At 68.3% G+C, this 57,671-nt stretch carries 24 protein-coding genes, 1 tRNA gene, 1 other RNA gene and 1 pseudogene (1 of these 27 cut by a window edge); 17 read left to right on the top strand and 10 right to left on the bottom strand.

Translation table 11 applies throughout. The annotated features are described in order from the left end of the window. Positions 1–388 carry the 5' portion of a YcnI family protein gene (locus tag ACX12F_RS26870; RefSeq protein WP_459367281.1) on the bottom strand. It extends 302 nt beyond the left edge of the window, so only the first 388 of its 690 coding nucleotides appear in the window; its start codon is at positions 386–388; its stop codon lies off the left edge, out of view. A gap of 343 nt (positions 389–731) precedes the next feature. Between ACX12F_RS26870 and nicT the strand changes: the two genes are divergently transcribed. Continuing rightward, a complete protein-coding gene (nicT, locus tag ACX12F_RS26865) occupies positions 732–1,841 on the top strand; it encodes a Nickel transporter NicT (RefSeq protein ID WP_459367280.1) in 1,110 nt (369 codons plus the stop codon). 426 nt (positions 1,842–2,267) lie between these two features. Here the strand turns inward: nicT and cspE are convergent, their stop codons facing one another. After that, on the bottom strand, positions 2,268–2,471 hold the full coding sequence (gene cspE / locus ACX12F_RS26860) for a transcription antiterminator/RNA stability regulator CspE (RefSeq protein ID WP_043402873.1): 204 nt from the start codon (positions 2,469–2,471) through the stop codon (positions 2,268–2,270). Between the two features lie 196 nt (positions 2,472–2,667). On the opposite strand from cspE, the gene ACX12F_RS26855 reads away from it, so the two are divergent. Together ACX12F_RS26855 and ACX12F_RS26850 are read left to right on the top strand one after the other, a co-directional pair. Continuing rightward, the gene (locus ACX12F_RS26855) at positions 2,668–3,180 is read left to right on the top strand and encodes an ABC transporter substrate-binding protein (protein ID WP_459367279.1); all 513 of its coding nucleotides are present in this window, start codon (positions 2,668–2,670) and stop codon (positions 3,178–3,180) included. 21 nt (positions 3,181–3,201) lie between these two features. After that, positions 3,202–4,245, top strand: coding sequence for a zinc-dependent alcohol dehydrogenase family protein (locus ACX12F_RS26850; RefSeq protein ID WP_459367278.1), 1,044 nt, complete (start codon positions 3,202–3,204; stop codon positions 4,243–4,245). Positions 4,246–4,248: 3 nt separating this feature from the next. Here ACX12F_RS26850 and ACX12F_RS26845 read toward each other — a convergent pair whose 3' ends face one another. Further along, entirely contained in the window at positions 4,249–4,686 is a 438-nt protein-coding gene (locus ACX12F_RS26845) for a DUF3887 domain-containing protein (RefSeq protein ID WP_459367277.1), read from the bottom strand. Between the two features lie 105 nt (positions 4,687–4,791). Here ACX12F_RS26845 and ACX12F_RS26840 point away from each other — a divergent pair, with 105 nt between their 5' ends. Beyond that, entirely contained in the window at positions 4,792–6,012 is a 1,221-nt protein-coding gene (locus ACX12F_RS26840; RefSeq protein WP_459367276.1) for an oxygenase MpaB family protein, read from the top strand. Positions 6,013–6,015: 3 nt separating this feature from the next. On the opposite strand, the gene ACX12F_RS26835 is transcribed toward ACX12F_RS26840, so the two are convergent. The 4 genes from ACX12F_RS26835 to ACX12F_RS26820 form a co-directional block, all read right to left on the bottom strand. Beyond that, the gene (locus ACX12F_RS26835) at positions 6,016–6,282 is read right to left on the bottom strand and encodes a hypothetical protein (RefSeq protein WP_459367275.1); all 267 of its coding nucleotides are present in this window, start codon (positions 6,280–6,282) and stop codon (positions 6,016–6,018) included. A gap of 246 nt (positions 6,283–6,528) precedes the next feature. Beyond that, the gene (locus ACX12F_RS26830; protein ID WP_459367274.1) at positions 6,529–7,542 is read right to left on the bottom strand and encodes a S1C family serine protease; all 1,014 of its coding nucleotides are present in this window, start codon (positions 7,540–7,542) and stop codon (positions 6,529–6,531) included. A gap of 45 nt (positions 7,543–7,587) precedes the next feature. Beyond that, complete coding sequence (locus ACX12F_RS26825) at positions 7,588–8,358, bottom strand: lipid uptake coordinator LucA (protein ID WP_459367273.1); 771 nt, start codon at positions 8,356–8,358, stop codon at positions 7,588–7,590. An 80-nt stretch (positions 8,359–8,438) separates the two neighbouring features. Continuing rightward, positions 8,439–8,524: transfer RNA gene (locus tag ACX12F_RS26820), tRNA-Ser, on the bottom strand. Positions 8,525–8,592: 68 nt separating this feature from the next. Between ACX12F_RS26820 and ffs the strand changes: the two genes are divergently transcribed. Next, positions 8,593–8,689, top strand: an RNA gene (gene ffs, locus ACX12F_RS26815) — signal recognition particle sRNA small type. Positions 8,690–8,717: 28 nt separating this feature from the next. Beyond that, a complete protein-coding gene (locus ACX12F_RS26810) occupies positions 8,718–10,010 on the top strand; it encodes an aspartate aminotransferase type Ic (RefSeq protein ID WP_459367272.1) in 1,293 nt (430 codons plus the stop codon). Positions 10,011–10,133: 123 nt separating this feature from the next. Here the strand turns inward: ACX12F_RS26810 and ACX12F_RS26805 are convergent, their stop codons facing one another. After that, entirely contained in the window at positions 10,134–10,352 is a 219-nt protein-coding gene (locus ACX12F_RS26805; RefSeq protein WP_459367271.1) for a ribosomal protein L7/L12, read from the bottom strand. A gap of 134 nt (positions 10,353–10,486) precedes the next feature. Between ACX12F_RS26805 and ACX12F_RS26800 the strand changes: the two genes are divergently transcribed. After that, on the top strand, positions 10,487–12,514 hold the full coding sequence (locus ACX12F_RS26800) for a DNA polymerase III subunits gamma/tau (RefSeq protein WP_459367270.1): 2,028 nt from the start codon (positions 10,487–10,489) through the stop codon (positions 12,512–12,514). Between the two features lie 237 nt (positions 12,515–12,751). On the opposite strand, the gene ACX12F_RS26795 is transcribed toward ACX12F_RS26800, so the two are convergent. After that, positions 12,752–14,056 carry a class I SAM-dependent methyltransferase gene (locus tag ACX12F_RS26795; protein WP_459367269.1) on the bottom strand — a complete coding sequence of 435 codons (1,305 nt, stop codon included), beginning with the start codon at positions 14,054–14,056 and terminating at the stop codon, positions 12,752–12,754. Continuing rightward, the gene (locus ACX12F_RS26790) at positions 14,053–15,444 is read right to left on the bottom strand and encodes an FAD-binding oxidoreductase (protein WP_459367268.1); all 1,392 of its coding nucleotides are present in this window, start codon (positions 15,442–15,444) and stop codon (positions 14,053–14,055) included. Before ACX12F_RS26790 ends, ACX12F_RS26795 begins: the two co-directional genes overlap by 4 nt. 70 nt (positions 15,445–15,514) lie before the next feature. Here ACX12F_RS26790 and ACX12F_RS26785 point away from each other — a divergent pair, with 70 nt between their 5' ends. The 10 genes and pseudogenes from ACX12F_RS26785 to ACX12F_RS26740 all read left to right on the top strand — a co-directional run bounded on the left by ACX12F_RS26785 (position 15,515) and on the right by ACX12F_RS26740 (position 57,563). Then, entirely contained in the window at positions 15,515–15,952 is a 438-nt protein-coding gene (locus ACX12F_RS26785; RefSeq protein WP_459367267.1) for an SRPBCC family protein, read from the top strand. A 133-nt stretch (positions 15,953–16,085) separates the two neighbouring features. Further along, entirely contained in the window at positions 16,086–16,418 is a 333-nt protein-coding gene (locus ACX12F_RS26780; RefSeq protein ID WP_029119043.1) for a YbaB/EbfC family nucleoid-associated protein, read from the top strand. Position 16,419: 1 nt separating this feature from the next. Further along, on the top strand, positions 16,420–17,031 hold the full coding sequence (gene recR, locus ACX12F_RS26775; RefSeq protein ID WP_455981125.1) for a recombination mediator RecR: 612 nt from the start codon (positions 16,420–16,422) through the stop codon (positions 17,029–17,031). Between the two features lie 435 nt (positions 17,032–17,466). Next, positions 17,467–17,691 (top strand): MbtH family protein, encoded by a 225-nt coding sequence (locus ACX12F_RS26770; RefSeq protein ID WP_459367266.1) that lies wholly within the window; start codon positions 17,467–17,469, stop codon positions 17,689–17,691. A 43-nt stretch (positions 17,692–17,734) separates the two neighbouring features. Then, on the top strand, positions 17,735–36,673 hold the full coding sequence (locus ACX12F_RS26765; protein ID WP_459367265.1) for a non-ribosomal peptide synthetase: 18,939 nt from the start codon (positions 17,735–17,737) through the stop codon (positions 36,671–36,673). Continuing rightward, on the top strand, positions 36,612–52,031 hold the full coding sequence (locus tag ACX12F_RS26760; protein WP_459367264.1) for a non-ribosomal peptide synthetase: 15,420 nt from the start codon (positions 36,612–36,614) through the stop codon (positions 52,029–52,031). Before ACX12F_RS26765 ends, ACX12F_RS26760 begins: the two co-directional genes overlap by 62 nt. Then, complete coding sequence (locus ACX12F_RS26755) at positions 52,028–54,997, top strand: MMPL/RND family transporter (protein ID WP_459367263.1); 2,970 nt, start codon at positions 52,028–52,030, stop codon at positions 54,995–54,997. The genes ACX12F_RS26760 and ACX12F_RS26755 overlap by 4 nt, the downstream gene beginning before the upstream one ends. A gap of 10 nt (positions 54,998–55,007) precedes the next feature. After that, a pseudogene (locus ACX12F_RS26750) lies at positions 55,008–55,719 on the top strand (MBL fold metallo-hydrolase). 149 nt (positions 55,720–55,868) lie between these two features. After that, positions 55,869–56,153 (top strand): type VII secretion target, encoded by a 285-nt coding sequence (locus ACX12F_RS26745; protein WP_459367262.1) that lies wholly within the window; start codon positions 55,869–55,871, stop codon positions 56,151–56,153. Positions 56,154–56,204: 51 nt separating this feature from the next. Next, the gene (locus tag ACX12F_RS26740) at positions 56,205–57,563 is read left to right on the top strand and encodes a WXG100 family type VII secretion target (protein WP_459367261.1); all 1,359 of its coding nucleotides are present in this window, start codon (positions 56,205–56,207) and stop codon (positions 57,561–57,563) included. The last annotated feature ends 108 nt before the right edge of the window (positions 57,564–57,671 follow it).

Here is a 57,671-nt window from a genome sequence, read left to right as displayed (position 1 = left end):
GGCTGAAGGTGTCGAACAGGTTCGGTGCGATACCAGGGTGCCCTGGCGCGGCTTTCCATTCGACAGTGGCGATGTAGTCGCTAACTTTGTTGCCGTCGTCATCTTTCTGCGGTGTGGGCAACGTTTTGTGGGTGACGGTCACAATCCAGCCCGGTTTGTCCTGCGCGGTGACCGAAATGATCGGGTGATCGGCCGGCAGGGTCACGACCAGGCCGGTGGTGGATGCGGTGGCTGATTCGGTGGGCACCCGGAACGTCAGAACCCCGAAACCGCCCGGTGTGGTATCGGTTCCGGACACTTTCACGTGCGCTGCTGCCGTGCCGGCGGGCGCCAATATCGCCACCGCCACCGCCACCGCGGCGGCCACGCTCCGTTGACGTGTTCCCATGGGTACTCCTGTCGGCCGTTGGCGTCTGCACCCATGCAACGCATGGGTTCTATTAGTCGTCTGCGGACCTGGTCTGGTTCCCGGATCACTCGATCGCGTCCCCGGATGCTCCAGTCATCCGTTCGGGCGGATGCCGCAGGCCGTTTCGGCTGCTGGCCACCGCCGGTTCGCGGTGATACGTTGCGTATCTGAAAGTCGTAGGCGGCGCGGAATCCGGTGCAATTCCGGTGCGGTCGCGCCACTGTGACCACCCGCGTCGCGGCTTACGTGGCGAGGGTGGGAGCCAGACCCGTCCGCCTGCATCGCCCACGACGGGGACGCGTGATCCCCACGGAGGAACCGCGTGTCTGAATCAGTCCAGTTGTCTCCCAGGGTGTTTCGCCGAATCACTCAGGCATGGGAGCGCCATGATTGGCGGGAATTCGCGGCCCTGGCCGCCGCCATCGTGGCCTTGCACCTGGTCGGGTTCGGTTCGCTGATGCTGCTGGTGGCGCCACACCATTACCAAGTGGGCACACAGGTGTTCGGGGTCGGGCTGGGCGTCACCGCGTATACCTTCGGGCTGCGGCACGCTTTCGACGCCGACCATATTGCGGCGATCGACAACACCACCCGCAAGCTGACCGCCGACGGCGCCAGGCCCAAATCGGTCGGCTTCTGGTTCGCCATGGGCCACTCGATGACCGTGCTGATCATGGCGCTGCTGGTTCTGGCGGCCACCACCGTCGCCGGGGTGCTCGAAGACGACGACTCGGCGGCTCGGCACGACCTGGGCATCGCCGGAACCCTCGCCTCGGGTTTGTTCCTGTGGCTCATCGGCATCGTCAATATCGTTGCCCTTGCCGGGATTTGGCGGGTGTTCACCAAGCTGCGCCGCGGCGAGTTCAACGAACACGACCTCGAAAAGCAGCTGGATAGCCGCGGCTTACTGGCCCGTATCCTGCGCCCGGTCACCAATCGCATCACCCGCCCGATCCATATGCTGCCCGTCGGGTTGCTGTTCGGGTTGGGCTTCGACACCGCGACTGAAGTGACCTTGTTGGCGCTGGCCGGGACTGGCGCCGCTGCCGGTCTGCCGTGGTACGCGGTGTTGACGCTGCCCGTGCTGTTCGCTGCCGGGATGAGTCTGATGGACACTGCGGACGGCCTGTTCATGACCGTGGCCTACGACTGGGCGTTCGCCGAACCCGTCCGCAAAATTTTCTACAACCTCACCATCACCGGTCTGTCGATCGCGGTGGCGCTGCTGATCGGCACCATCGAACTCGTTGGGGTGCTGCACAACAACGCGGTTTGGGTCAATCCGGTGAGCGATTGGATCAGTGGCCTGGACCTGAACAACGTCGGCTTCATCATCGTTGGTCTGTTCGCGGTCACGTGGCTGGTCGCGATCGGGTACTGGCACCTCGGCGGTGTCGAACGGCGCTGGGCGGCTGGGTCCGCCGGCCGGTAGAACGGCGGGAATCGGCATCGGCCACCAACCGCAACCGCGCCACTCGACAGGACCTCGCGCGGGCCTTCTCGGTCCGCCGACGCGGGCCTAGCATCAGATGCATGACCAGCGATGAAACGCAGGAAGCCACCGGCTGCGGGAACCCGAATTGCACCTGTGAGAACTGCGAATGCGGTTCGGAATGCAGCTGCGGTACCGACACCGCGACCTGACAACCGGCACAGAGCACGTGTGCCGTCGTCGAACCGAGGGGCGAGCGTGCTGCCGCATGGGCCGATTCCGCAGACTGTCGGCGGCAAGGGTTCCCGTGGGCACCGTCGCGCGGATGCCCAGGTCAGAGGCCTGAGCATCCGCCGACAGCGTGGAGAAAGAATTGTGGGCTGGCGCGAAACGTTCCGCACCAGCCCGCTGAGCTTTGCAGCTCAGTTAGACCGCAGTAACTCCGGTCGCAGCCGGGCCCTTGCTGCCCTGACCCACCTCGAACTCGACCCGCTGGCCCTCATCGAGGGTGCGGAAGCCGTTGCTCTTGATCTCCGAGTAGTGGACGAACAGATCCTTGCTGCCGTCGTCCGGAGTGATGAAGCCGAAGCCCTTCTCACTGTTAAACCATTTCACAGTTCCCTGTGGCATATACCAACTTCTCTCATGTAGAGCAGGACGTTAGGAAGAAACGTCCGCCCGGAATCTTAGCTCAGACAGTTGCGTCTGTGCACCCTGAACAGCGCATATCGATGTCAGGTGTGAATGGGTGGTTCGGCGGGTATGGGAACCGCACAGGAGTACGCCGGCCTCCGCCCGCTGCCGGCCCGGCCTGGAAGTGACGGACATGCGACTGGTTGCGGCCGTGTGCGCAGCGGTTTTCGTCCTTTTTGCGGTCGCCTGTACGCCCGTGCACCGCGTTGACCTGGGCCGGGACGCGGGCTATCTGATCGCCGCGATTTCCGGCGAGCCCGACCAGCTAGACCCTCAGAAGACCAGCGCCTACTTCTCCTTCGAGGTCCTCGAGAACGTCTTCGACACCTTGGTCGAGCCGGACGCCGATCTGGCCATGCGGCCGGCCCTCGCACAGTCCTGGGATACTTCGGCTGATCAACTGGCGTGGACGTTCCATCTGCAGCCCGGGGTGACGTTCCACGACGGCAGCTCGCTCACCGCGTCCGACGTCGTCTACGTGTACCGCCGGATCATCGACTACGTGATGTCCCGGATACCGACATGCTGCTCGCCGTGTCCCATGTGGACGCGAGGTTCCCCGTGGTCACACCGACGGGCGGATGGTCGTTCACGCGGTCAAAGACGTGTCGTTCCACATTCGGCGGGTGCCTACCCGGCATCGTGACCGACCGGGGACGATTGGCTGATGCGCGCGGTGATCTTCGAGCAGTTCGGCGGGCCGGTGGACGTCCGGTCGGTCGCGGACCCGACGCCGTCACGCGGCGGCGTCGTGGTGCAGGTGCACGCGACCGGCTTGTGCCGCAGCGACTGGCACGCCTGGGCCGGACACGACGACGGCGTCGCCCTCCCGCACGTGCCCGGTCATGAGCTGGTCGGGGAAGTGGTCGCAGTGGGCGCCGACGTTCGGCGCTGGCATGTCGGTGATCGGGTCACCACGCCGTTCGTGTGTGGGTGCGGAATCTGCGAATGGTGTGCCGGTGGTCAGGCGCAGGTGTGCCCTGACCAGACCCAGCCGGGTTTCACTCACTGGGGTTCATTCGGTGAATACGTCGCCCTGCATGCGGCCGACACGAATCTCGTTGCGGTGCCCGAGGTTATCGACGACGCCGCGGCAGCGGCGCTGGGCTGCCGGTTCGCCACCGCCTACCGGGCGCTGCGCGCTCGCGCCGATGTGCGGCCTGGCGAGTGGGTCACGGTGATCGGTGCCGGAGGGGTAGGGCTGAGCGCGGTCCAGGTGGCGGCCGCCGCCGGCGCCAACGTCATCGCCGTCGACCGCACCCCGGCGGCACTGGAGCTGGCGCGAAGCCTCGGCGCCACCGAAACCGTGCTGGCCAACGGTTCTGACGTGGCTGCCGCGGTCCACGAGCTCACTGGCGGTGGCAGCCATGTCGCGGTCGACGCGGTCGGCACCGCGGGGACGTGTGCCGACGCTATTCACAGCCTGCGTCGGCAGGGACGTCACGTTCAGGTGGGTCTGCTGCCCAACGTCGACGGTCATCCGCAGGTGCCGATGGATCGCGTAATCGCCTGGGAATTGGATGTTCTGGGCTCGCACGGGATGGCCAGTGCCGACTACCCCGAGATGCTGGAGTTGGTCGCCGCGGGTAAATTGCGCCCGCAAGCGCTGGTCGAGCAGGTGGTGGGGCTGGCCGAAGGCGCCCGCCTGCTCCCGGAGTTCGGTGCCGCCAGCCCTGTCGGCGTCACTCTCATCGACCCGCGTCAGCCCTGACGGTCAGGGGACGGGCACGCCTTCCCGAAGGAAGTACACGCCGGCGATGGTGCCGTCGGGGTGAATCTTGACCCGGAACTGGCCCGGCATGCGATCCATCTGCAGCGGCACATTGACCACCGTCAGGTCGCCACGGGTCGTGTCCTCGGGACCGCCGTGGGACTGGAACGCCCCGAACGTGCGCTGGTAGCCGTCCCACACCTGCTGTAATGCCTTGGGGGACAGGCGCTTCTGCAATTCAGGGTCGAAGCGGGCGGTGACGGCGGCGTAGTTGCCCGCCGCGATGTCGTCGATCGCCGTCATCGCCACCTGGTCGGGGGCATCGGCCGCCAGCGCGGTTGGTGCCATCCCGAGTGCGGCGCCCGCGCCGATCCCGAGCGCGGTGATCGCGGCCGGCCATGTGTTCCGACCCTGATGCTTGGACTGTTCTCCCCGCCACATGACGGCCAGCCTATGCGCTCGCGTCCGGCGTGCCATTGACGAGACCCCGGGTACCGCCTAGTTTGACTACACACGTTGTCAACGGTGACAAGGAGCGAGAAAACGATGTCTCTGCCGATCCCGGCCCGTCATCCCGACGGCCCGCAGCCGGTACCCGCGGCGATCAGTTCGTTCGCCGCCATGCTGGCCATCGGAAAACCCGATGCAGCGCAGTGGCAGCGGCTGGGTGAGCGCCTCAATGTCGGCGACGAGCCCATGGACTCCTTGGTCGCCTGGATGTCGGAGTCGGGCATGAAGCAGCTGCGTCCGCTCTTCAACCAGGCGCTCGCCGACGGTATCGCCAGCGTGCCGGAGGCGCCGGAGCCGTTGCGTCGGTTCTTCGAATCGCTCGAGGCCACGCCGGACTGGGTTGACCATGACGCGCTGCGCATCGGGCAGCGCACGTTGCGCCGCGGCGGCGCGGACGGCATGTACATCGCTCGCGACGTGGCGCTGCTGGGCGGCTACCAGTTCTCCGGGTTCAATCAGACCTTGTTGCGGACCAGAGCCCTGGAAAAGGGGTCCAACCAGCGGTTCGCCGAGACCATGCAGTGGGCACTCGATGTGATAGACGACGGTGGCCTGGACAAGTTCGGCTCGGGCTACCGGTCCACGATCCGCGTGCGGTTCGTCCATGCCATGGTGCGCCGGCACGTGCCGGCGATGCCGGACTGGCGCCCCGAGCAGTGGGGCCTGCCGGTCAATCAGACCGACATGGCGGCCACACTCGTCGGGGCCCTGATCGCGCCCGTGCTCGGTGGGCTGGCGATGGGCATCCTGGCTACGCCTGCCGAGTTGAGCAGCGTCGCTCATCTCACCCGGTACGTGGGCTGGCTGATGGGTGTGCAGGACGAATGGCTGCCGCGATCGTTCCGCGACAGCGTCCGCATCCTGTATCAGACCTCCACCGCGCTCGCGGTCTCCGACGAGACCACCAAGCAGTTGTCGGTGCCGATGGCGAGTGACCCGCTGGCCTGGCATTACCGCGCTGCGACCGGTTTTCGCCGACGACTGGCCTGGGCGCAGCATCTGTCGGTCACGACTGCCTTCCTGGGTCCGCGGGTGATGCGCACGCTAGGGCTGCCGGCCTACATGCCGCCGTGGTATCCGGTGCTCCGCATTCCGGTCAACGGCGTCCGCAGCATTGCGGCGCTGGTCCTGCCGGGCGGTTCGGAGCGAGCGGCCGACCGCGGGTCACGTGAGCAGAAGGCGCTGCTGCACACGATGACCGGCGCGGACCAGGCCACCATCGGGGCGTCTGCATCCCACCTTCGGGGCGTGGCCTGAGCACTACGGCAGAGGCGCGACGGTGGCGAGGTAGGCCGGCTCGACGGGGGACGGGTCGCGCCAGGCATGGCTACCGGACATCAACGCGATGGTGAACGCCTCCAGCAGGCCGACCACGACGACAGGCCACAACGCGCCGGCCAGAACGCCGGTGAGCAAGGGATGGTCGGGCGGTTGCTCGTCACTGCTCAACCGCCGGCCGACCAGATGCGTCGCCAGGGACACCACGGCCCACATTGCTGTGTACGCCTCCATGTAGAGGTGGACCACTGGGCTACTCCCCTTTGAGCTGGTGACCGCCGCGCTAACAGCTGTGACCGAAGGCTCATTGACATGCTGAATGTGTCGTCAATCTAACTCGCGAAAACGCGCCCGCCAAGGACCTTGGCGGCCAGCAAGACGCCATTACGGTACGCCGAGGAGCGGTGGCAAATCGTCATAGCGGGAAGTACCCGGCAGTACTGCTAGCCAGCTACTTTGACGGGCTAGTAGATTTTCTTGCCAGAAACTTGCGTGTCAGGACGTCAGCACGGCCTTGCCGGTGTGCTGCTGTCCGGCGCGGTCGATCCAGAACAGGTCGACGACGTCGCCGGGATAGTGCCGATCCAGCACGCTGGTAAGCGCGCCGGCCGAGCTCACCGTGACGGCATCGATGCTCACCAGCACGTCGCCGGGGAGCATCCCGGCGATTTGCGCGGGCCCACCGCTGATCACGTCGCGGATCAACACGCCGGGCAGCTGAGAGTGCTCATCTGTGCCACCGACACCGACGCCGAGCAGCGTGGGCTGTCCGATGTGGATGTTGTTCGACACGGTGCCGGCCCGGATCTGCGCAGCGGTTGCCAGCGCTTCGTTGATCGGGATCGCGAAACCCTCACCGCCCGGACCCATGCGGTAGTTCAGCGTCGCCGCCGTCGTCATCCCGACGACCCGGCCGTCGGCGGCGACCAAGGGTCCGCCCGAATCGCCGGCCCGCACCGGGGCCGCGAATTGGATCAGGCCCGTCACCTGCTCCGAACTGCCCGTCAACTCGTCTTTTGCGGTGATGCTGCGGTTCAGACCGATCACGTGTCCGGCCTCGTGGGTCAGCGAGCTGCCGCTGCCGTCCGCGTTGCCCAGCGCGACCACCTCGTCGCCGACAGCCAACTGGGTGGAGTCTCCGATCGGCGCCACCGGCAGATCGGCTGCGCCGCGCAGCTGCAGCACAGCGATGTCGTGATGCCGGTCGTAGCCCACCAGGTCCGCGCGGTACGGCCGCCCGCCGACGGTGGCCGTCACCTTGTCGGCACCCTGCACAACGTGGAAGTTCGTCAGCAGCCCGCCACCCGGGTCCAGCACGAAGCCGGTCCCGGCACCGATGGCGTGCTGGTAATTGATGATGGTGTCGACGCGCGCGGTCGCGGGTTCGACGGCGGCTTCGGCAGCGGACGGGTCGGCGTGGGCGGCTGGAGCGACGCTGATGGTGGCCAGGCCGACGGCTGCCGCGACGACCGCGGTGCCGAATCGGCCGCCGAAGCGGAACCCGCCCATGTGCTGTCCTCCGGACTGCGAGGTGATGGCCGTGTGACCGGACCCTTAGGCTCCGCGCCCGAACAACCCGGAACCCTTGCCGGAGCGGCGGTTGCGCAGCTTACCGGCGGGCGCGTCATCAGTGGCCTTTTCTTCAGCCTCGTCCTCATCGGTGTCGGCGGTCTCTTCGCCGGACGTCTTGGCAGCTTCATCGGACTCGGCGTCGTCGGCGTTACCGGCGTCGGCGGTCTCGGCGGCCTCGGTTGCCGCTTCGCCCGCCTCCGCAACGACCTCTGAGGCGGTCTCGTCGCCGGCTTCGGCGGTGCCGGCTGAGGCCTCATCGGTGGCCTCGTCATCCTTGCGCCGGCTGCGGCGAGTGCCGTCCTTGACCTTCAGCGGAGCTGGGGGCGGCGGCGGCAGTTCGGCGACAAAAGCCAGGTAGAACCCGAGTGCGGCGAGCAGGGCCAGCCCGGCCGCGCCACCGTAGATGCCGAACAGCCAGGTGCCCGCCTGATCCAGGGTCAGCCAGATCTCGCTGATCGCGGCACCGATGATCAGGACGCCGGCGACGATGTGCAGGACGATCGACCAGGTGCGCAGAGACAGTGCCAACTCGGGGGTGCCGTACTCGGGCTGGGCGGTGCGCTGGCGGGTGAACAGGACCGGCAGCGCCGACAACGCGACGACGAGGCCGCAGACGATGCGCATCGCGGTGCCGAGAGCGTGCGACCAGTCGCCGGTCAGCTCATTCCAGCGGGGCAGGGCGAAGAAGAAGAAGAGCAGCCCGGCGAGCACCAGGAATGACGCGTGCCAAAGGATCGCTACCGGCCGCCGCATGCTGCTCCTCGAGGTTTTTCGCTCCGATGTGGGTCCGGGGTGCGACCGGCTTGTCAGCTGGTCGCACCCCGGACCGAGTGCGGAGGATAGGGGATTTGAACCCCTGAGGGCTGTTAACCCAACCCGCGTTCCAGGCGAGCGCCATAGGCCACTAGGCGAATCCTCCGTCGACAAGGGTACCCGACCCGGATCCGACGCCCTACCGGCGTGCCACTGGGTGGGTACTACACTCATGGCCGGACCCCGCGCGGCGTCCATCCTGTGAACTCCCCCAGGGCCGGAAGGCAGCAAGGGTCAACGGGCTCTGGCGGGTGCGCGGGGTCCCCTATGTTTTCGCGATCTGATGCGAGAGGCGCGCCGTGTCGTTTCTGTCCCTCGGCCGTGACGAATTGCAGGCCCAACTCGAACTGCAGCAGCGCAATTACGCCGAGCTGCAGGCCCGCAATCTGACTCTCGATCTGACTCGGGGTAAGCCATCAGCGGAGCAGCTCGATCTGTCGAACGCCATGCTGGGCCTGCCCGGGGACACCCCGGGCTCCTACCTGGATTCCACCGGCACCGACACCCGCAACTACGGCGGCCTTCACGGCCTGCCCGAGCTGCGGGCCATCTTCGGTGAGCTGCTCGGCCTGCCGGTGCCGAACCTGATCGCCGGCAACAACGCCAGCCTGGAGCTGATGCACGACGTCATCGTGTTCTCGTTGCTGCACGGTGGCGTCGATTCGCCGCGGCCTTGGATCGAGGACGTTGCGAGTTCCGGTCTTAGGTTCCTGTGCCCGGCGCCGGGGTATGACCGCCACTTCGCGATCACCGAGAGCTTCGGCATCGAGATGATCCCGGTGCCCATGCTCGAGGAGGGCCCGGACGTCGACCTCATCGAGGAACTGGTCGCCGCCGACCCGGCGATCAAGGGCATGTGGTGCGTGCCGGTGTTCGGCAACCCGACCGGTGTCACCTACTCCTGGGAGGTCACCCGGCGGCTGGTTCAGATGCAAACGGCCGCACCGGATTTCCGGTTGTTCTGGGACAACGCCTACGCCGTGCACACCCTGACGCACGAATCGGTGCCGAACATCGACATCGTCGGGCTGGCCGCGACCGCGGGCAACCCGAACCGGCCGTACGTCTTCGCCTCGACGTCCAAGATCACCTTCGCCGGAGCCGGCGTCAGTTTCTTCGGTGGCTCGCTCGGCAACATCGCGTGGTACCTGCAGCACGCAGAGAAGAAGACCATCGGCCCGGACAAGGTGAACCAGCTGCGGCATGTGCGCTTCTTCGGCGACGCCGACGGCGTGCGGCTGCACATGCAGCGGCACCAGGCGCTGATGGCGCCGAAGTTCGCGGCGGTCGCCGAAATTCTCGACGACCGGCTCAGCGAGTCGAAGATCGCGTCGTGGACCGACCCCAAGGGGGGCTACTTCGTCAGCCTCGATGTGTGGCCGGGCACCGCCAAGCGCACCGTGGCTCTGGCGAAGGATGCCGGCATCGCGGTGACCGCGGCCGGCGCGTCGTTCCCGTACAAGAAGGATCCGGACGACAAGAACATCCGGATCGCGCCGACGTTCCCGTCGCTGCCGGACCTGCGGGTCGCCATCGACGGCCTGGCGACGTGCGCGCTGCTGGCTGCGACCGAGGTACTGCTGAAGGATTGACGCCGGGCGGGCCGGCACTCCGGATTGGCTCTGAACTGCAGTCGAGCCTGACTGCACGGCGATTCGCGGGCGGATTTCCCACCACCACGTCAGGTTCGCGGAAGCTGAGCTTGTTGGTAGCGGCTATAGCCGGTCGACGACGTCCTTGGCCGCTTTCAGGCCCATCCCGGTTTCCTCACGCAGACGTTTGATGGCCTGGATCTTCTGTCCAGAGGCCGCCAGCCGCCAGACTTCCTGGCTGACCCCCGCGCCTGCGGACGGTTGCGGTCTGGCCGGCGGCGGCGGCGAGCTCACACTGCCGCCGTGGCCGACGCGTTCCAGGACCGCCACCCGGCGTTCCAACTCGGTGAACCGGTTCAGCAGATCGTCGTACGAAACATCGCCGGAGTGCCCGAACAGTGCTAAGCCGGCCAGTGTCGCCGATCAGGTAGGGCTGTGCCATGCGGAGCGTCAGACTCGCTCGGTAGCCTTCTCCCGTGGCTCTCTACCGCAAGTATCGACCGGCAAGTTTCGCTGAGGTAGTCGGGCAGGAACATGTCACCGAGCCGCTGTGCAACGCGCTGGAATCAGGGCGGATCAACCACGCCTACCTGTTCTCCGGGCCGCGCGGCTGCGGTAAGACGTCGTCTGCGCGCATCCTGGCCCGGTCACTGAACTGCGAGGAGGGCCCGACGGCCAACCCGTGCGGGGTGTGCCATTCGTGTGTGGCGCTCGCGCCCAACGGGCCGGGCAACATCGACGTCGTCGAGCTCGACGCGGCCAGCCACGGTGGTGTCGACGACACGCGTGAACTCCGGGACCGCGCGTTCTACGCACCGGCACAGTCGCGCTACCGCATCTTCATCATCGACGAAGCGCACATGGTGACCAACGCCGGTTTCAACGCGCTGCTGAAGATCGTCGAGGAGCCGCCGGAGCACCTCATCTTCGTGTTCGCGACCACGGAGCCGGAGAAGGTGCTGCCGACCATCCGGTCGCGCACGCACCACTACCCGTTCCGGTTGCTGCCGCCGAAGACCATGCGCGGGCTGCTGGAGAAGATCTGCGCCCAGGAGGACGTGGGCGTCGACGACGCGGTGTACCCGTTGGTCATCCGGGCCGGCGGCGGCTCGCCCCGCGACACCTTGTCGGTGCTCGACCAGCTGCTGGCCGGCGCCGAGCAGAACCGTGTGGTCTACCAGCGGGCGCTGTCTCTGCTGGGAGCGACGGACCTCGCGCTGATCGACCGCGCTGTCGACGCACTGGCCGCGGGCGACGGTGCCGCGCTCTTCGGAGCCGTCGAGTCGGTGATCGACGCCGGGCACGACCCGCGCCGATTCGGCACCGACCTGCTGGAGCGCTTCCGGGATCTGATTGTGCTGCAAGTGGTTCCGGATGCCGCGGCGCGCGGTGTGGTCGACGCGCCGGACGACGTCATGGAACGCATGCGGGACCAGGCTGCCCAGATCGGCACCGCGACACTGACCCGCTACGCCGAGGTGATGCATGCCGGCCTGGGGGAGATGCGCGGCGCGACGGCACCCCGGCTGCTGCTCGAAGTGGTGTGCGCCCGGCTGCTGTTGCCGTCGGCCAGCGACACCGAAGCCGCTCTGCTGCAACGGATCGAGCGCATCGAGACGCGGATGAACGTCTCGATCCCGGCGTCCGAGGGTGGGGTCGCCGCCGCGCCGCGTCCCGCTCCGGCGGCGGTAGTGACGCCAGGTTCTGCTCACGAATCGTCGGCGGAAGCTCCGCCGAGCCTGTCCACGCCGGCCGCTGACGCAGGCTTGGGTGCCTCGCGATTCACGCGGAGAAGCCAAGCGCCGCAATCGGTTTCTGCCGCTGAACCGGCGCCTGAGCCGACGCCGCCGGCGCCCTCGGCACCTCCGGTGTCACGGCCCGAGCCGCGTCCGGCCCCCGAACCCGCGCCGGTTCAACGTGAAACATCGCCTGAACCGGCCCCGGCTCCCGCACCCGCAGCCCCGGCGGCGCCGGCGGCCCCGGCACCCGCGCCGGCCGCGGCTTCGACTGCTGGGCCCGGCGAGCCCGACGCGGCCGCGGTGCGCACCATGTGGCCGACGGTGCGCGAGAAGGTCCGCGCCCGCAGTCGCTCACTGGAAGCCATGCTGATGGAGGCGACGGTCCGTGGCATCGAGGCCGACACCCTGGTGTTGGCGCATCCGGCGCCACCGCTGGCGAGACGACTCAGCGAGCAGCACAACGCCGACGTCATCCGCGAGGCGCTCAAGGACGCGCTCGGGGTGAACTGGCGGGTGCGGTGCGATGCCGGTGCCGCGCCCGCGGGTGCGGCCGGGGCCCCGCCGGCCGGTGCCGCCCCGGCGTCGACGCCGCGACCCGCAGCGCCGACGCCCGAGCAGCAGGCCGCCGTCGAGCGTGCCGAAGAAGAGGACATGCTGGCCGATGCCGCCAACGACCGTGGCACGGACGTGCCCCGCCGTGATCCCGAAGAAGTGGCGCTGGAGCTGCTCAAGAGTGAGCTGGGCGCCCGGCCGATCGGGGAGTAGTAGGGCGGCGAAACCCGTCAGCGTGCGTGGGAATCGCGAAAATCGCCCGCGGGGTGGTCTGGATGCGCAGTAGCGATACCCGCTGGGCTGGTGTGTCGGTTTTCCGACGGCACTTGCGATTGGGAGCCGTCAGCTTGGGCTGACCATGTCAGCTGATGGTGACAGGTCCTGACCGAACATGTCCCAGGGGAGCACGGCGCCCGCTGCGTTGACGCACGGTGGTGTCGGAGCCCGCGCTCAGGGCGTCCACCACGGCCGCAGCGGCAGCCCGCCGTCGGCGCCGTGGTCGTCCAGCTTGACGGCCAGAACCTGGTGCAGTTGAACCACATTGGTCTCGAAGCCCACGCGGGAGCCGGCCATGTACATGCCCCAGACCTTGGCTGTGGCCAGTCCGACCTCGGCGACGGCTTCGTCCCAGTTCCGGACCAGGTTGGCGCACCAGTCGCGCAGCGTCAGGGCGTAGTGCTGGCGCAGGTTCTCCTCGTGCAGGACCTCCAGTCCGGCGTCCTGGGCCGTGGCGATGATCCGGCCGGAGCCGGTCAGTTCCCCGTCGGGGAAGACGTACCGGTCGATGAAGCCGCCGACGCTCCTGGCGTGGTTGTGCGGTCGGGTGATGCAGTGGTTGAGCAGCAGCCCGCCGGGCCGTAGCCGGTCGCGCAGGAACTGGAAGTAGGCCGGGTAGTTGGCGATACCGATGTGCTCGGTCAGGCCGATCGACGACACCGCGTCGAAGTTGTCCGCCCGTACGTCGCGGTAATCACCATGGACGACGCGGGCGTGCTCGGTCAGACCCTCGTCGGCGATCGCGTGCTGGGCCCAGTCGGCCTGCGCCGCGGACAGTGTCACGCCGGTGGCCTGGACACCGCGCCGGGCGGCGTACCGGACCATGCCGCCCCAGCCGCAGCCGACGTCGAGCAGTCGGTCACCGGGCTGCAACCGCAGCTTGTCGAACACCAGCCGGTACTTGTTCTCCTGGGCTTCTTCGAGCGTGGCGTCCGGGCGCGGGTAGCAGGCGCAGGTGTAGGTCATCGACGGGCCGAGCACCCGCTCGTAGAACGCGTTGGACACGTCGTAGTGGTGGTGGATGGCCTCAGCGTCCCGGATCCGGCTGTGCCGCAGCCCTTCCGCAATCCGCCGCCATTTCGGTAGGGCCTCTTGCGGCGGCGGGGCAATCGGCAGCAGGTGCTCGTATCCGATGGACCGCACGATGTTGGCCAGCACCCGGATCGGCGGGCGCTTGAACTGCAGCTTGTCGGCAAGCGCTTTGAGCAACTCGTAGGGGTCGCCCGGATGTACGCCGAGTGCCGCGAGATCACCCGCGACGTAGGCGCGGGCCAGGCCCAGGTCGCCGGGTGCGGTCGCGAGGTAGGTGGTGCCCCGGGGAGTGAGCAGGCTCAAGCCCAGTGCGGCGTCCTCGGGGCCGGCGGAACTGCCGTCGTACGCCTCGAATTTCAGGGGCAGCCGACCGCTCGAGAAGCTCTCCAGCACTTCAGCCAGAGTCAGCTTGCCGTCGGTCGTACCGCGGTCGTCAGTAGTCGTCATTGCCGTTGTACCGCCTTCGCATAGAGGTCCAGTAGCCGCGATTCGGGGTCGTAAACGTCCTTGACCTTCCGGTACTCCGCGCCGCCGTAACGCCTGTCGAAATCCTCGGGCGAATAGAACGATTCGGAGTACAGGGATTTGTGGCCGCCGCATTCGTCGACCTTGCTCTCGATCAACCGGTTCGTCTCGCCGGCCTCCCGGCCGGCCGGCACCGATGACCAGAACCCGACGTTGACGTAGTTGCGGTGGGGCTGGATCGGATACAGCGGCCACCCGGTGTCACCGCGTAACCGCAACGGGCACAACCAGATCGGGGTGATGGGCACCCGCTCGAGAAACCACTCGAGAAAGTCGACGACGCGCTCGACCGGCACCTCGACGTCCTGCACCACGCGCTCGCGCAGGGGCTGCTTCGGGGCGAAGATGCTCCGCCGTTCGATCCGGTCGGCGATGTGGAAGCGCTGGTCCAGGCCGACCAGCTTCCAGTACACGCTGCTGCGTCGGTACCGCCGGGGCCACAACCGCCGCACGAGCGGACGTTGTGCACCGAAGGCCCCGGAGCACCAGAACCAGTCGGTGTCCCAGCGCCAGAGATAGTCATGCGTGGTGAGCCGGTCGTGTCGTTCGCCGGAGTCGTGCTGGATGGACCGGTAGAAGATGCGCTGTCCGGTGTAATCGCTGACCGGGCCGTCCGTCCCGGTCTTCATCCCCAGGCACAGATAGCTCTCGTCGGGGCCGAAGACGACGCCGTCGAGATAGTCGACCGGGACGCCGTCATGGCCGCCGGTGTCGAGGATCCGCTGCAGCTCGCCGACCAGATCGGTGAGCCGGTGGAAGCGCAGGTGCCTGAGCTTGACGAACGGCCGCACGGGTTCCAGCTCGATCCGTAGCCGCACCGAATAGCCCAGCGTGCCATAGGAATTCGGGAAGGCGTAGAACAGGTCGGAATGGGTGTGCGGGGAAGCCTGGATCAGCTCGCCGGCCCCGGTGAGGATGTCCAGCTCCAGCACGGACTCGTGCGGCAGGCCGTTGCGGAAGGACGTCGACTCGATGCCCAGCCCGGTGACGGCGCCCCCGAGGGTGATGGTCTTGAGTTGCGGAACGACCAAAGGCGCCAAGCCGAACGGCAGCGTCGCCGCCACCAGAGTCTCGTAGGTGCACATGCCCTGGACGTCGGCGGTACGGGACTCGGTGTCGACCGCGAGGACGCCGTCGAGCCCGGAGACGTCCAGCCCCTTGGTCTTGGTGCGTGACCGGGCGCGGAACAGGTTCGATGTCGGTTTCGCCAGCCGCACCGTCGCCCCCTGCGGGATGGCGCGGTAGCTGTCCAGCAGCCGCTGCACGGCCGCCTCGTGGGCGGCCGTCGCGTCGGTCGCGACAGCGGTCACACATATACGCTAGACCGAGACCGCGGTCCTCGCGACCGCACAGTGAAGCCACGAACAGGAGTTTTGCCTGATGGGACAGGTCAGTGCGTCCAGCACCGTGTTGATTCTCGCCGAGCCGGAGAAGGTGCTGGCGGCGGTCGCCGACTACCAGACCGTGCGCCCGAAGATCCTCTCGCCGAACTACAGCGGCTACCAGGTGCTCGAAGGCGGACAGGGCGCCGGCACTGTTGCGACGTGGAAGCTGCAGGCCACCAAGAAGCGCTCGCGGGACGTCAAGGCCACGGTCGACGTCGCCGGCAAGAGCGTCATCGAGAAGGACGCCAACTCGTCGATGGTGACCACCTGGACCGTCGCCCCGGCCGGCACCGGTTCGACCGTCACCGTCAAGACCGCGTGGCAGGGCGCCGGCGGCATCGGCGGCTTCTTCGAGAAGACCTTCGCGCCCCTGGGTCTGCGCAAGATTCAGGACGAGGTGCTGGGCAACTTGAAGAAGGTTGTCGAGGGATAGCCGCGACGGCGCGACGCGTCCGTCATTAGCGGCCAGATGGTCGCCCGACCTTCCGTCGGGCGACTAGGCTGGCGCGCACACCCGATCATCGAAACACCGCGGCTGAGCCGCGAATCAAACCAAGGGGATCTTCATGCAACCCGGTGGCCAGCCCGATATGTCCGCGCTGCTCGCTCAGGCGCAGCAGATGCAGCAGCAGCTCATGGCTGCGCAGGAGTCCCTGGCCACCTCGTCGGTGGTCGGTCAGGCCGGCGGTGGGCTGGTCAAGGTCACCATGATGGGCAGTGGGGAGATCACCGCGCTGACCATCGACCCGAAGGTCGTCGATCCGGACGACATCGAGACGCTGCAGGACCTCATCGTGGGTGCCCTGGGCGACGCTTCCGAGCAGGTGACACTGATGGCGCAGCAGCGCCTCGGTCCGCTGGCCGGCGGCATGCAGGGCATGGGCCTGCCCGGGTTCTGATGTGTTTGAAGGACCAGTACAGGATTTGATCGACGAGCTCGGCAAGCTGCCGGGTATCGGGCCGAAGAGTGCCCAGCGCATCGCGTTCCACCTGTTGTCGGTGGAGCCGCCGGAGATCGACCGGCTGACCGCGGTGCTGAACCGGGTACGCGACGGGGTCAAGTTCTGTGCGGTGTGCGGAAACGTGTCCGACGACGACCGGTGCCGCATCTGTAGCGACCCGCGCCGCGATGGCTCGCTGGTGTGTGTCGTCGAGGAGCCCAAGGACGTCCAGGCGGTGGAGCGCACGCGCGAATTCCGCGGGCGCTACCACGTCCTGGGTGGGGCGCTCGATCCGCTGTCCGGCGTCGGGCCGGAGCAATTGCGAATTCGCGAACTGCTCAACAGGATTGGACAGCGGGTCGACGGCGTGGACATCGTCGAGGTGATCATCGCGACCGACCCGAACACCGAGGGCGAGGCCACCGCCACGTACCTGGTGCGCATGCTGCGGGACATTCCGGGACTTTCGGTGACGCGCATCGCGTCGGGTCTGCCGATGGGTGGCGACCTGGAATTCGCCGACGAGCTGACGCTGGGCCGGGCCCTGGCCGGCCGCCGCGCCATGGTCTGATTCGCGGCTCGGCCGCGGTGGTCTGATTCGCGGCTCGGCCGCGGTGGTCTGATTCGCGGCTCGGCCGCGGTGGTCTGATTCGCGGCTCGGCCGCGGTGGTTTAACTCTGCGTTGCGACGAAACGACTTCCCGTAGGGGTGGGTACTCCTACTTTTTGTGCTTGAGCCCCGTATCGGCGAATACAGCTAACTATCGGAATTAACTGCCGGAGGGTGTGCCCTGCAAAGTCAGCACGGCAGTTGGCATCGGGCAAAGATTATCGCCAAAGTTGTTCCGACATCGGGGATTTCGGATGGATTGCTCGATCGCGGCGCGCCGGGGTCGGTTTATTGACGCCCGTTTGTGGTCATAGTGTGGGCATGTAGCATTCGCCCACGAGGCGACCGGAAATCGCCTCGCCCAATTATCTTGAGCGTCAATTCTTTTGGGGGCACCATGAGCACCAACCCGTTCGACGACGACAATGGTTCTTTCTTCGTGCTGATCAACGACGAAGAGCAGCACAGCCTGTGGCCGACCTTTGCTGACGTTCCGGCGGGCTGGCGGGTGGTCTTCGGCGAGGCGGACCGCGCCGCGTGCCTGGAGTACATCGAGCGGGAGTGGGCCGACATCCGGCCGAAGAGCTTGCGGGACCGACTCGCGGTCGGGCAGCGGCTCTGATCGCTCGGTGATTCAGGGGTAGTTCGGCATTTCTGGTTTCGGGATGGATCTCGGCGATTCGTCGTTGCCTGTCACGCGTGGGCAGTTGGATATCTGGCTCGCGCAGGAAACAGGTCAATCGGCTGCGGAATGGCAGCTCGGCATCTTCGTAAAAATTGACGGCCCGGTTGATTTCGAGATCTTCGAGCAGTCCATCCGCCGCGTCGTCGGCGAGGCCGATCCGGTGCTCGCGACCTTCTCGGAATCCGACGGCCAGGTGCGCCAGCGACTGCTCGACGTCGCCGACATCGAAGTGGACTTTCACGATCTGGCCCGTACCGATCCGACACACGCGGACCAGCCGATGGCCGAGGCGCGCGCGATGGCCTCGGCGCTGCAGCGCACCCCGATGCCGTTGGACGGCCCACTGCTGCGCTTCGCGTACTTCCGCGCCGACGCCACTAAGTCCTACTTCTTCGCGTGCTGCCACCACATCGTTGCCGACGGTATCGGGCTGGCGCTGGTCCTGCAGCGGATTGCCGCGGTGTACTCGGAAGCTGTTGCGGGCCTGCCGATTCAGCCGTCGTATTTCAGTTCCCTGCAAGACCTGCTCAACTGCGAAGAAGCCTACGAAGCCTCCGCGGACTACGCCGAGGACGAGGCGTACTGGACGGCAAATCTGCCGGCGGAAACCACGCGCGAGCTCGAGTCGGATGACGCCACGGGTGCCGTCGATGGCTCGTCCGAGCCGATCCAGTTGGACCCCGCGTTGTTGGCGCGGGTCGAACGACTGTGTGAGGCCTGGGACGTGCGCCGGTCGACGGTGCTCATCGCGGCGTGCGCGCTGGTTCTGCGGAGCCGGGCGTCGGTAGGCCACGAGGTGGTGCTCGACCTGCCGGTGACCCGTCGCGTGCTGCCGGTGTCGAAGACGTTGCCCGGCATGGTCGCTGGGGTGGTGCCGCTGGTGCTGCAGGTTTCGCCTGATGTCACGGTCGCCGAGTTCTGCGCGCATGTGCACACCCGCACCCGAGAAGCGGTGCGCCATCAGCGATTTCCGGTACAGGCCCTGGAACGCAAGCTCCGTGGGCCGGGCGCCGACCGGATCGTCGTCGACTTTCTGCCGTCGGGGTTCACTGTGCCGCTGGGCGAGGCCACGGCGGCGGCGCAGCTGATCTCAGGTCTCGGGCGCGGCTCCGGACTGGCGTTCTCTGGCACGGGTGACGAGCTGTCGGTCACCACGTTCGGCACCCGCCGGCTCGACGTCGTCGAGCTCGCGGACCAGCTGGACCGCGTGCTGACCGCGATGACGGCCGATCCGGCACGGCGCCTGTCCGCCTTGCCGCTGCTCGGTTCGCCGGCGCAAGACCGGCTGGCGGAGTTCGGAAACTGGGCGGCGCTCGATGTCGACACGGCCTCGACGGTGTCGATTCCGGCGCTCTTCGCCGATCAGGTGGCTCGGGTACCGGAGGCGGTGGCGCTCAGCGGCGACGGCCGGACGTTGACCTACCGGGAGCTGGACCGCGCATCCAGCCGCATGGCGCAGCTGCTTGCCGACCGCGGTGCCGGGCCGGGCCGGCGCGTGGCGGTGATGCTGCCGCGGTCGTCCGAGGCCATCGTGACGATCCTGGGCGTGCTCAAGACCGGCGCGGCCTACCTGCCGATCGACCCCGCCTTGCCGGCGTCCCGGATCGCCTTCATGCTGGCTGATTCCGCGCCATTCGCGGCCGTTACCACCACTGCGCTCGCGGACCGGTTCGACGGTTTCGACGGCGCCGTCATCGACGTGCGGGAGCGCGACGCATTCGACGGGCCCGCCGACTGGCCGGCCGCGGCCGGGCCTGAACCCGACGATGTCGCATACGTCATCTACACCTCGGGTACCACCGGGACGCCGAAAGGCGTTGCGATTGCCCACCAGAACCTCACGCAGCTGATCGCTTCGCAGGATGCCGGCCTGCCGGCCGAGCAGGCCTGGTCGCACTGGCATTCGTATGCGTTCGATTTCTCGGTGTGGGAGATTTTCTCCGCGCTGCTGCGTGGCGGCCGACTGGTGGTGGTTCCTGAGTCGGTGTCCGCCGACCCGGCCGAGTTTCACGACTTCCTGATCGCGGAAAAGGTCACCGTACTGACCCAAACCCCCTCTGCCATCGGGATGTTGGACATGGCGGGCCTGGAGTCCTGTGCTCTGGTGATGGGCGGCGAGGCGTGCCCGGCCGAGGTGGTCGAGCAGTGGGCGCCCCGCGCACGTGAGGAGCAAAACGGCTCTGCGCGGACGATGGTCAACGCCTACGGCCCCACCGAGACCACGATCTACGCGGCGATCAGTGCTCCGCTGACGGCTGGCGATGGTGCGGCCCCGATCGGAGCGCCGCCGAGCGGCGCGGCCTTGTTCGTGCTGGACGGCTGGATGCGGCCGGTGCAGCCCGGGGTGGTCGGGGAACTGTACGTGGCCGGTGCCGGCGTGGGTGTCGGATATCTGCACCGGACCGCATTGACCGGATCCCGTTTTGTGCCATGCCCGTTCGGTAAGCCCGGTGAGCGCATGTACCGCACCGGCGATCTGGTGTACTGGGGCGACGACGGACAGCTGCGGTACGTGGGCCGCGCCGATGCCCAGGTCAAGATTCGTGGCTATCGCATCGAATTAGGCGAAGTACAAACAGCTTTGGCGGCGCTCGACGGCGTCGTGCAGGCCGCGGCGATCGTCCGGGAGGATCGTCCCGGCGACAAGCGCCTTGTCGGCTACGCCACCGGTACCGTCGATCCCGTCGAAGCGCGGGCCGCCCTCGCGGACCGGCTGCCGGCGTATCTCGTCCCGTCCGTGATCGTGGTGCTGCCGGAACTGCCGCTGACCACCAGCGGGAAGCTCGATACCCGCAGCCTGCCGGCGCCGGAGTACACGGGCGACGACTACCGTGCGCCGGACAGCCCGGTCGAGGAGATCCTGGCCGCCATCTACGCCGAAATCCTGGGCCTGGATACGGCGGCCGTCAGTGTCGACGACTCGTTCTTCGAGCTGGGTGGCGACAGCATTCTCGCGATGCAGGTGGCGGCGCGCGCCCGCGCGGCCGGTCTGGCATGCCGCCCGCGCGACATATTCGTCGAGCAGACGGTCGCGCGCCTGGCGCAAACCGTGACCGTGACCGACGACGCGGATGACGTGGTCGACGAGGGCGTCGGCGCGGTGCGGACGACGCCGATCATGCGGTGGTTCAACACCATCGAGGGTCCGGTCGATCAGTTCAACCAGACTCTCGTGCTGCAGGCGCCGCAGGGCGCCACCGAGGCCGACGCGGTGATGTTGGTGCAGGCCTTGATGGATCGGCACGCGATGCTGCGGCTGCGGGTCGACACCGATGGCGCACTGGAAGTACCCGAAGCCGGGTCGGTTGCTGCCCGCGAATGCGTGGCCGTCGTCGGCGAACTGACCGAAGCCGCGGTGGCCGCGGCGCGGGGACAGCTGAACCCGAGTGCCGGGGTGATGGTCAGCGGCCTGTGGGTCGGCGCCACCGAGCAACTGGTCCTGATGGTTCACCACCTCGCGGTCGACGGGGTGTCGTGGCGAATCCTGTTGGAAGACATCAATATCGCGTGGGCGCAGCATCGCGCCGGCCAGCCCGTGGAACTGACCACGACAGGCACGTCGTTCCAGCGGTGGGCCGCGCGGCTCGGCGAACATGCGCAGCATCCGGACGTGCTGGCGCAGGCGACGGCCTGGCAGCAGGTGACATCGGCACCCGCGGCGCTGCCGGCGGCGGACCCGGATGCGGACACCTACGCCACCGCCGGCCGGCTGTCGGTCACGCTGGACGCTGACCACACCCGAGCGCTGCTCGGCGAGGTGCCGGCGGCATTTCACGCCGGCGTGCAGGACATCCTGCTGGTCGGGTTCGCGCTGGCGGTCGCGGAATTTCTGGGCACCGTCGGAGCACCCATCGGCATCGACGTCGAAAGCCACGGGCGCGACGAAGATCTGGCCGACGATATCGACCTGTCGCGGACCGTGGGCTGGTTCACCGCCAAATACCCGGTGGCACTGACGTTGGGCGAGTTGTCCTGGACACAGATCGTCGAGGGGGACGACGCGCTGGGCGCTGTTGTCAAGACAGCCAAGGAGCAGCTGCGCGCGCAGCCGCCGGGCCTAACGTACGGGTTGCTGCGGTACCTGAACGACGACATCGAACTGGATCGCACGGATCCGAGCATCGGATTCAATTACCTTGGCCGCCTGGGCTTTCCGCAAATCGCCGGAGTCGAAGAACTGTGGCGGCTGGGCCGGGACGAGCTGTCTCTGGATGGCGCCGCGGCGCCCCTGCCGCTGTTCCACACCGTCGAGCTCAACGCCGGCACCGTCGACACCGATGCCGGACCGCAACTGCAGGCCGACTGGACGTGGGCGACGTCCGTGCTCGACGACGCCCAGCTGAACCGGTTGAGCCGGTTGTGGTTCGAGGCACTGGCCGGCATCTGCGCGCACGTCCGGGCGGGTGGCGGCGGCCTGACGCCATCGGATATCGCGCCGGCGCAGCTGGGGCAGCAGCAGATCGATCAGTTGCAGCAGCAGTACCGGGTCGCCGACATCCTGCCGCTGACGCCACTGCAGCAGGGCCTGTTGTTCCACAGCCGCACGGCCCATGAGCGCGCCGACGTCGCGGCCGAGATGTACTCGGTACAACTGGACTTCACGCTCACCGGTGCCCTCGATCCGCAGCGACTCCGAGATGCGGTGCAAAGCACTGTCAATCGGCACCCGCACCTCGCCGCTGTCTTCTGTCAGCAGTTCGACGAGCCGGTGCAGGTGATTCAGGCCGAACCGGAAATCGCCTGGCGGTTCCTCGATTTCAGCGCGACGGGCGCACTGGACGAAGACGAGATTCAGCGGCTGTGCGCCGCGGAACGCATTGCCGTCGGCGACCTCGCCGGTGAGCCACCGTTCCGCGCCCTGCTGATCCGGATCGCGCCAGACCGGCACCGCTTCGTGCTGACCAATCACCACATCGTGCTCGACGGCTGGTCGCTGCCGATCCTGCTGCGCGAGATCTTCGCCGGGTATGCCGGGCACCGGTTGCCGCCCGCGGCGTCGTACCGGAAGTTCATCACCTGGCTCGCCGAGCGCGACCTCGACGCGGCGCGCGCGGCGTGGGGCAAGGTGCTCGCGGACTTCGATACGCCGACGCTGGTGGCGCCGCAGGACCGGTTACAGGACAGGCTGGGCCGCGGACACCGCGGCTTCGCGTCGTGCCACGTTTCGGCAGAGACCACGCGCGCCCTCGGAGAGCTCGCGCGCTCCTGCCAGACCACCGTCAGCACCGTGTTGCAGGGCGCGTGGGCCGTGCTGTTGGCGTCGTTGACAGGCAAGCGTGACGTCGCGTTCGGCACCGCGCGCTCCCGGCTCGGCCAGCTCGATGCGGGCGACACCGAATCGATGGTCGGTCTGCTGATCAACACCGTGCCGGTGCGCGCCAACCTCGCCGCGGGCACGACCGTCACCGGCCTGCTCGACCAGCTGCAGGCGGCGCACAACGACACGCTCGATCATCAACATCTGGCGCTCGGCGAGATTCACCGCGTCGCCGGCCACGACCAGCTCTTCGACACGCTCTTCGTGTACGAGAACTATCCGGTCGAAGCGGGCATGTCGGTCGGTGGTGAAGATGGTGCCGAGCTGACGATTTCGTCTTTCGCGAACCGCGAGTTCAATCACTACCCGCTGACTGTCGAGGCGTTTCCGGGCGATGAGCTCGGCCTGCACCTCGAATACGACACCGAAGTGTTCACCGCGGCCGGCATCCAGGCGCTGACCGGCAGGCTGAGCCGGTTGTTGGCGGCGATGACCGCGGACCCGTCGCGGAAGTTGTTGTCCATCAACCTGCTTGACGCGGCGGAACGGGACGAGCTGCAGCGGTGGTCCGGTGCCGGTACGCGCGCGCCGATGGGGCTCGGACCCGAACTGCTGGCCGCCGCCGTAGCGGTCGATCCGGATGCGGCCGCTGTGGTCGACGGCGCGCGGGTCATGTCCTACCGCGAGCTCGACGAAGCGTCGAACCGATTGGCGCGCTTGCTGATCGAGGGTGGAGTCGGGCCGGAACGCGCGGTGGGCGTGGCGATGGACCGGTGCGCCGAACTGGTGGTGGCGTGGTGGGCCGTGCTCAAGGCGGGCGGCGTGTACGTGCCGGTGGATCGCACCCACCCCGTCGAACGTATTGCCACGGTGCTGGATTCGGTGGCCGCCACGTGTGTGCTCACCCTGGACGTCGACCGGATCGGTGGCGCGGGGTCGCGCCCGGTGTTTCGGGCCGATGGCGACATGTCGGGCTACCGCGCCGACCCGATCACCGACGCCGACCGCACGGTACCGCTGGCAGTGGGCAATACCGCCTATGTCATCTTCACCTCTGGTTCGACGGGTGAGCCCAAGGGCGTCGCGGTCAGCCACGCAGGCCTGCTGGGAGCGGCTGCGGCACAACGTGATTCCTACAATCTGACCGCCGACGCGCGGGTGTTGATGGTGGCTGCACCGACGTTCGATGCGTCCCTGTTCGAGATGCTGATGGCGACCGGTGCGGCCGCCGCACTCGTGGTGGCACCGCGGGACGTGTACGCGGGCGAGGCACTCGCCGACCTGATGCAGCGGCAGCGGGTCAGCGCGACCCTGCTGACCCCGACAGTCGTGGCGTCCCTGGACCGGGCCCGGCTCGACGGGCTGACCACACTGATCACCGGCGGTGAAGCTTGCCCCGACGAACTCGTGCACGCCTGGGCACCCGGCCGCAGCATGTTCAATGCCTACGGCCCCAGCGAGTCCACCATCTGGGCCACCGGTACACCGTTGACGCCGGGGCAGCAGGTGAACATCGGCAGGCCCATCGCGGGCACCCGGACCCTGGTGCTGGACGCGCAGCTCAACCCCGTGCCGCCGGGTGTGACGGGCGAGTTGTACCTGGCCGGCCCCGCGGTCGCGCTCGGCTATGTGGGCCGACCGACCCTGAGCGCCGAACGCTTCGTCGCCAATCCGCATGGCGGGACGGATGATTCCGGCAGCCGCATGTACCGCACCGGCGACCTCGCGCGTTGGAACACCGACGGCACGCTGGACTACCTGGGCCGGGCCGACACCCAGATCAAGCTGCGCGGTCAGCGCATCGAGCTGGGCGAGATCGAAAGTGCGCTGCTGGCCTGCCCGCAGGTCAGCCAGGCCGCGGCCACGGTGCACCACGGCACCGGCGGCGCGCAGTTGGTCGGTTACATCACCTTCGAACATGCCACCGACGGCCAGCGTGACACCGCGCATGACGCGGAGATCGTCGGGGAGTGGCAGGACATCTACGACGAGCTGTACGCCGCCGCCGACGCGGAAGGTGAAGCGCCCGAGTTCGGTTCGGATTTCCGAGGCTGGACCAGCAGCTACACCGGCGAGCCGATTCCACTGGCCGAGATGGAGCAGTGGCGGGCCGCCACGGTCGACCGCATCATGGAACTGCGTCCGCGGCGGGTGCTGGAGATCGGCGCGGGCTCCGGTCTGATCCTGTCCCAGATCGCGCCGCACTGCGAGCAGTATGTCGCCACCGACGTGTCGTCGGCCGCGGTCGACAAGCTGGCGCATTCGTTGCAGCAGTTGGAGATTCCGTGGCGTGACCGGGTCGAGTTCATGGCGCGGGCGGCGCACGTCACCGACGGACTGCCGCGTGGCCACTTCGACACCATCATCGTGAACTCGGTCGTCCAGTACTTCCCCAACGCGGCGTACCTGACCGAGGTCATCGACAACGCGGTGGAGCTGCTGGCGCCCGGCGGCACGCTGTTCCTCGGTGACATCCGAAACCACACCCTGCAGCACGCCTTCCAGACCGCCATCGTGCTGGGCCGCAGTGATAGCGAGGCGACATCCGGTACCGATGCCGCGGTGATCCGTCAGCGTGTTGAACATGCCGTGCTCGGTGAAGCAGAGCTGCTGCTGGCGCCGGAGTTCTTCACGACGTGGGCAGCGCGACGGGAATCGGCTGTCGGACTTGGTATCCGGATCAAGCGCGGCACCGCGGACAACGAGCTCAACCGCTACCGGTACGACGTCACCATCCACAAGGCGCCCGGGGCGGGCCGCTCGGTCGCCCATGTTCCCTCTTGGACGTGGGACGAGTGCGCCGACCTCGCCGGCCTGCAGCGCCGGTTGACCGGCCTGCAGCCGGAGGCCATCCGGATCACCGACATTCCCCGCACGGGCGTGAGCATCGACGTCGGGCTGGAATCGGAACTCGCCGGAGCGGCGCGTGATTCGGAAACAGCCGAGGCCACAACGGAAGAACTCCACCGCATCGGTGAAGACGCGGGATATCAGGTCGCCGTCACGTGGGGCGCGGTGCGCGGTAGCGTCGACGCCGTCTTCGTCAGGCCAGGTGACGCCGGTTCGGTCGGGGTCCCGCTGACGGACCTCTACCGGCCGCTCGCGCACACCGGCGTCCACGCGAACGAGCCGCACAGCAGCACGAAGATCAGCGCGGTCCGGAACCGACTGAGCGCATGGCTGCCCGACTACATGGTGCCGCAGCACATCGTCGTCCTCGACGAGATGCCGCTGACGACGTCGGGCAAGCTCGATCGCAAGTCGCTACCGGCGCCGGAGTACGCCGACGCCGACGGCTACCGGGCGCCGGCCGGGGTCGTGGAGGAGATTCTGGCGGACATCTACGCCCAGGTGTTGGGCGTGCAGCGGGTCGGTGTGGACGACTCGTTCTTCGATCTGGGCGGCGACTCGTTGTCGGCGATGCGCCTGATCGGTGCGGTGAATTCGAGTTTGGCGGTGGACCTTTCGGTGCGCGTGCTGTTCGAGGCGCCCACGGTGGCGCAGCTGGCGCCCCGGATCGGCGGAGATGCCACGCGGCTGGCTCCGCTGGTGGCCGGGCAGCGGCCCGAGCTGCTGCCGCTGTCCTTCGCCCAGAACCGGTTGTGGTTCTTCGACCAATTGCAGGGCCCGTCGGCCATCTACAACCTGGCTGTGGCGCTGCGGCTGCGCGGGCGCCTCGACGCCGACGCGCTCGGCCGCGCCTTGTCCGATGTGGTGGCCCGCCACGAAAGCCTGCGGACCTTGTTCGTGGCACCGGAGGGTACGCCCGAGCAGGTGATCATCCCCGCGGACCGGGCCGACATCGGCTGGCAGACCGTCGACGCCGCCGGCTGGACGGCGCGCCGGCTCGACGATGCCGTGGGCGCGGCGGCGCGGCACACTTTCGATCTTTCGGCGCAGGTTCCGTTCCACGCCAAGCTCTTCCGCATCAGCGACGACAACCACATCCTGGTCGTGGTGGTGCACCACATCGCTGCCGACGGCTCGTCGGTGACCCCGCTCGTGCGTGATCTCGGCCTGGCCTATGCCAGCCGGTGCGTCGGGCGAGCCCCGGACTGGGCGCCGCTGCCGGTGCAGTATGTCGACTACACGCTGTGGCAGCGTGCACAATTCGGTGAACTCGACGATGCCGACGGTCCCATCGCGGCGCAGCTGGACTTCTGGCAGGAGACCCTCGCCGGGCTGCCCGAGCGCCTCGACCTGCCGACCGACCGGCCGTACCCGCCGACGGCCGACCACCACGGCGCACGGGTGACCGTACAGTGGCCGGTCGCCCTGCAGCAGCAGATCCGCCGCGTCGCCCGTGAGCACAACGCGACCAGCTTCATGGTGATCCAGGCGGCGTTCGCCGCTCTGCTGGCGCGAATCAGCTCGACTTCTGATGTGGCGGTGGGCTTCCCGATCGCGGGCCGGCGCGACCCGGCACTCGATGATCTCGTGGGGTTCTTCGTCAACACCCTGGTGCTCCGGGTCGACCTGGGCGAGTTCCCCGGCGGCGACCCCAGGTTCGTCGACCTGCTCGCGCAGGTCCGCCGGCGGAGCCTGGCGGCATACGAGCACCAGGACGTGCCGTTCGAGATGCTCGTCGAGCGGCTGAATCCCACGCGGAGCCTGACCCACCATCCCGTGGTCCAGGTGCTGCTGGGCTGGCAGAACTTCTCCTGGCAGGCCGGGGACGCGGCAGGTCTGGCTCTCGGCGATCTGCAGGTGACCCCGCTGACGGTGGACACCCAGACCGCCCGGATGGACTTGGCGTTCTCGCTGGGCGAGCGGTGGGACACCGACGGGGAGCCTGACGGACTCGACGTGATGGTGGAGTTCCGCACCGACATTTTCGACGCCGAGAGCATCCAGACGCTCGTCGGCCGGTTCGAGCGAATGGTGGTGGCGTTCAGCGCCGATCCGGAGCAGCGGCTGTCGTCGGTCGATCTGCTCGATGAGGTCGAGCAGGCCCGGCTGGACCGCTGGGGTAACCGCGAGGTGCTGGGCCGGCCGGCAGCGGTGACGACCGTGCCAGAGGTTTTCGCCGCCCAGGCTGCTCGCACCCCGGATGCGGTGGCGGTGGTCTGCGGCGACCGGTCCCTGACATACCGGGAGCTCGACGAGGCGTCGAACCGATTGGCAAACCTGCTCACGGAGCAAGGTGCCGGGCCGGGACAGATTGTCGCGCTGCTGTTTTCGCGTTCGGCCGAAGCGATCGTGGCGATCCTCGCGGTGCTCAAGTCCGGTGCGGCTTATCTGCCGTTCGATCCCGCACTGCCTGCGGCGCGTATTGAGTTCATGCTCGGCGACGCCGCGCCGATTGCCGTGGTGACCTCCGGTGACCTGGCGGACCGCTTCGCTGGATTCGGCGGCGTGGTCATCGACGTGGCCGATCCCAGGGTCGCGACGCAGCCGAGCTCCCCGCCACCGGGGCCCGCACCCGACGACATGGCGCACCTGATCTACACCTCGGGCACCACCGGGGTGCCGAAAGGCGTTGCGGTCACGCAGTACAACGTCGTTCAGCTGTTCCAGGGCCTGGAGATCGGGATCGACCTGTCGCCGGATGCCGGGGCGAGCGGAGCGACGGGAAATGTGCAGGTGTGGACGCAGTTCCACTCCTACGCGTTCGACTTCTCGGTGTGGGAGATCTGGGGTGCGCTGCTGCACGGCGGACGACTGGTGGTGGTTCCCGACGCGGTGGCCCGTTCCGCCGACGACTTCCACGACCTGCTGGTCCGCGAACAGGTCACCGTGCTCACCCAAACTCCCTCGGCCGCAGCGGTGTTGGCGATCGAAGGGCTGGATGCAGCCGCTCTGGTCATCGGCGCCGAGGCCTGCCCGCCCGAGATGGTCGACCGCTGGGCACCGAACCGCACGATGGTCAACGTCTACGGCCCGACCGAGACGACCATGTGGCTGTGCAAGAGCCTGCCGCTGACCGCGGGCTCTGGTGCGCCCCCGATCGGCTCGCCGACAGCGGGCGCCGCGTTCTTCGTCCTCGATGAGTCGCTGCGCCCCGTTCCGCCGGGAGTGGTCGGCGAGCTGTATCTCGCCGGACGAGGCGTCGGCATCGGCTACTGGCGCCGGTCCGGCCTGACCGCAGCGCGTTTCATGGCCTGCCCCTTCGGTGAGCCGGGCGCCCGCATGTACCGCACGGGTGACCTGGTGTCATGGCGCCCCGACGGACAGCTGGACTACTTCGGCCGGGCCGACGAGCAGGTCAAGGTCCGCGGCTACCGCATCGAATTGGGCGACGTCCGTTCGGCATTGGCCGAACTGCCCGGCGTCGAGCACGCGGCGGTGATCGCCCGCGAAGACCGGCCCGGCGACAAGCGCCTCGTCGGCTACATCGTCGGCACCGCGGACCCGGCCGAGGCGCGCACCGCGCTGGCGCACCGGCTGCCGGGCTACATGGTCCCAGCCGCCGTCATCGCCGTGCCGGCACTGCCGGTCACGGTCAACGGCAAGCTGGACACCCGTGCGCTGCCCGCCCCGGACTACCAGGACTCCGCGCGATACCGCGCCCCGTCGGGGGCCGTCGAGGAAACCCTGACGGCCATCTACGCCGAGCTCCTCGGTGTCGAGCGGGTCGGTGTGGACGATTCGTTCTTCGATCTCGGTGGTGATTCGTTGTCCACCATGCGGTTGGTCGCCGGGATCAACGCGGCGCTCGATGTCGAGTTGCCGGTGCGCACCGTCTTCGAGGCGCCCACCGTGGCTCAGCTGGCGGCGCGGATCGGTGACGGCGGGGCGCGGCGCGAGGCACTGGTGGCCATTCCCGCCGCAGAGCGGCCGGACCCGATCCCGCTGTCGTACGCCCAGAACCGGCTGTGGTTCGTCGACCAATTGCAGGGTGCCTCAGCGCTTTACAACATGCCGGTGATGCTGCGGCTGCAGGGGCAGCTCGATGCCGACGCGCTACATGCGGCGCTGAGCGACGTGGTCGGCCGGCACGAGAGTCTGCGTACCGTGTTCACCGCGACCGACGGCACGCCGCACCAGGTGATCGTGCCCGCCGACAAGGTGGAGCTCGGCTGGGATGTGGTGGATGCCGAAGGGTGGACCGACGAGCAACGGGCCGCCGCCGTACGTGCGGCCGCACAGTACGCGTTCGATCTGGCCACCGAAATCCCGGTGCGCGCCAGCCTGTTCCGCCTCGGTGACGACGAGCACCTGTTGGTGGCCGTGGTGCATCACATCGCCGCAGACGGTTGGTCGTTGCAGCCGCTGGTCACCGATCTGGGCACGGCGTACGTCAGTCGGCGCGCGGGAGCGGCGCCGGGCTGGGCTCCGCTTGCGGTGCAGTACGTCGACTACACGCTGTGGCAACGTAAGCAGCTCGGCGAACTCGAGGCACCCGGCAGCGAGGTCTCGGCCCAGCTGGGTTACTGGGCGGACGCGCTGGCCGGCCTGCCCGACCGGATCGACCTGCCGACCGACCGGCCGTACCCCGCGGTGGCCGACCTGGCGGGTGCCACGATCGAAGTCGACTGGCCCGCCGAGTTGCAGCAGCAGATCGCGCGCGTGGCACGTGAGCACAACGCGACCAGCTTCATGGTGGTGCAGGCCGCGCTGGCCGTCATGCTGGCCAAGCTCGGCGCCAGTTCCGATGTGGCCATCGGTTTCCCGATCGCCGGGCGGCGCGATCCCGCGCTGGACGACCTGGTGGGTTTCTTCGTCAATACGCTGGTGCTGCGTGTCGACCTCACCGGAAACCCCACTGTCGAAGAGCTTTTGGCGCAGGTGCGGGCCCGCAGCCTTGCCGCCTACGAACATCAGGACGTGCCGTTCGAGGTACTGGTCGAGCGACTGAATCCCGCACGCTCGCTGTCCCACCACCCGCTGGTGCAGGTCATGCTGGGCTGGCAGAACCTGCCGTGGCAGCACGTCGACAGTGCGGCCGGCCTGGCATTGGGCGACCTGACGGTGACCCCGCTGCCCGTCGAAACCCAGGCCGCCCGCATGGATTTGGCCTTCTCGCTGTCCGAACGGTGGACTGCGACAGGCGAACCCGCGGGCATCGGCGGCATTGTCGAGTTCCGCACCGACGTGTTCGATGCGGCGAGCGTCGAAGCCCTGGTACACCGGCTGCACGCGGTGCTGACGGCCATCACCGCCGACCCCACCCGGGCGCTGTCCACGGTCGAACTGTTGACCGCAGGCGAGAGGGTCCGGGTCGAGGAGTGCGGGCACCGGGACGTCCTGACCCAGCCATCGAGCCAGGTGTCGATTCCGGAGTTGTTCGCCACGCACGTCATGCGCGCACCCGAGGCGGTCGCGATTACCGATATGGGCGCACCAGCCACGACTGACGGTCGCGCATCGATGACGTACGCGGAACTGGACGCGGCCTCGAACCGGGTGGCCCACCTGCTGACCGGGCACGGTGTCGGTCCGGGTTCTGTTGTGGCGCTGCTGCTTTCCCGCTCGACCGATGCCATCGTCGCGATGCTGGGTGTGCTCAAAGCCGGTGCCGCCTACCTGCCGATCGATGTGGCTTGGCCGTCGGCGCGCATCAGGTTCGTTCTGGACGACGCGGCACCGGTGGCGGCGATCAGTGCCGATCCGGATCTGCTGTCCGGCTTCAACGGGGCGGTCCTCACGGTCGCTGACGCTGCCGCGCAGCCTGATTCAGCGTTGCCGATACCGGACGCCGACTCACTTGCCTACCTGATCTATACCTCCGGGACCACCGGCGCGCCCAAGGGCGTCGGACTCACTCACGCCAATGTGACCCAGCTGCTCGGCGCTCTCGACACGCGACTGCCCGCCGCCGGCGTGTGGAGCCATGCCCACTCGCTGGCGTTCGACGTGTCGGTGTGGGAGATCTTCGGCGCGCTGCTCCGCGGCGGCCGGGTCGTGGTGATCGGTGACGCGGTCGCCCGATCATCTACGGATCTGCATCAGGTCCTGGTGGCCGAAGGCGTCAGTGTCCTGACCCAAACCCCAACGGCTGCAGCGGTATTGTCGCCGATCGGACTGGAGCGCGCGGCGCTCGTCGCGGTCGGTGAAGCCTGCCCGCCCGAGGTGGTCCAGCGCTGGGCGACTGACGGGCGGCTGATGGTCAACGCCTACGGACCGACCGAGACGACGATGTGCGTGGCGATGAGTGCGCCGCTGACCACCGATTCGGTGTCGGAATCCGCTGTGGTGCCGATCGGTTCGCCGGTGGGTGGCGCGGCGCTGTTCGTGCTCGACGCCTCGTTGCGGCCGGTGCCGCCCGGAGTGATCGGCGAGCTCTACGTCGCCGGTGCCGGGCTGGGTGTCGGCTATCTGCGCCGGGCCGGGCTGAGCGCCTCGCGCTTCGTGGCGTGCCCGTTCGGGGCGCCGGGGCAACGGATGTACCGCACCGGTGACCTGGTGCGGTGGGGCGCCGACGGGCAGTTGACGTACCTGGGCCGGGCTGACGAGCAGGTCAAGATCCGCGGCTATCGCATCGAACTCGGTGACGTGCAAACGGCTTTGGCTGCATTGGACGGTGTGCAGCAGGCCGTGGCGATCGCCCGGGAGGACCGGCCGGGCGACAAGCGCCTGGTCGGTTACGTGACCGGGACCGCTGACCCGGCCGCGGTGCGAGCCGAACTGGCGCAGCGACTTCCGGCGTACATGGTGCCCGCGGCGATCGTGGCGCTGGATCGGTTGCCGTTGACGGCCAACGGCAAGCTGGACACGCGTGCCCTGCCTGCACCCGATTATGTGGCCGGCGACTACCGGGCACCGGCAACCGCCGTCGAGGACATCCTGGCTGGTATCTTCGCGAATCTGCTGGGACACAGCCGCGTCAGCGTCGACGATTCCTTCTTCGATCTCGGCGGCGACAGCATCGCGGCGATGCGCTTGATCGCGGCGATCAACGCCGCATTGGACACGGACCTCGCGGTGCGCACGGTGTTCGAGGCGCCGACCATCGCCCAGCTGGCGCCGCGGATCGGGGCATCCGCAACGCGGCGGGAGCCGCTGGCGGCGAGCGAGCGGCCGGACGTCATCCCGTTGTCGTTCGCGCAGAATCGGTTGTGGTTCCTCGAACAACTGCAGGGTCCGTCCGCCACCTACAATCTCTCCACGGTGCTGCGGCTCGCCGGGCACCTGGACGCCGAGGCGCTGCACGCCGCACTGGTCGACGTGGTGGGCCGGCACGAGGCGCTGCGCACCGTGTTCGTCGCGCCCGACGGCGTACCGCAGCAGGTGGTGCTACCGGCCTCGGCGGCCGACATCGGTTGGGAGAGCACCGATGCCACCGGCTGGACGAGGGACCACTTGGAGAACACCGTGGACGCCGCAGCCCGGTACGCCTTCGACGTGTCATCCGAGATTCCACTGCGCGCCAGCCTGTTCCGGGTTTCCGCCGACGAGCATGTGCTGGTGGCCGCGGTGCACCACATCGCCGCCGACGGATGGTCCATCACGCCACTGGCGCGCGACCTGGGCGTCGCCTACGCGAGCCGCTGCGCCGGAGCGCCACCGCAGTGGCCGGACCTGCCGGTGCAGTACGTGGACTACACGCTGTGGCAGCGTGCGCAATTCGGTGATCTGCACGACGGTGACAGCCCGATCGCAGCGCAGCTCGCCTACTGGCAGGACGCGTTGGCGGGGTTGCCCGAACGGCTGCAACTGCCCACCGACCGGCCCTACCCGCTGGTGGCGGACCAGCACGGTGCCACCGTCGCCATCGACTGGCCGGCCGAGCTGCAGCAGCAGATCGCGCACGTGGCGCGCGAGCACAACGCCACCGGTTTCATGGTGATCCAGGCCGCCCTGGCACTGTTGCTGTCCACGATCAGCACGAGTTCCGATGTCGCCGTGGGCTTCCCGATCGCCGGTCGCACCGATCCGGCGCTCGACGAACTGGTGGGCTTCTTCGTCAACACCCTCGTGCTGCGGGTCGACCTGACCGGCGATCCCACGTTTGCCGACTTGCTGGCGCAGGTGCAGCAGCGCAGCCTCGCGGCCTACGAGCACCAGGACGTACCGTTCGAGGTGCTGGTCGAGCGGCTCAACCCCGCCCGCAGCCTGACCCACCACCCGCTGGTGCAGGTGCTCCTGGCGTGGCAGAACCTGCCCGGACAACACCAGGCCGCGGCCGGGCTGACCCTCGGCGACCTGGAGGTGACGCCGGTCCCGGTCGACACCCAGACCGCTCGCATGGATCTGACGTTCTCGCTGGGCGAGCGCTGGACCGCCGACGGTGCCCCGGCCGGCATCGCCGGGACCGTCGAATACCGCACCGATGTGTTCGACGCCGCGAGCATCGAGACGCTGATCGGACGGTTGCAGCGAGTACTGACCGCCGTCAGCGCGGACCCGACAGTGCCGGTGTCCGCGGTCGAGATTCTCGATGATGCCGAGCGCGCGCGTATCGATGCCATCGGAAACCGGGCGGCATTGGCCCGGCGCACTCACGACGTTGCCATCCCGGAACTGTTCGCCGCAGTGGTGGCGCGTACCCCGGATGCGGTCGCGGTCAGTTGCGCCGGCCGCACCCTGACCTATCGGGAACTCGATGAGCACGCGGACCGGTTGGGGCATCTGCTTGCCGGGCACGGCGCCGCACCGGGACAGACTGTGGCACTTCTGCTTCCACGGTCTGCCGAGGCCATCGTGGCGATCCTGGCGGTGCTCAAGACCGGGGCGGCGTATGTTCCGCTCGATCCGGCGTTGCCGACGGCCCGTATCGACTTCGTTCTGGGCGATGCCACACCGGTCGCGGTGATCACCGCGGACGACCTTGGGGACCGGGTCTCCGGTCTGGACATCCCCGTCATCGGTGTGGACGACACTGCCGACGCGGCCCGGTACGACACCGCACTGGCGGGACCGGGCGCGGACGACATCGCCTATCTGATCTACACCTCGGGTACCACCGGCGTGCCCAAAGGCGTTGCTGTCGCGCACCGCAACGTGACCCAGCTGATCGGCGCCCCCGATTCCGGCCTGCCGACGTCCGGCGTCTGGAGCCAGTGGCACTCGCTGGCGTTCGACGTATCGGTGTGGGAGATCTTCGGCGCCCTGCTGAACGGCGGCCGGTTGGTCGTCGTGCCCGAATCGGTGGCGCGGGCGCCCGAGGACCTGCATGCGCTGGTGGCCGCCGAGCAGGTCACCGTGCTGAGCCTGACTCCCTCTGCGGCCGGCGCACTTTCGCCCGCCGGGCTGGACGGCGTCACGCTCGTGGTGGCGGGTGAGGCGTGCCCCACCGAATTGGTCGACCGCTGGGGATCCGGCCGCGTCATGATCAACGCCTATGGCCCGACGGAAGCCACGATCTATGCCGCGATCAGCGCGCCACTGACGCCCGGACAGCCGACGGTGCCGATCGGCTCGCCGGTGCCGGGCGGCTCGACCTTCGTGCTGGACAGCCACTTACGGCCGGTCCCGATCGGCGTCATGGGTGAGCTCTACCTCGCCGGTGGCGGCGTCGCCGCCGGATATCTGCGCCGCGGTGGGCTGACCGCCTCGCGCTTCGTGGCCTGCCCGTTCGGTGGGCCCGGCGCCCGCATGTACCGCACCGGGGACCTGGTGCGGTGGCGCGCCGACGGGCAGCTGGACTATCTGGGCCGGGCCGACGACCAGGTCAAGATTCGTGGCTACCGCATCGAATTGGGCGACATCCAAGCAGCTTTGGCCGACCTCGGCGGAGTGGACCAGGCCGCCGTGATTGCCCGCGAAGACCGGCCGGGGGACAAGCGTCTGGTCGGCTATGTCACCGGATCGGCCGATCCGGCGGCGGTCCGCGCCGCGCTGGCAGATCGATTGCCGGCGTACATGATTCCCGCCGCGGTCCTCGTGGTGCCGGAACTGCCGTTGACGGCCAACGGCAAGCTCGACGTCCGCGCACTGCCGGCACCGGAGTACGCCGCCGGTGACTACCGCGCACCGGCCAATGCGATCGAGGAGATTCTCGCCGGCATCTACGCCGCCGTGCTCGGCGTCGAGCGCGTCGGTGTGGACGACTCGTTCTTCGACCTCGGCGGCGACAGCATTTCGTCGATGCAGGTGGTCACCCGAGCGCGGGCGGCGGGGCTGACCTGCCGGACCAAGGACCTGTTCGTCGAGCAGACCGTCGCCCGGCTGGCCCGGGTGGTCGAGGTCAGCGAGAATTCGGACGGCGAAGCCGATTCGGGTGTCGGTCCGCTGCCGGCGACCCCGATCATCGAATGGCTGCGCAGCGTCGACGGCCCCACCGACCAGTTCAACCAGATGGTCCTGGTCTCTCCACGGTGCTGCGGCTCGCCGGGCACCTGGACGCCGAGGCGCTGCACGCCGCACTGGTCGACGTGGTGGGCCGGCACGAGGCGCTGCGCACCGTGTTCGTCGCGCCCGACGGCGTACCGCAGCAGGTGGTGCTACCGGCCTCGGCGGCCGACATCGGTTGGGAGAGCACCGATGCCACCGGCTGGACGAGGGACCACTTGGAGAACACCGTGGACGCCGCAGCCCGGTACGCCTTCGACGTGTCATCCGAGATTCCACTGCGCGCCAGCCTGTTCCGGGTTTCCGCCGACGAGCATGTGCTGGTGGCCGCGGTGCACCACATCGCCGCCGACGGATGGTCCATCACGCCACTGGCGCGCGACCTGGGCGTCGCCTACGCGAGCCGCTGCGCCGGAGCGCCACCGCAGTGGCCGACCTGCCGGTGCAGTACGTGGACTACACGCTGTGGCAGCGTGCGCAATTCGGTGATCTGCACGACGGTGACAGCCCGATCGCAGCGCAGCTCGCCTACTGGCAGGACGCGTTGGCGGGGTTGCCCGAACGGCTGCAACTGCCCACCGACCGGCCCTACCCGCTGGTGGCGGACCAGCACGGTGCCACCGTCGCCATCGACTGGCCGGCCGAGCTGCAGCAGCAGATCGCGCACGTGGCGCGCGAGCACAACGCCACCGGTTTCATGGTGATCCAGGCCGCCCTGGCACTGTTGCTGTCCACGATCAGCACGAGTTCCGATGTCGCCGTGGGCTTCCCGATCGCCGGTCGCACCGATCCGGCGCTCGACGAACTGGTGGGCTTCTTCGTCAACACCCTCGTGCTGCGGGTCGACCTGACCGGCGATCCCACGTTTGCCGACTTGCTGGCGCAGGTGCAGCAGCGCAGCCTCGCGGCCTACGAGCACCAGGACGTACCGTTCGAGGTGCTGGTCGAGCGGCTCAACCCCGCCCGCAGCCTGACCCACCACCCGCTGGTGCAGGTGCTCCTGGCGTGGCAGAACCTGCCCGGACAACACCAGGCCGCGGCCGGGCTGACCCTCGGCGACCTGGAGGTGACGCCGGTCCCGGTCGACACCCAGACCGCTCGCATGGATCTGACGTTCTCGCTGGGCGAGCGCTGGACCGCCGACGGTGCCCCGGCCGGCATCGCCGGGACCGTCGAATACCGCACCGATGTGTTCGACGCCGCGAGCATCGAGACGCTGATCGGACGGTTGCAGCGAGTACTGACCGCCGTCAGCGCGGACCCGACAGTGCCGGTGTCCGCGGTCGAGATTCTCGATGATGCCGAGCGCGCGCGTATCGATGCCATCGGAAACCGGGCGGCATTGGCCCGGCGCACTCACGACGTTGCCATCCCGGAACTGTTCGCCGCAGTGGTGGCGCGTACCCCGGATGCGGTCGCGGTCAGTTGCGCCGGCCGCACCCTGACCTATCGGGAACTCGATGAGCACGCGGACCGGTTGGGGCATCTGCTTGCCGGGCACGGCGCCGCACCGGGACAGACTGTGGCACTTCTGCTTCCACGGTCTGCCGAGGCCATCGTGGCGATCCTGGCGGTGCTCAAGACCGGGGCGGCGTATGTTCCGCTCGATCCGGCGTTGCCGACGGCCCGTATCGACTTCGTTCTGGGCGATGCCACACCGGTCGCGGTGATCACCGCGGACGACCTTGGGGACCGGGTCTCCGGTCTGGACATCCCCGTCATCGGTGTGGACGACACTGCCGACGCGGCCCGGTACGACACCGCACTGGCGGGACCGGGCGCGGACGACATCGCCTATCTGATCTACACCTCGGGTACCACCGGCGTGCCCAAAGGCGTTGCTGTCGCGCACCGCAACGTGACCCAGCTGATCGGCGCCCCCGATTCCGGCCTGCCGACGTCCGGCGTCTGGAGCCAGTGGCACTCGCTGGCGTTCGACGTATCGGTGTGGGAGATCTTCGGCGCCCTGCTGAACGGCGGCCGGTTGGTCGTCGTGCCCGAATCGGTGGCGCGGGCGCCCGAGGACCTGCATGCGCTGGTGGCCGCCGAGCAGGTCACCGTGCTGAGCCTGACTCCCTCTGCGGCCGGCGCACTTTCGCCCGCCGGGCTGGACGGCGTCACGCTCGTGGTGGCGGGTGAGGCGTGCCCCACCGAATTGGTCGACCGCTGGGGATCCGGCCGCGTCATGATCAACGCCTATGGCCCGACGGAAGCCACGATCTATGCCGCGATCAGCGCGCCACTGACGCCCGGACAGCCGACGGTGCCGATCGGCTCGCCGGTGCCGGGCGGCTCGACCTTCGTGCTGGACAGCCACTTACGGCCGGTCCCGATCGGCGTCATGGGTGAGCTCTACCTCGCCGGTGGCGGCGTCGCCGCCGGATATCTGCGCCGCGGTGGGCTGACCGCCTCGCGCTTCGTGGCCTGCCCGTTCGGTGGGCCCGGCGCCCGCATGTACCGCACCGGGGACCTGGTGCGGTGGCGCGCCGACGGGCAGCTGGACTATCTGGGCCGGGCCGACGACCAGGTCAAGATTCGTGGCTACCGCATCGAATTGGGCGACATCCAAGCAGCTTTGGCCGACCTCGGCGGAGTGGACCAGGCCGCCGTGATTGCCCGCGAAGACCGGCCGGGGGACAAGCGTCTGGTCGGCTATGTCACCGGATCGGCCGATCCGGCGGCGGTCCGCGCCGCGCTGGCAGATCGATTGCCGGCGTACATGATTCCCGCCGCGGTCCTCGTGGTGCCGGAACTGCCGTTGACGGCCAACGGCAAGCTCGACGTCCGCGCACTGCCGGCACCGGAGTACGCCGCCGGTGACTACCGCGCACCGGCCAATGCGATCGAGGAGATTCTCGCCGGCATCTACGCCGCCGTGCTCGGCGTCGAGCGCGTCGGTGTGGACGACTCGTTCTTCGACCTCGGCGGCGACAGCATTTCGTCGATGCAGGTGGTCACCCGAGCGCGGGCGGCGGGGCTGACCTGCCGGACCAAGGACCTGTTCGTCGAGCAGACCGTCGCCCGGCTGGCCCGGGTGGTCGAGGTCAGCGAGAATTCGGACGGCGAAGCCGATTCGGGTGTCGGTCCGCTGCCGGCGACCCCGATCATCGAATGGCTGCGCAGCGTCGACGGCCCCACCGACCAGTTCAACCAGATGGTCCTGGTGCAGGCTCCTGCCGACGCCTCTGCGGCCGACGCGGCAATCCTGTTGCAGGCCTTGCTTGATCGCCATGCAGCCCTGCGGATGCGCGTCGAGGACGACGGTCATGGCGGCTGGGTGCTGGCCACCGCGGAGCCCGGCACCGTGGCTGCCCACCGCTGCCTGCACACCTCAGACACCTGGTCCGACGCCGCGCTCGCGGCGGCCCGCGCGCACCTGGACCCTGCCACCGGGGTGATGCTCACCGCGCTGTGGGTGTCGGACACCCGGCAACTCGCGGTGATCATCCACCACCTGGCCGTGGATGCGGTGTCGTGGCGAATCCTGTTGGAAGACTTGAATGTCGCATGGATGCAGCACCGGGCCGGGCAGCCCCTCGTGCTGCCGCCGGGCGGTACGTCGTTCCGGCGCTGGGCGGAACTGCTCGCTGCGCACGCCCGGGACGCGGACGTCGTCGAGCACGAGGTCACGTGGCAGCGCGTCGAGCAGGCTGCGGCCCTGTTGCCCGCTGTGCAGCCCGCTGTCGACACGTTTGCCGCTGCGGAGCACCTGGCCGCCGAGCTGGACGCCGATACCACTGCGATGCTGCTGGGCGCCGTCCCGGCCGCCTTCCATACCGGCATCAACGACATTCTGGTGATCGGATTCGCCTTGGCGCTGGCGGAGTTCGCCGGTGCGTACGGCAGGCCCATGGGGATCGACGTCGAGGGGCATGGGCGCCACGAAGAACTCGGCTCCGATGTCGACCTGACCCGGACGGTCGGCTGGTTCACCACCAAGTCCCCGGTGGCGATCGCTCTCGGTGACATCACGTGGGCGCAGGTGACCGGCGGTGACGCGGCGCTCGGGGCTGTGATCAAGGACGCCAAGGAGCAGCTCCGCGCGCTACCGGACCCGCTGACGTACGGGCTGCTGCGGTACCCGAACACGGATTCTGTTGTGGCAGGCCCGGATCCGAGCATCGGGTTCAACTATCTGGGTCGCCACGGCGGCACCGCCGAACTCTCAGCGGACCTCTGGCGAATTGGCGAGGGTGTCTCCACGGCAGCGGCCATGGCGATTCCCATGCCGCTGATGCACACCCTGGAACTGGGTGCCGGTGCTGTGGACACTGCGGACGGCCCACGGCTGCAGGCAAATTGGACCTGGGCGCCGTCGGCACTCGACCGGGAACAGGTGACCCGGCTGAGCCGGCTGTGGTTCGAGGCGCTGTCCGGGATCTGTGCCCACGTCTCCGGCGGTGGGGGTGGACTCACGCCGTCCGACGTCGCGCCGGCTCGCCTGAGCCAGCAGCACCTCGACGAGTTGGCACAGCATCGCGGCGTTGCGGACGTGCTGCCGCTCACCCCCGTGCAGGAGGGCTTGCTCTTTCACGCCGCCACCGCGCAGGGCAGCGACGGCCTGTATGCCGGGCAGCTGGACATCGGGATCAGCGGGCAACTCGACGTCGACCGGCTGCACGACGCGGTGCGCGCCGTGGTCGCCCGGCATCCGCATCTGGTGGCGAACTTCCACCCGGAGTTCGGCCAGCCGGTACAGGTCATCCCGTCCGATCCCGTAACCGCTTGGCGTTACCTGGAACTCGACGGTGACGCCGGGCTCGCAGACGTCTGCGCCGCCGAGCGCGCCGCCGTGTGCGACCTGACCACCGGCCCGGTGTTCCGCGCCGCGCTGATCCGGGTCGCACCCGGTCGGTACCGGTTCGTGCTGACGAACCACCACATCGTGCTCGACGGCTGGTCGATGCCGATCCTGCTGGCGGAGATCTTCGCGGGCTATCACGGCCACCGGCTGCCCCCGGCGACGCCGTACCGCAACTACGTGAGCTGGCTGGCGGGCCGGGACCACGACGCGGCGACGGCCGCCTGGGGCGAACTGCTCCGCGGCCTCGACACGCCCACGCTGGTCGGACCCACCGGCCGCACCGAGTCCGGGCCGCGGCACGTCGAGACGGTGACGTTGCCCGCGGAACTCGCCACGGCGGTGCACGAATTGGCGCGCTCGCGGCACACCACGGTCAACACCGTGCTGCAGGCGGCGTACGCCCAGCTGCTGTGCTGGCTGACCGGCAGCCATGACGTGGTGTTCGGGACCACGGTCTCCGGCCGGCCCGCGGAGGTCTCCGGTGTCGAATCCATGGTCGGGCTGTTCATCAACACCGTGCCGGTCCGCGCCCACCTCACCGCGACGACGACGGCGGCCGAGCTGCTCGATCAGCTGCAGGGCGGCTACAACGCCACGCTGGACCATCAGCACCTGGCGCTGGGTGAGATTCATCGCATCACCGGTCAGGACCAGCTGTTCGACACCCTGTTCGCATTCGAGAACTATCCCGTCGACACCGCGGCGCTGTCGAGCGACGCCGAGCTGGCGATCACCGATGTCGCGACCCACGAGTCCACGCACTATCCACTGACCGTCCAGGCGCAGCCGGGCCGTGAACTGACCATCCGCACCGAGTACGACACCACGGTGTTCGGTGCGGCCGATATCGCGGCGATGATCGAGCGGCTGCAGACAGTGCTGGCCGCCATGACCACCGACCCGGGACGACCACTGTCGAGGATCGAGGCCCTCGAGCCCGGTGAGCAGATCACCGTGGATCAGTGGAGTGGCCGGGCCGCCCTGACGGAAGCCGGTGCCGGGGAAACGGTTCCGGGTCTTTTCGCCGGCCAGGTGACGCGGACGCCCGATGCGGTGGCGCTGACCTACCAGGCGTCGTCGTGGACCTATCGCGAACTGGACGAAGCCTCTGACCGGTTGGCGCATGCGCTGGCAGCCGAGGGCGCCGGCCCGGGACGGGCTGTGGCGCTGGTGTTCCCGCGTTCGGCCGACGCCGTCATGGCGATCCTGGCGGTGCTCAAGACCGGGGCGGCGTACTTGCCGATCGATCCGGCGCTGCCCGCGGAACGCATCGAGTTCATGCTCGCCGACGCGGCACCGGTGGCGGTGCTCACGACGCCGGACCTGGCCGGCGAGATATCGGGACTGGGCGTGCCGGTGCTGGACGTCGTCAGAGTTGCCCACCGCCGAAATGGCGTCGCGACAGCACTTCTCGGGCCACACCCCGACGACATCGCCCACATCATCTACACGTCCGGCACCACCGGGCTGCCCAAGGGTGTCGCGGTCACCCACCGCAACGTGACGCAGCTGTTCGCGGGGCTCGACATCGGGGTGCCGTTGGCTCCTGGGCAGGTCTGGACCCAGTTCCACTCCTACTCGTTCGACTTCTCGGTGTGGGAAATCTGGGCCGCGCTGCTGCACGGCGGGCGCCTGGTGGTGGTGCCCGATGCGGTGGTCCGCTCGGCAGACGAGTTGCACGCCTTGCTCGTTCGTGAGGGCGTTACGGTGCTGGCGCAGACGCCGTCTGCGGTGAGCGTGTTGTCGCCGGATGGCCTGGAGTCGATGGCGCTGCTGATCGGCGCCGAGGCGTGTCCGCCGGAGTTGGTCGATCGATGGGCGCCTGGCGGACGCGAGGAGCAGAACGGCAACGGCCGCGTGATGCTCAACGTCTATGGCCCGACAGAGACGACCATGTGGGTGTCCAAGAGCAAGCCGCTGGCGGCGGGTTCCGGTGCGCCGCCGATCGGTTCGCCGGTCCCGGGTGCGGCGCTGTTCGTGCTCGACGACTGGCTGCGGCCCGTGCGGCCCGGCGCCATCGGCGAACTGTATGTGGCCGGCCGCGGTGTCGGGATCGGCTACTGGGGCCGATCAGCCTTGACCGCAACACGTTTCATGGCGTGCCCGTTCGGCGCACCGGGAACACGGATGTACCGCACCGGTGACCTGGCGAGCTGGGGCCCCGACGGGCAGCTGCGCTACCTCGGACGCGCCGACGAACAGGTCAAGATCCGCGGCCATCGCATCGAATTGGGCGAAGTGCGTTCCGCGCTGGCGGCCGTCGACGGTGTCGAGCAGGCGGTGGTGATCACCCGTGAGGACCAGACCGGGGGCAAGCGCCTGGTGGGTTACGTCGTCGGGTCCGCTGATCCGGCCGAAGTTCGCGCCACGCTGGCGCAGCGCCTGCCGGGCTACATGGTCCCGGCGGCTGTCGTCGGCCTCGAGGAACTGCCCGTCACTGTCAACGGCAAGCTCGACACCCGCGCCCTGCCGGAGCCGGAATACGTTGCCGGCGCGTACCGGGCACCGGGCAGCCTCACCGAGGAGATCTTGGCCGGCGTCTACGCGCAGGTGCTCGGGGTCGAGCGGGTCGGTGTCGACGACTCGTTCTTCGACCTCGGCGGCGACTCGCTGTCGACCATGCGTCTGGTCGCGGCGATCAATTCCGCACTGGACGTAGACCTTCCGGTGCGCGCCGTGTTCGAGGCGCCCGCCGTTGCCCAGCTGGCGCCGCGGATCGTCGCGGGCGAGCGTGCCCTACAACCGCTGACCGTGGCGGAGCGTCCCGACGTGGTGCCGTTGTCGTTCGCGCAGAACCGGTTGTGGCTTGTCGACCAGGTGCAGGGACCCTCGCCGGTCTACAACATGGCCACGGCCCTGCGACTGGCCGGGGGCCTGGACGTCGAGGCCCTCGGCGCGGCACTGGCCGATGTGGTCGGTCGGCACGAGATCCTGCGCACGCTGCTCGTCGCACCGGACGGCACGCCGCAGCAGGTCGTGATCCCCCTGGCACAAGCAGATTTCGGCTGGGACGTCGTCGATGCGGCCGGGTGGCCGGAGAGCCGCCTGCAGGACGCCCTCGAAGCGGCCGCGCGTGGCACTTTCGACCTCGCCACCGATATCCCGTTGCGGGCGCGACTGTTCCGCGTCGCCGATGACGAGCATGTCCTGGTGGCCGTTGTGCACCACATTGCCGCAGACGGTTGGTCGCTGCGACCACTGGTCGCCGACCTGGGCGTGGCCTACGCCAATCGGTGTGCCGGCCAGGCGCCGGACTGGGCGCCGCTGCCGGTGCAGTACATCGACTACACGCTGTGGCAGCGGGCACAATTCGGCCGGCTCGACGACAGTTCGAGCCGGGTGGCCGGCCAACTGGCGTACTGGGAGGACGCGCTGGCGGGGCTGCCCGAACGCGTGCAGCTGCCGACCGACCGGCCCTACCCGCTGGTCGCCGATATGGCCGGCGCGACCGTGGCCGTGCAGTGGCCGGCCGAGTTGCAGGAGCGGGTGGCCCGCCTGGCCCGCGAGCACAATGCGACGAGCTTCATGGTGGTGCAGGCCGCGCTGCTGACGCTGCTCGCGAAAGTCAGCGCGAATACCGATGTCGCCGTGGGCTTCCCGATCGCCGGACGACGCGATCCGGCGCTCGACGACCTGGTCGGTTTCTTCGTCAACACCCTGGTGCTGCGCGCCGACGTGACCGGTGATCCGACGTTCGCCGAGCTGCTGAACCAGGTCCGGACCCGCAGCATCGAGGCCTTCGAGCACCAGGACGTGCCGTTCGAGGTGCTGGTCGAACGGCTCAACCCCGCGCGTAGCCTCACCCACCACCCGCTGGTGCAGGTCATGCTGTCCTGGCAGAACTTCACCGGCCTGACCGATCCGGCTGCCGGTTCCGGGTTGAAGGGTGTTGAGGTCTCGTCCATCCCCCTGGACACGCAGTCCGCCCGCATGGACCTGACGTTCTCGCTGTCCGAACGCTGGACCGAGACAGGACAATCCGCCGGCATAGGCGGCGAGGTCGAGTTCCGCACCGACGTGTTCGACGCCGAAACCGTTGCGGCCCTGATCAACCGGATGGAACTGCTGCTGACGGCGATGACTGCCGACCCGCAGCGGTCGCTGTCGTCGGTCAGTCTGGTCGATGACGCCGAGCAGGCCCGCCTCGACGAGCTCGGCCACCGGGCGGTGCTGACCGAGCCCGTCGGTACGTGCGAGTCGCTGCCCGAGTTGTTCGCCGCCCAGGTCGCTCGCACGCCGGATGCCGGGGCACTCACGTGGGCGGGCCGGACTCTGACGTACGCGGAACTGGACGCGGCGGCAAATCAGTTGGCACACCGCTTGATCGGCCATGGCGCGGGTCCGGGGCAGACGGTGTCCCTGCTGTTCCACCGGTCGGCCGAGGCCATCGTCTCGATCCTCGCGGTCCTCAAAACCGGTGCGGCGTACCTGCCGATCGACCCGGCGCTGCCGGATGCACGCGTCGACTTCATGCTCGGCGACGCCATGCCGGTCGTTGCCGTCAGCACCGGTGATCTGGTCGAGCGGTTGACCGGATTCGGCGGCCCGGTGCTCGATGTGGCCGGCACCGGCACCGAAAACCATTCCACCACAACGCCTCCGGCGCCGCAGGCGGGCGACATCGCCTACCTGATCTACACCTCCGGTACCACCGGCGTGCCCAAGGGCGTGGCCATCACACACCGGAACGTCGTCGGACTGCTGGGACAACTGAAAGACCAGCTGCCTACCGCACGCGTATGGAGCCAATGGCACTCACTGGCGTTCGACGTGTCTGTATGGGAAATCTTCGGGGCGCTGCTGCACGGCGGACGTCTGGTCGTGGTGTCCGAGACGGTGGCCCGATCGCCGGAGGAACTGCACGAGCTGCTGGTGGCCGAAGGCGTCACAATGCTGACGCAAACACCTTCTGCCGCACTGATGTTGTCGCCGGAGGGCCTGGAGTCGACGTCGCTGGTGGTGGCCGGTGAGGCGTGCCCGACTGAACTTGTCGACCGCTGGGCGACCGACACGATCGCGGCGGGCCGCGTCATGATCAATGCCTACGGCCCGACCGAGGCCACGATCTACGCGGCGGTGAGCGCACCACTGGAGTCGGGATCACCCGCCGTGCCGATCGGTACCCCGGCGTCGGGTGCGGCGGCATTCGTCCTGGACGAGCGGCTGCGTCCGGTGCCGCTCGGCGTGGTCGGTGAGCTGTACGTGGCGGGTTCGGGCGTTGCGGCGGGGTACGTACGGCGCGGTGGACTGACGGCGTCGCGGTTCGTGGCGTGCCCGTTCGGCGCACCGGGACAACGCATGTACCGCACGGGCGACCTCGTCCGGTGGGGCGCCGATGGCCAGTTGCAGTACCTCGGCCGCGCTGACGAACAGGTCAAGATTCGCGGCTACCGCATCGAATTGGGCGATGTGCAAACGGTATTGGCCGGTCTGGACGGTGTCCGGCAGGCCGCGGTGATCGTGCGCGAGGACCGCCCCGGCGACAAGCGGCTGGTCGGCTACATCACCGGCACCGCGGACCCGGCCGCGGCCCGTACCGCGGTGGCCAAATACCTTCCGGCGTACATGGTTCCGGCTGCGGTGGTGGCGATCGAGACGCTGCCGCTGACCCCCAACGGCAAGTTGGACCGGCGCGCGTTGCCGGCCCCCACGTACGGCAGCGCCGACCAGTACCGGGCTCCGGCTACTCGGGTCGAGGAGACCCTGGCGGCGGTCTTCGCCGATGTGCTCGGGGTCGAACGGGTCGGCGTCGACGATTCGTTCTTCGAACTGGGCGGCGACAGCATCATGTCGATGCAGGTGGTGGCCCGGGCCCGGGCGGCAGGGCTGACGTGCCGCCCGCGTGACGTCTTCGTCGAGCAGACGGTGGCCCGGCTGGCCTTGGTGGTCGGAACCGTCAGTGACGCAACCGATGTCATCGACGAGGGCGTCGGCTCGGTGATCGCCACCCCGATCATGCGGTGGCTGGCGAACGTGGACGGCCCGACGGGCCAGTTCAACCAGACCATGGTGGTGCAGGCCCCGGCGGGCGTCACCGAGGCCGATGTGGCAATGCTGTTGCAGGCCTTGCTGGACCGGCACGCCATGCTGCGGCTCCAGGTCGACGGCGGGGCGAGCGAAGCGACGGGAAATGGGACCGACTGGTCGATGCAGGTGCCCGACGCGGGCGTCGTCGACGCCAGGGACCGCCTGCGTACCGTTGACGAACTGACCGAAGACGCGGTGCGCGCGGCACGTTCGCGGTTGAACCCGGCGGCCGGCGTGATGCTCAGCGCTCTGTGGGTGGCGCCCGCCCGCCAGCTGGTGCTGATCATCCATCACCTGGCCGTGGACGGCGTGTCCTGGCGAATCCTGTTGGAAGACTTGAACGTCGCGTGGTTGCAGTCCCGCGCGGGGCAGCCGGTCGAGCTACCCGCGAGCGGCACGTCGTTCCAGCGCTGGGCTCAGGTCCTTGCCGAGCACGCCGCAGCCCCCGAGGTCATCGCGCAGGCGGACATCTGGCGACAGGTGGCGGCGACGCCTGCGCTGTTGCCGGCCGTCCAGCCGGAGCGGGACACCTTCGCCACCGCCGGGCAGTTGTCGGTGACGCTCGACGACGCCGACACTGTGCAGACGCTGCTGCGGGAGGCGCCGGCGGCGTTCCATACCGGCATCAACGACGTCCTGCTGATCGGATTCGCCTTGGCGGTGGCCGAATTCACGGGCCGCGGTGGCGCGATCGGCATCGACGTGGAGGGCCACGGACGGCACGACGAAATCGCCGACAACATCGACCTGTCGCGCACCGTCGGCTGGTTCACCACCAAGTACCCCGTGTCCGTCACCGTCGGTGAGCTGCCCTGGGCACAAGTGGCGTCCGGTGATGCGGCACTGGGGGCGGTGATCAAGGACGCCAAGGAGCAACTGCGGGCGCTGCCCGACGGGCTCACGTATGGCCTACTGCGCTACCTGAACGACGGTGTCGACCTCGAAACCGCTGATCCGGCAATCGGATTCAATTACCTGGGGCGCCTCGGCGGTGGACCGGAATTGTCCGAGGAGCTGTGGCAGGTCGGCCGGGACGGCGCGGCCGCGGCTGAGACCACCGGGGTGGCGACCGCGGTGCCGATGCCGCTGATGCACACCGTCGAGCTCAACGCGGGCACGGTGGACACCGACGCCGGTCCGCGGCTGCATGCCAACTGGACATGGGCCCGGTCAGCGCTCGACGGCGAGCAGGTCGAACGACTCAGCCGGTTGTGGTTCGAGGCGCTGACCGGCATCTGCGCACTGGTCCGCGCCGGCGGTGGCGGTCTGACCCCGTCGGATATCGCACCGGCCACGTTGAGCCAGAAGCAGATTGATGAGCTGCAGTGCCGGCAGCCGGTCGCCGACATTCTGCCGGTGACCCCGCTGCAGCAGGGCCTGCTGTTCCACGCCGCGCAGTCCGGTGCCGACGCCGACCTGTATGCCGTGCAGCTGGATCTGACGCTGGCCGGCCCGCTCGAGCCGGGCCGACTGCGCGACGCCGTGCAGCTGGTGGCCGAGCGGCACCCGAATCTCGCGGCGCGCTTCCACGCCGAACTCGGTGTGCAGGTCATCCCGACGACGCCGGAAATCTCCTGGCAGGTCGTCGATCTGACCGCGGCCGGTGGAACGGATGCCGAGGTCAAGCGCATCTGTGCGGCGGAACGCGCCGCGGTCTGTGAGCTGGCCGACCAACCTGCATTCCGGGTCACGTTGATCCGCATCGCCGAACATCGGCACCGGCTGGTGCTGACCAACCACCACGTCGTAATGGATGGCTGGTCGCTGCCGATCCTGCTGCGGGAGATTTTCGCCGGCTATCACGGGTACCGGCTCCCCGCCGCCGTGCCGTACCGGCGCTTCGTCACGTGGCTGGCCGAGCGTGACCTCGATGCCGCGCGTGCCGCCTGGTCCGAGGTGCTGGCCGGATTCGACACCCCGACACTGGTCGCGCCCCGACCGGGCACCGGTGGCCGCGGCGTGAAATCCGTTGGACTGTCGGCGCAAACGACACACGCCGTCGGCGAGCTGGCACGCTCGAGCCACACCACCGTCAATGTCGTTTTGCAGGCCGCCTATGCCCAGCTGCTCATGCAGCTGACCGGCCGGGACGACGTCGTGTTCGGGACCGCGGTGTCGGGTCGCCCGACCGACGTGGCCGGGGCGGACGAGATGGTGGGCCTGATGATCAACACCGTGCCGGTGCGGGCCACCGCGACCGCCATGAGCACTGCGACGGACCTGCTCGACCAGATGCAGGGCGCTCATAACCGGACGCTCGACCACCAGCACCTCTCGTTGTCCGAGATGCACCGGATCACGGGCCAGGACAGGCTCTTCGACACGCTGTTCGCGTACGAGAACTATCCGTTGGGCGCTGCCGCATCAGGGGGCGTCGGGGAACTGACCATCACAGACTTCAGCAGCCACGAGCAGAACCACTACCCGTTGACGGTGCAGGCCATGCCGGGCGAGGAGATCGGCCTGCGCGTCGAATACGACACCGATGTGTTCGACGCGGCAGCCGTCGACGCGCTGGTCGGGCGGTTCGAGCGGGTGCTCGTGGCGATGACCGCCACCCCCGCCGCGCGCCTGTCGTCGCTGGATCTTCTTGCTGCCGAAGAGCACTCGCGGTTGGACCGGATGGGCGACCGGGCGGCCGCGGCCGGTTCTGTTGCACCGGCGTCGATCCCGGAGCTCTTCGCCGTCCAGGCCGACCGCACTCCGGGGGCCACCGCGCTGACCGGACCGGACGGCTCGCTGACCTATCGTGACCTCGACGCGGCCTCGAACCGGTTGGCGCGCCTGCTGATCGAGCACGGCGCCGCGCCAGGACACACGGTCGCACTCGTGTTCCCGCGGTCGATCGAGGCGGTCGTGACGATCCTGGCAGTCCTCAAGACCGGTGCGGCGTACCTCCCGATCGATCCGGCACTGCCGGGCGAGCGGCTGGCGTTTGTGCTGTCCGACGCGGCGCCGACCGTCGCGGTCACCACAGCAGACCTCGCGGACCGGCTCGCCGGATTCGACGGCCCGGTCGTCGTCGACAGCACGGGCGAAAACCAGCCCGCGACAAGGCTTCCGCTGCCCGATCCCGACAGCGTTGCGTATCTGATCTACACCTCCGGTACCACCGGGATGCCCAAGGGCGTTGCGGTGGCGCACCGCAACGCCGCCCGGCAGTTCGGCGTTCCGCTCGTGGGCCTGCCGGCCGACCCGGTGTGGACACAGTGTCACTCGTACGCGTTCGACTTCTCGGTGTGGGAGATCTGGGGTGCGCTGTTGCATGGCGGCCGGCTGGTGATCGTGCCGGAAGCGGTCACCGCCGCTCCGGTCGAGTTCCAGCGGCTACTCGTGGCCGAACACATCAACGTGCTCACGCAAACACCTTCTGCCGCGGGGATTTTGATCCCTGAGGAGCTGGCGCCGCTGGCGTTGCTGGTCGGCGGCGAGGCCTGCCCGGCCGAGCTGGTCAACCGGTGGACGTCGTGCGGGCACACCATGATCAACGCCTACGGTCCCACCGAGACCACGGTCTATGCAGCGATGACCGAACCGCTCACGGTGGGACATGGTTCGGTGCCCATCGGCGTACCGGTGCCCGGTACGGCACTGTTCGTGCTGGACGGCTGGTTGCGCCCCGTACCGGAGGGCGTCGTCGGTGAGCTGTACGTCGCGGGCGAAGGCGTGAGCGTCGGCTATGCCGGCCGCCCGGGGCTGACCGCTGATCGGTTCGTGGCCTGCCCGCTGCGGGCAGCGGGGGAGCGGATGTACCGGACCGGGGACCTGGTGCGGTGGGATGCCGACGGACGCCTGCATTACGTCGGCCGAGCCGACGAGCAGGTCAAGATTCGCGGCTTCCGCATCGAACTCGGTGAAGTACAAGCGGCTTTGGCGACGCTCGACGGCGTGGATCAGGCGGCCGTGATCGTCCGCGAGGACCGCACCGGCGACAAGCGTCTCGTCGGCTACCTCACCGGCACCGCCGATCCCGCGGAGCTACGCACCCGGTTGGCCGACGTGCTGCCCGCGCACGGGGTCCCGGCTGCCATCGTCGTCGTGCCGGAGCTGCCCATGACGGTCAACGGCAAGCTCGACGTCCGCGCCCTGCCCGCGCCCGAGTACCGGGCCGGCACCTACCGCGCCCCGGGCACAGCCACCGAAGCCGCACTGGCGGCGGTCTACGGCGCGGTTCTGGGGATCGAACGCGTCGGGGTCGACGAGTCGTTCTTCGACCTCGGCGGCGACAGCATCTCGGCCATGCGCCTGGTCGCGGCAGTCCGCGCGGAGCTCGGGACCGAGCTGTCGGTCTCGACCGTGTTCGAGGCGCCGACGGTGTGGGAGCTCAGTGTGCGCCTGACGACGGACGGCGCGTCCGCGGCGGAGATCGCGCCGGTGCAGGTCCTCAAGACCGGTACGGGCGTCCCATTGTTCTGCCTGCCTGCGGTCAGCGGCGTCAGTTGGCCGTACCAGGTGCTCGGCGGCTACGTCGACGGCCCGATCATCGGAATCCAGCAGTCCGAGCCGGATGCGCCGCGGTCCATCAACGAGATGGCGGCGACGTACGCCGACCGCATTCAGAGTGCGCAGCCGTCGGGCTCGTACCGCCTCCTGGGCTGGTCGTTCGGTGGCGTGGTGGCGCATGCGGTCGCCGTCGAGTTGCAGCGGCGCGGCGCCGTCGTCGACCAGCTGGTGCTGCTCGACGCCGAGCCCAGCCTGCGCGTCGCCAATCAGGCCGTCGACCGGGATCAGCTGACCGGCATGCTCGACGACGGGCTGGCGGACCTGTTGGTGCGCAACTTCGACGTCAACGTCGCGCTGTACCGCGCGCACGAGGCCGGGCAGTTCGACGGTGATGTCGTGGTGGTCGCGGCCGCCCGGGACGACGCCGAGCGCGGAGCCTTCCTAGACCAGAGCTGGCGCCCGCATGTGGCCGGCGACATCACGGTCCACCCGGTGGCGTGTGGGCACCATGAGATGCTGACCGTCGAAGCGCTTGCCGCGTACGGCGGGCATCTGGGCGGTGAGGCACGGTGAAGGTTCGGTCGGGCAAGGGTGTGTTCGCCGGGGCTTTCGAGCTGCTGGCGCGGGTGGTGCTGCGCCGGCCGTGGGCGGTGATCGGCGCCTGGCTGCTACTCGTCGTGGCGTTGTCGGTGGCCGTGCCACCGCTGATGAAACTGGCCAGCGACCGTAACCAGGAATTGCTGCCGAGCAACTCGGCGGTGATGGCCGCGACGCGGGACATGACCGCGGCCTTCCACGAACCCGGAATCCAGAACATCGCGCTGGTGGTGCTCACCGACGAGAACGGCCTCACCAAAGCCGACGAAGACGCCTACCGCACCCTGGTCGACAGCCTGCACCGCGACACCGCCGACGTCGTGATGGTGCAGGACTTCATCTCCCAGCCGCCGATGCGAGAGGTGTTGGCCAGCAAGGACAACAAGGCCTGGTTCATCCCGGTCGGGATCCGCGGTGAGCTCGGGTCACCGGAATCCAGCGAGTCGTACAAGCGCGTCGTCGGCATCGTCGACCACACCGTCGGTCAAGACACCGCAGGCTCGACGCTCAAGTACTACATGACGGGCCTGACCGCGACCGTCGCCGAACGCGAACAACTCGGGTTGCGCGATCTGCGGGTCATCGAGACCGCCACCGTCGGCATGGTGCTGCTGATTCTCTTTGCGGTGTACCGCAATATCGTCACCATCCTGGTGCCGCTGGCGACCATCACCGTGTCGCAGGCCGCGGCAACGCAGGGCGTGGCAGCCCTGGCGACGTGGGGACTGCCCATTTCGCAGCAGACCGTCGTCTTCATGAGCGCCATGATGATCGGCGCCGGGGTCGACTACGCCGTCTTCCTGATCAGCCGCTACCACGAATATCTGAGGCAGGGACTGGATTCCGACGAGGCCGTGGCACGGGCGCTGACCGCCATCGGCAAGGTGATCGCGGCGTCCGCGGCCACCGTCGCGGTGACGTTCCTCGGCATGAGTTTCACGAGCCTCAAGGTCTTTTCGACGACCGGCCCGGCACTGGCCGTCACGATCGCGATCGCGTTCCTGTCGTCGATCACGCTGCTGCCGGCGATCCTGACGCTCGTCGGACGGCGCGGTTGGGCCAGGCCCCGGAAAGAACTGACCAGCCGCTTCTGGCGCCGGTCCGGGATCAACATCGTCCGCCACCCGGTGCGACACCTGGTCGGCAGCCTGGTCGTACTGATCGCGCTGGCCGCCGGCGTGGCCTGGCTGCACACCAGCTATGACGCCCGCACCGCGCTACCGGCGACGGCTGAGAGCAACATCGGCATGGCTGCCATCGAGCGGCATTTCCCCGCGAGTGTGACGGCCCCGCAATACCTCTTCATCCAGTCGCCGCACGATCTGCGGACGACGAAGGGCCTCGCCGACCTCGAGCAGATGGCGCAGCGCGTCGCGCAGTTGCCCGACATCGCGGCCGTCCGCGGCGTCACCCGGCCCACCGGTGCCCCGCTGGAACAGGCCACGCTGAGTTTCCAGGCCGGCGAGATCGGCGACAAACTCGCCGAGGCCACCAACAAGATCAACGGCAGCGTGGATCAGCGACAGGCCCTGGTCGGCGGGGCCGGCAAGCTCGCCGACAGCCTCGCGACCGTGCGTACCCAGCTGACCAAGACCATGGGGGTGATGGACAGCCTGAACAAGAGCATGGCGAGCATCAAAGACCAGCTGGAGAGCTCGCAGGAATTCCAGGACGCGCAGCGGCAGATGGACAGCGTGCGCAATTCCGGTGATGTGCCGAACATCCCGCCCCGGTCGGGCAGTCAGAACTTCCAGGACATGGTCGCGATGGCCGATGCCTTGCTGCAGCAGCGGAAGGACAATCCCGGCTGCGACAATGATCCGGATTGCGCGGGGCAGCGGGACCAACTACAGCGGCTGTCGGACGGTCTGCACAAGATGCAGCCCTCGTTGGACGCGGCAGCCAAAGCCCTTCGCTCCCTTGGCGGCAACGGCAACGGCAACGGCAGCAGCAGCGCGGGCGGGATGAAGCAGAACATGGCATCCCTGCAGGAGGGCGCCAATGCGCTCGCCGAGGGCAGCCGCAAGATCGCCGAAGGGTTACGTGTTCTGGACGACCAGACCAAGCAGCTCGGTGAAGGCCTGTCGCACGCCTCGGCGTTCCTGCTGGCGATGAAGTTGCACGCGTCCGAGCCGGGGGCGGCGGGCTTCTACATCTCGCCGGAAATCCTCGACAACGACAAATTCAAGGACCTGGCCCGCGTTTTCATGTCCCCGGACGGGCGTTCGGCGCGCTTCCTGGTCGAGTCCAAGCTGGACCCGTACGACACCAAGGCCATGGACCAGGTGAAGGCGATCCTCGCGGCAGCGCAAGGCGCGCAGGCCAATACGTCGCTGGCCGACGCCAAGATCGCGATGTCGGGCATGACCCCGTACTACGCGGAACTGCGCGACTACTTCAACAAAGACCTGCGGTACATCGTGTTGATGACCGTCGTCGTGGTCTTCCTGATCCTGGTGCTGTTGCTGCGGGCCGTCGTCGCACCGCTGTATCTCGTTGGCACCGTGATTCTTTCGTGCCTGTCCTCGCTGGGTATCGGCGTCATCGTGCTGCAGATCCTCGGCGGCCAGCCGATGGCGGCGAGCACACCGGGTATGGCGTTCATCGTGTTGGTGGCGGTCGGCGCGGACTACAACATGCTGCTGATCTCCCGGATCCGCGACGAGTCTCCACACGGCATCCGGTCCGGCGTCATCCGTACCGTCCGAAGCACCGGCAGTGTGATCACCTCTGCCGGCATGATTTTCGCCGCGCCGATGTTCGCCATGCTGTTCAGCAGCATCGGCTCCATGGTGCAGGGCGGCTTCATCATCGGCGTCGGCCTGCTGATCGACACCCTGATCGTGCGCACCGTGACGGTGCCGGCGCTGGCCGTGCTGGTCGGCAAGTACAACTGGTGGCCGTCGCGAACCAAGCGGAGCCCAGCACCTGCCCTGAGCTAGCGTGGGGGACATGGCCGATCTGCTCGAGCTGACGCCCGCGTTGTACCGACTGCGGATCCCTGGTGAACGGGCACATCTGCTCAACTGCTACCTGCGGCTCGATGCCGACGGCGTGACGCTCATCGATACCCGGCTGGCCCGACAGCGCGACGCTGATCGCTGACGCCCTTGCCGCGCTGGATCGCCGACCCGCCGACGTGAAACTTATTGTGCTGACGCACTTTCACGAGGACCACTGCGGCGCCGCCGCCGAGATCGCGGGCTGGTCCGGTGCTGAAGTCATTGCCGGAGAGCATGATTCGTCGTACATCACGGGTGACGCCGCCGGGCCGATACCAGTGCTCACCGACGGCGAGCGGATCCTGCGGCCGGACTTCGACGCCGCACCGCACGGTCCGGCCTATCGCGTCGACCGCACGGTGTCGGGCGGCGACGTGCTCGACTTCGCTGGCGGTGCCCGCGTCGTCGCCGTGCCAGGCCACACTCCCGGCAGCATCGCGCTGTATCTGCCGGCTGCCGATGCCGTGCTCACCGGCGACGCCGTCGCGGAAGTCAATGGCCAAGTGGCGGTGGGTGTCTTCAACACCGATCGGCCTGCCGCGGTCCGGGCCGCGGGCACCATCGCTGCGACGGGCGCCCGCATCGCGGGATTCGGCCATGGCGAAGCGATCCGCGGCGATGCCGCCGGACGCATCGCCGGGGCAGTCGACCTGTTCGGGTGAATTCCTGGCTTAGCGGGTAACCAGCTCAACTGGCGCTCGGGTCTGGCCAAGTCTCGGCACTCGGTCGAGATTGGCCAATTCCTGTTTTGCTGACGGTCCGCACTCTCGATGCGCGATATTCTCGAACGCGAGGGCGGGGGAGGATTCGAATGCTGGTTGACCCTGAGATTTTGCGGGCGTTCGCAGACCAAGTTGGTATTGCGTCGAACGCGATCCGCGCCGCGGACATGGGGAGCAAGGCGAGTAGCGCTGGAGATGGGTTACCCGGTTCCGCTACGCAGTGGGCATGCCGCGTTGTCGGAGCCCATATCGCCGCTGAGGCTGAGAAGATCGCAAGCAGCATCATGCGTATGGGAGCGGCGGTGCGTGGCGCCGGTGACAAATACGAGGTGACTGACAGCGACCTGGCCGGGTCGTTCAGAGGGTTGTTCTGACCAATGCTGCCATCGAGACCGAGGTTGGAGAAGTGGTCGCCAGATTCTCTCATGTCGGCGGGTAGTGCCCTGGGAAAGAGCGGCGCCGATATCGCGGCAGCGGTTCGATCTCTCGACGACCAGATCAGGCGAATGCCTGAGGCGAGCGCATGGTCGGGCTCTGCACATGACGCAGCGACCGCGATGTTCGGCCGGGCGACGAGAGCTGCTGATGATTTCGCGAAGTACACGAACTCGGTGAAATCGGCACTTGCCAAGGGCGCGTCAGATATTGGCAATGCCAGGGCGGCGCTCATCAACAAAGCCGACGCGATCGATCTGACCGAACTTCACGTCAGCGATCAGTGGGTGGTGCTGATCAAGCCCGCCGAGATGTCAGAGGAGAAGGCAGCCGCGCTCCAGCGTCAAGCGGAAGCGGAGCAGGTAGAAATCAACCGGCTGCTGGTTGCCGTCGGTGGCGCCGATAGTGGTACGGCTGCTGCGGTGCAGGCTGCTGCGAAGAATTTTGGCTTCGCGCTGCCCGTGCCAAGTGACATCGGCTTGGGGTTTCCGACGACCGGGCCGGTACAACCGGCGGACGAGGTTCCGAACCCGCTCACCATGGACGGATTGACGCGGCAAGGCATCATCCGTGGCGAAGATATGGCGACTATCAGAATTGCCACGACCGAATCGACTGACAAGGACGGCAATCGAGTCACCACGTTGACCATGGCGGACGGCGGCAAGAAGGTCATCACGACGTATGACTTCAATAATACGAAGAAGATGGATCATGTTGGGTCAAATTGGTTCGACAAGAACGGCAACTTGCTTTCTCACACGGCGTCCTGGGTTGACCCTGGAACCAAGGTGAAATACACGCAGATGGATTTCGGGAACAACGGTGCATTCTTCCTCGCCACCGAGACCCCTGACGGGCACCGAACAGCGGGTTGGACCATGCCGGATGGGCGGCACGGAGCTTTGCCGCCCGACAACCCGTTCTTTACCAGCGACGCGCCGACGGTGGTCGGCGGGGCGCTCACCGGTCTTGATGCACATGTCGGACGGGGAGGTGGCCTGCCTGGGCTGACGCCGGATTCGGTCAAGGACATCGGTAAGGCTGCCAGGTATGGTGGACCGGCTCTGGGGCTATTGACAACCATGTACAAGGCGGCGGCTGCGCCGACTCCCCACGAGGCCTGTGTGGCCGGTATCTCCGGTGTTTTCGGAGTCGGCGGTGATTATGCGGGAGGCTGGGCCGGGGCGGAGCTTGGCGCCAAGTTCGGTGCTGGAGTCAGTGCTTTAGGCGGACCCGAAGTGGCGCCATTTACGGTGCCGCTATTCGCGGTCGCGGGTGCGTTCGGCGGGAGCAAGGGAATGGAGTGGATAGGCACTCAGGTCGGTGGGTCATTTTGTCCGAAATGATGTTGCCAATGCCCGAGCACTGGAAATCGCCAAAAGTTGCCATGGATTTATTCATCTTTGGCTTCCTGGCGCTCAATGTAATTTGCCTCTTTTGGGTCTGGCATGTTG

The organism is Mycolicibacterium sp. HS_4_1, assembly GCF_054515875.1.
Note: the sequence above shows the minus strand (reverse complement) of the source record. Positions and strands in the feature narration are given on the sequence as shown.

Excerpts from the sequence above, each read along its gene's own strand:
- cspE (WP_043402873.1), bottom strand. The coding sequence starts at position 2,471 with ATGCCACAGGGAACTGTGAAATGGTTTAACAGTGAGAAGGGCTTCGGC.
- ACX12F_RS26855 (WP_459367279.1), top strand. The coding sequence starts at position 2,668 with ATGCGACTGGTTGCGGCCGTGTGCGCAGCGGTTTTCGTCCTTTTTGCG.
- ACX12F_RS26850 (WP_459367278.1), top strand. The coding sequence starts at position 3,202 with ATGCGCGCGGTGATCTTCGAGCAGTTCGGCGGGCCGGTGGACGTCCGG.
- ACX12F_RS26845 (WP_459367277.1), bottom strand. The coding sequence starts at position 4,686 with ATGTGGCGGGGAGAACAGTCCAAGCATCAGGGTCGGAACACATGGCCG.
- ACX12F_RS26840 (WP_459367276.1), top strand. The coding sequence starts at position 4,792 with ATGTCTCTGCCGATCCCGGCCCGTCATCCCGACGGCCCGCAGCCGGTA.
- ACX12F_RS26830 (WP_459367274.1), bottom strand. The coding sequence starts at position 7,542 with ATGGGCGGGTTCCGCTTCGGCGGCCGATTCGGCACCGCGGTCGTCGCG.
- ACX12F_RS26825 (WP_459367273.1), bottom strand. The coding sequence starts at position 8,358 with ATGCGGCGGCCGGTAGCGATCCTTTGGCACGCGTCATTCCTGGTGCTC.
- ACX12F_RS26795 (WP_459367269.1), bottom strand. The coding sequence starts at position 14,056 with ATGACGACTACTGACGACCGCGGTACGACCGACGGCAAGCTGACTCTG.
- ACX12F_RS26785 (WP_459367267.1), top strand. The coding sequence starts at position 15,515 with ATGGGACAGGTCAGTGCGTCCAGCACCGTGTTGATTCTCGCCGAGCCG.
- ACX12F_RS26780 (WP_029119043.1), top strand. The coding sequence starts at position 16,086 with ATGCAACCCGGTGGCCAGCCCGATATGTCCGCGCTGCTCGCTCAGGCG.
- ACX12F_RS26770 (WP_459367266.1), top strand. The coding sequence starts at position 17,467 with ATGAGCACCAACCCGTTCGACGACGACAATGGTTCTTTCTTCGTGCTG.
- ACX12F_RS26765 (WP_459367265.1), top strand. The coding sequence starts at position 17,735 with ATGGATCTCGGCGATTCGTCGTTGCCTGTCACGCGTGGGCAGTTGGAT.
- ACX12F_RS26745 (WP_459367262.1), top strand. The coding sequence starts at position 55,869 with ATGCTGGTTGACCCTGAGATTTTGCGGGCGTTCGCAGACCAAGTTGGT.
- ACX12F_RS26740 (WP_459367261.1), top strand. The coding sequence starts at position 56,205 with ATGTCGGCGGGTAGTGCCCTGGGAAAGAGCGGCGCCGATATCGCGGCA.